The organism is Alteribacter natronophilus, from assembly GCF_006007885.1.
GTDB lineage: Bacteria > Bacillota > Bacilli > Bacillales > Salisediminibacteriaceae > Alteribacter > Alteribacter natronophilus.
In genome coordinates this window covers 114,010-169,229 of sequence record NZ_VCRO01000007.1, presented here as the reverse complement: position 1 = coordinate 169,229, position 55,220 = coordinate 114,010, and the positions used below count along the sequence as shown (strand labels likewise).

The 55,220-nt window shown below is 49.7% G+C and carries 60 protein-coding genes and 3 pseudogenes (2 of these 63 only partly in view); 30 read left to right on the top strand and 33 right to left on the bottom strand.

Translation table 11 applies throughout. The features are described 5' to 3' along the window. Both FGB90_RS18485 and FGB90_RS18480 read left to right on the top strand, forming a co-directional pair. A protein-coding gene (locus tag FGB90_RS18485; RefSeq protein ID WP_246056271.1) for a DUF4397 domain-containing protein crosses the window boundary here: on the top strand, positions 1–171 show its final stretch. 654 nt of this gene lie to the left of the window's left edge; the window shows 171 of its 825 coding nt (coding positions 655–825); its start codon lies beyond the left edge, outside the window; it ends in the stop codon at positions 169–171. After that, positions 158–880, top strand: a complete 723-nt coding sequence (locus FGB90_RS18480) for a class F sortase (protein WP_171051911.1) — start codon at positions 158–160, stop codon at positions 878–880. The genes FGB90_RS18485 and FGB90_RS18480 overlap by 14 nt, the downstream gene beginning before the upstream one ends. Before the next feature lie 44 nt (positions 881–924). On the opposite strand, the gene FGB90_RS18475 is transcribed toward FGB90_RS18480, so the two are convergent. After that, positions 925–1,899 (bottom strand): HD domain-containing protein, encoded by a 975-nt coding sequence (locus tag FGB90_RS18475; RefSeq protein WP_138812337.1) that lies wholly within the window; start codon positions 1,897–1,899, stop codon positions 925–927. Between the two features lie 263 nt (positions 1,900–2,162). Here FGB90_RS18475 and FGB90_RS18470 point away from each other — a divergent pair, with 263 nt between their 5' ends. Then, a complete protein-coding gene (locus FGB90_RS18470) occupies positions 2,163–3,944 on the top strand; it encodes a BCCT family transporter (protein WP_246056261.1) in 1,782 nt (593 codons plus the stop codon). A gap of 59 nt (positions 3,945–4,003) precedes the next feature. Here the strand turns inward: FGB90_RS18470 and FGB90_RS18465 are convergent, their stop codons facing one another. From FGB90_RS18465 to FGB90_RS18445, 6 genes and pseudogenes are all read right to left on the bottom strand, one after another. Next, positions 4,004–5,299: a cyanophycinase gene (locus FGB90_RS18465; RefSeq protein WP_138812335.1), complete on the bottom strand. Its 1,296-nt coding sequence runs from the start codon at positions 5,297–5,299 to the stop codon at positions 4,004–4,006. A 296-nt stretch (positions 5,300–5,595) separates the two neighbouring features. Beyond that, positions 5,596–5,946: a helix-turn-helix domain-containing protein gene (locus FGB90_RS18460; protein ID WP_138812334.1), complete on the bottom strand. Its 351-nt coding sequence runs from the start codon at positions 5,944–5,946 to the stop codon at positions 5,596–5,598. A gap of 517 nt (positions 5,947–6,463) precedes the next feature. After that, positions 6,464–6,964 (bottom strand): annotated as a pseudogene (locus FGB90_RS20035) (GrpB family protein); the annotation flags it as partial. Between the two features lie 24 nt (positions 6,965–6,988). Beyond that, positions 6,989–7,444 (bottom strand): annotated as a pseudogene (locus tag FGB90_RS20030) (SAM-dependent methyltransferase); the annotation flags it as partial. A gap of 146 nt (positions 7,445–7,590) precedes the next feature. Then, positions 7,591–8,994, bottom strand: coding sequence for a sucrose-specific PTS transporter subunit IIBC (locus FGB90_RS18450; protein ID WP_138812332.1), 1,404 nt, complete (start codon positions 8,992–8,994; stop codon positions 7,591–7,593). A 131-nt stretch (positions 8,995–9,125) separates the two neighbouring features. Continuing rightward, the gene (locus FGB90_RS18445) at positions 9,126–10,118 is read right to left on the bottom strand and encodes a LacI family DNA-binding transcriptional regulator (protein ID WP_138812331.1); all 993 of its coding nucleotides are present in this window, start codon (positions 10,116–10,118) and stop codon (positions 9,126–9,128) included. A 216-nt stretch (positions 10,119–10,334) separates the two neighbouring features. Between FGB90_RS18445 and FGB90_RS18440 the strand changes: the two genes are divergently transcribed. The 5 genes from FGB90_RS18440 to FGB90_RS18420 all read left to right on the top strand — a co-directional run bounded on the left by FGB90_RS18440 (position 10,335) and on the right by FGB90_RS18420 (position 13,032). Continuing rightward, on the top strand, positions 10,335–10,424 hold the full coding sequence (locus FGB90_RS18440) for a YjcZ family sporulation protein (RefSeq protein WP_138812330.1): 90 nt from the start codon (positions 10,335–10,337) through the stop codon (positions 10,422–10,424). A 510-nt stretch (positions 10,425–10,934) separates the two neighbouring features. Then, positions 10,935–11,423, top strand: a complete 489-nt coding sequence (locus FGB90_RS18435) for a hypothetical protein (protein ID WP_138812329.1) — start codon at positions 10,935–10,937, stop codon at positions 11,421–11,423. 130 nt (positions 11,424–11,553) lie between these two features. Continuing rightward, complete coding sequence (locus FGB90_RS18430; protein WP_138812328.1) at positions 11,554–11,757, top strand: hypothetical protein; 204 nt, start codon at positions 11,554–11,556, stop codon at positions 11,755–11,757. A 79-nt stretch (positions 11,758–11,836) separates the two neighbouring features. Beyond that, positions 11,837–12,328 carry a spore coat protein gene (locus FGB90_RS18425; protein ID WP_246056259.1) on the top strand — a complete coding sequence of 164 codons (492 nt, stop codon included), beginning with the start codon at positions 11,837–11,839 and terminating at the stop codon, positions 12,326–12,328. Positions 12,329–12,561: 233 nt separating this feature from the next. Continuing rightward, positions 12,562–13,032 carry a hypothetical protein gene (locus tag FGB90_RS18420; protein WP_138812327.1) on the top strand — a complete coding sequence of 157 codons (471 nt, stop codon included), beginning with the start codon at positions 12,562–12,564 and terminating at the stop codon, positions 13,030–13,032. Between the two features lie 95 nt (positions 13,033–13,127). Here the strand turns inward: FGB90_RS18420 and FGB90_RS18415 are convergent, their stop codons facing one another. From FGB90_RS18415 to FGB90_RS18405, 3 genes are all read right to left on the bottom strand, one after another. Further along, positions 13,128–13,472: a YflT domain-containing protein gene (locus FGB90_RS18415; protein ID WP_138812326.1), complete on the bottom strand. Its 345-nt coding sequence runs from the start codon at positions 13,470–13,472 to the stop codon at positions 13,128–13,130. Positions 13,473–13,559: 87 nt separating this feature from the next. Continuing rightward, a complete protein-coding gene (gene aldA / locus FGB90_RS18410) occupies positions 13,560–14,999 on the bottom strand; it encodes an aldehyde dehydrogenase (RefSeq protein WP_138812325.1) in 1,440 nt (479 codons plus the stop codon). A gap of 161 nt (positions 15,000–15,160) precedes the next feature. Then, the gene (locus tag FGB90_RS18405) at positions 15,161–17,539 is read right to left on the bottom strand and encodes a sensor domain-containing protein (protein ID WP_138812324.1); all 2,379 of its coding nucleotides are present in this window, start codon (positions 17,537–17,539) and stop codon (positions 15,161–15,163) included. A gap of 119 nt (positions 17,540–17,658) precedes the next feature. Between FGB90_RS18405 and FGB90_RS18400 the strand changes: the two genes are divergently transcribed. Both FGB90_RS18400 and FGB90_RS18395 read left to right on the top strand, forming a co-directional pair. Beyond that, positions 17,659–18,270: a class I SAM-dependent methyltransferase gene (locus FGB90_RS18400; RefSeq protein ID WP_171051910.1), complete on the top strand. Its 612-nt coding sequence runs from the start codon at positions 17,659–17,661 to the stop codon at positions 18,268–18,270. A 254-nt stretch (positions 18,271–18,524) separates the two neighbouring features. Further along, a complete protein-coding gene (locus tag FGB90_RS18395; RefSeq protein WP_246056268.1) occupies positions 18,525–19,409 on the top strand; it encodes a nuclease-related domain-containing protein in 885 nt (294 codons plus the stop codon). 457 nt (positions 19,410–19,866) lie between these two features. Here the strand turns inward: FGB90_RS18395 and FGB90_RS18390 are convergent, their stop codons facing one another. From FGB90_RS18390 to FGB90_RS18380, 3 genes are all read right to left on the bottom strand, one after another. Further along, positions 19,867–21,306: a S8 family peptidase gene (locus FGB90_RS18390; protein ID WP_246056257.1), complete on the bottom strand. Its 1,440-nt coding sequence runs from the start codon at positions 21,304–21,306 to the stop codon at positions 19,867–19,869. Positions 21,307–21,468: 162 nt separating this feature from the next. Next, a complete protein-coding gene (locus FGB90_RS18385) occupies positions 21,469–22,122 on the bottom strand; it encodes a response regulator (protein WP_138812321.1) in 654 nt (217 codons plus the stop codon). Continuing rightward, a complete protein-coding gene (locus FGB90_RS18380; protein ID WP_138812320.1) occupies positions 22,109–23,974 on the bottom strand; it encodes a sensor histidine kinase in 1,866 nt (621 codons plus the stop codon). Before FGB90_RS18380 ends, FGB90_RS18385 begins: the two co-directional genes overlap by 14 nt. Before the next feature lie 222 nt (positions 23,975–24,196). Here FGB90_RS18380 and FGB90_RS18375 point away from each other — a divergent pair, with 222 nt between their 5' ends. Beyond that, positions 24,197–24,397, top strand: a complete 201-nt coding sequence (locus FGB90_RS18375) for a YuzK family famiily protein (RefSeq protein ID WP_138812319.1) — start codon at positions 24,197–24,199, stop codon at positions 24,395–24,397. Positions 24,398–24,590: 193 nt separating this feature from the next. Beyond that, entirely contained in the window at positions 24,591–24,908 is a 318-nt protein-coding gene (locus FGB90_RS18370) for a DUF3243 domain-containing protein (protein ID WP_138812318.1), read from the top strand. A 184-nt stretch (positions 24,909–25,092) separates the two neighbouring features. Here FGB90_RS18370 and FGB90_RS18365 read toward each other — a convergent pair whose 3' ends face one another. After that, complete coding sequence (locus FGB90_RS18365; protein WP_138812317.1) at positions 25,093–26,511, bottom strand: MATE family efflux transporter; 1,419 nt, start codon at positions 26,509–26,511, stop codon at positions 25,093–25,095. After that, a complete protein-coding gene (locus FGB90_RS18360; protein WP_138812316.1) occupies positions 26,462–26,953 on the bottom strand; it encodes a MarR family winged helix-turn-helix transcriptional regulator in 492 nt (163 codons plus the stop codon). The genes FGB90_RS18365 and FGB90_RS18360 overlap by 50 nt, the downstream gene beginning before the upstream one ends. A 192-nt stretch (positions 26,954–27,145) precedes the next feature. Between FGB90_RS18360 and FGB90_RS19790 the strand changes: the two genes are divergently transcribed. The 6 genes from FGB90_RS19790 to FGB90_RS18330 all read left to right on the top strand — a co-directional run bounded on the left by FGB90_RS19790 (position 27,146) and on the right by FGB90_RS18330 (position 29,979). Next, entirely contained in the window at positions 27,146–27,436 is a 291-nt protein-coding gene (locus tag FGB90_RS19790) for a hypothetical protein (RefSeq protein WP_171051908.1), read from the top strand. Positions 27,437–27,567: 131 nt separating this feature from the next. Continuing rightward, positions 27,568–27,798, top strand: coding sequence for a hypothetical protein (locus FGB90_RS18350; RefSeq protein ID WP_138812315.1), 231 nt, complete (start codon positions 27,568–27,570; stop codon positions 27,796–27,798). 146 nt (positions 27,799–27,944) lie between these two features. Beyond that, positions 27,945–28,499 (top strand): YusW family protein, encoded by a 555-nt coding sequence (locus FGB90_RS18345; protein WP_138812314.1) that lies wholly within the window; start codon positions 27,945–27,947, stop codon positions 28,497–28,499. A gap of 101 nt (positions 28,500–28,600) precedes the next feature. Further along, complete coding sequence (locus FGB90_RS18340) at positions 28,601–29,128, top strand: YusW family protein (protein ID WP_138812313.1); 528 nt, start codon at positions 28,601–28,603, stop codon at positions 29,126–29,128. 82 nt (positions 29,129–29,210) lie between these two features. Beyond that, positions 29,211–29,432, top strand: a complete 222-nt coding sequence (locus FGB90_RS18335; protein ID WP_138812312.1) for a hypothetical protein — start codon at positions 29,211–29,213, stop codon at positions 29,430–29,432. A gap of 100 nt (positions 29,433–29,532) precedes the next feature. Further along, on the top strand, positions 29,533–29,979 hold the full coding sequence (locus tag FGB90_RS18330; RefSeq protein WP_138812311.1) for a DUF4385 domain-containing protein: 447 nt from the start codon (positions 29,533–29,535) through the stop codon (positions 29,977–29,979). A gap of 256 nt (positions 29,980–30,235) precedes the next feature. Here FGB90_RS18330 and FGB90_RS18325 read toward each other — a convergent pair whose 3' ends face one another. The 5 genes from FGB90_RS18325 to FGB90_RS18305 all read right to left on the bottom strand — a co-directional run bounded on the left by FGB90_RS18325 (position 30,236) and on the right by FGB90_RS18305 (position 33,863). After that, positions 30,236–30,430, bottom strand: coding sequence for a hypothetical protein (locus FGB90_RS18325; protein ID WP_138812310.1), 195 nt, complete (start codon positions 30,428–30,430; stop codon positions 30,236–30,238). A gap of 2 nt (positions 30,431–30,432) precedes the next feature. Beyond that, on the bottom strand, positions 30,433–31,293 hold the full coding sequence (locus FGB90_RS18320) for a 1,4-dihydroxy-6-naphtoate synthase (protein ID WP_138812309.1): 861 nt from the start codon (positions 31,291–31,293) through the stop codon (positions 30,433–30,435). A 1-nt stretch (position 31,294) separates the two neighbouring features. Further along, positions 31,295–31,933: a futalosine hydrolase gene (locus tag FGB90_RS18315; RefSeq protein ID WP_138812308.1), complete on the bottom strand. Its 639-nt coding sequence runs from the start codon at positions 31,931–31,933 to the stop codon at positions 31,295–31,297. Between the two features lie 164 nt (positions 31,934–32,097). After that, positions 32,098–32,820 carry a hypothetical protein gene (locus tag FGB90_RS18310; protein ID WP_138812307.1) on the bottom strand — a complete coding sequence of 241 codons (723 nt, stop codon included), beginning with the start codon at positions 32,818–32,820 and terminating at the stop codon, positions 32,098–32,100. 182 nt (positions 32,821–33,002) lie between these two features. After that, on the bottom strand, positions 33,003–33,863 hold the full coding sequence (locus FGB90_RS18305; RefSeq protein ID WP_138812306.1) for a VOC family protein: 861 nt from the start codon (positions 33,861–33,863) through the stop codon (positions 33,003–33,005). A 150-nt stretch (positions 33,864–34,013) separates the two neighbouring features. Here FGB90_RS18305 and FGB90_RS18300 point away from each other — a divergent pair, with 150 nt between their 5' ends. Then, complete coding sequence (locus FGB90_RS18300) at positions 34,014–34,226, top strand: hypothetical protein (RefSeq protein ID WP_138812305.1); 213 nt, start codon at positions 34,014–34,016, stop codon at positions 34,224–34,226. A 36-nt stretch (positions 34,227–34,262) separates the two neighbouring features. On the opposite strand, the gene FGB90_RS18295 is transcribed toward FGB90_RS18300, so the two are convergent. Further along, the gene (locus FGB90_RS18295) at positions 34,263–34,637 is read right to left on the bottom strand and encodes a rhodanese-like domain-containing protein (RefSeq protein WP_138812304.1); all 375 of its coding nucleotides are present in this window, start codon (positions 34,635–34,637) and stop codon (positions 34,263–34,265) included. A 137-nt stretch (positions 34,638–34,774) separates the two neighbouring features. Here FGB90_RS18295 and FGB90_RS18290 point away from each other — a divergent pair, with 137 nt between their 5' ends. After that, positions 34,775–35,428 (top strand): uracil-DNA glycosylase, encoded by a 654-nt coding sequence (locus FGB90_RS18290; protein WP_138812303.1) that lies wholly within the window; start codon positions 34,775–34,777, stop codon positions 35,426–35,428. A gap of 15 nt (positions 35,429–35,443) precedes the next feature. Here FGB90_RS18290 and FGB90_RS18285 read toward each other — a convergent pair whose 3' ends face one another. Together FGB90_RS18285 and FGB90_RS18280 are read right to left on the bottom strand one after the other, a co-directional pair. Then, positions 35,444–36,493, bottom strand: coding sequence for a sigma-E factor regulatory protein RseB domain-containing protein (locus FGB90_RS18285; protein ID WP_171051907.1), 1,050 nt, complete (start codon positions 36,491–36,493; stop codon positions 35,444–35,446). Between the two features lie 116 nt (positions 36,494–36,609). Continuing rightward, entirely contained in the window at positions 36,610–37,743 is a 1,134-nt protein-coding gene (locus FGB90_RS18280) for a tetraprenyl-beta-curcumene synthase family protein (RefSeq protein WP_246056256.1), read from the bottom strand. A gap of 201 nt (positions 37,744–37,944) precedes the next feature. Here FGB90_RS18280 and FGB90_RS18275 point away from each other — a divergent pair, with 201 nt between their 5' ends. From FGB90_RS18275 to mbcS, 5 genes are all read left to right on the top strand, one after another. After that, positions 37,945–38,316 (top strand): cyclic-phosphate processing receiver domain-containing protein, encoded by a 372-nt coding sequence (locus FGB90_RS18275; protein WP_138812301.1) that lies wholly within the window; start codon positions 37,945–37,947, stop codon positions 38,314–38,316. A 500-nt stretch (positions 38,317–38,816) separates the two neighbouring features. Further along, entirely contained in the window at positions 38,817–39,086 is a 270-nt protein-coding gene (locus FGB90_RS18270) for a hypothetical protein (protein ID WP_138812300.1), read from the top strand. A gap of 5 nt (positions 39,087–39,091) precedes the next feature. Continuing rightward, positions 39,092–40,738, top strand: a complete 1,647-nt coding sequence (locus FGB90_RS18265; RefSeq protein ID WP_138812299.1) for a solute symporter family protein — start codon at positions 39,092–39,094, stop codon at positions 40,736–40,738. 24 nt (positions 40,739–40,762) lie between these two features. Continuing rightward, positions 40,763–41,314, top strand: a complete 552-nt coding sequence (locus FGB90_RS18260) for a hypothetical protein (protein ID WP_246056253.1) — start codon at positions 40,763–40,765, stop codon at positions 41,312–41,314. A 206-nt stretch (positions 41,315–41,520) separates the two neighbouring features. Continuing rightward, positions 41,521–43,104: an acyl-CoA synthetase MbcS gene (gene mbcS / locus FGB90_RS18255; protein ID WP_138812298.1), complete on the top strand. Its 1,584-nt coding sequence runs from the start codon at positions 41,521–41,523 to the stop codon at positions 43,102–43,104. Positions 43,105–43,173: 69 nt separating this feature from the next. Here the strand turns inward: mbcS and FGB90_RS18250 are convergent, their stop codons facing one another. Beyond that, positions 43,174–43,737 carry a GbsR/MarR family transcriptional regulator gene (locus FGB90_RS18250; protein WP_138812297.1) on the bottom strand — a complete coding sequence of 188 codons (564 nt, stop codon included), beginning with the start codon at positions 43,735–43,737 and terminating at the stop codon, positions 43,174–43,176. Positions 43,738–44,035: 298 nt separating this feature from the next. Here FGB90_RS18250 and FGB90_RS18245 point away from each other — a divergent pair, with 298 nt between their 5' ends. The 3 genes from FGB90_RS18245 to FGB90_RS18235 all read left to right on the top strand — a co-directional run bounded on the left by FGB90_RS18245 (position 44,036) and on the right by FGB90_RS18235 (position 47,062). Further along, on the top strand, positions 44,036–45,241 hold the full coding sequence (locus FGB90_RS18245) for a quaternary amine ABC transporter ATP-binding protein (RefSeq protein WP_138812296.1): 1,206 nt from the start codon (positions 44,036–44,038) through the stop codon (positions 45,239–45,241). Beyond that, positions 45,225–46,070, top strand: a complete 846-nt coding sequence (locus tag FGB90_RS18240) for an ABC transporter permease (protein ID WP_138812295.1) — start codon at positions 45,225–45,227, stop codon at positions 46,068–46,070. The genes FGB90_RS18245 and FGB90_RS18240 overlap by 17 nt, the downstream gene beginning before the upstream one ends. A 71-nt stretch (positions 46,071–46,141) precedes the next feature. Further along, positions 46,142–47,062, top strand: coding sequence for a glycine betaine ABC transporter substrate-binding protein (locus tag FGB90_RS18235; RefSeq protein ID WP_138812294.1), 921 nt, complete (start codon positions 46,142–46,144; stop codon positions 47,060–47,062). A 126-nt stretch (positions 47,063–47,188) separates the two neighbouring features. On the opposite strand, the gene FGB90_RS18230 is transcribed toward FGB90_RS18235, so the two are convergent. Further along, positions 47,189–47,707 carry a methyltransferase family protein gene (locus tag FGB90_RS18230; RefSeq protein ID WP_138812293.1) on the bottom strand — a complete coding sequence of 173 codons (519 nt, stop codon included), beginning with the start codon at positions 47,705–47,707 and terminating at the stop codon, positions 47,189–47,191. 158 nt (positions 47,708–47,865) lie between these two features. Here FGB90_RS18230 and FGB90_RS18225 point away from each other — a divergent pair, with 158 nt between their 5' ends. Then, the gene (locus FGB90_RS18225) at positions 47,866–48,447 is read left to right on the top strand and encodes a TetR/AcrR family transcriptional regulator (protein WP_171051906.1); all 582 of its coding nucleotides are present in this window, start codon (positions 47,866–47,868) and stop codon (positions 48,445–48,447) included. A 125-nt stretch (positions 48,448–48,572) separates the two neighbouring features. On the opposite strand, the gene FGB90_RS18220 is transcribed toward FGB90_RS18225, so the two are convergent. The 5 genes from FGB90_RS18220 to FGB90_RS18200 all read right to left on the bottom strand — a co-directional run bounded on the left by FGB90_RS18220 (position 48,573) and on the right by FGB90_RS18200 (position 52,418). Then, on the bottom strand, positions 48,573–48,818 hold the full coding sequence (locus FGB90_RS18220; RefSeq protein ID WP_138812291.1) for a stress-induced protein, KGG, repeat-containing protein: 246 nt from the start codon (positions 48,816–48,818) through the stop codon (positions 48,573–48,575). 157 nt (positions 48,819–48,975) lie between these two features. Beyond that, positions 48,976–49,662, bottom strand: a complete 687-nt coding sequence (locus FGB90_RS18215; RefSeq protein WP_138812290.1) for an HAD family hydrolase — start codon at positions 49,660–49,662, stop codon at positions 48,976–48,978. Next, positions 49,659–50,447 (bottom strand): class I SAM-dependent methyltransferase, encoded by a 789-nt coding sequence (locus FGB90_RS18210; protein WP_138812289.1) that lies wholly within the window; start codon positions 50,445–50,447, stop codon positions 49,659–49,661. Before FGB90_RS18210 ends, FGB90_RS18215 begins: the two co-directional genes overlap by 4 nt. Continuing rightward, positions 50,416–51,201, bottom strand: coding sequence for an amidohydrolase family protein (locus FGB90_RS18205; protein WP_138812288.1), 786 nt, complete (start codon positions 51,199–51,201; stop codon positions 50,416–50,418). The genes FGB90_RS18210 and FGB90_RS18205 overlap by 32 nt, the downstream gene beginning before the upstream one ends. A gap of 14 nt (positions 51,202–51,215) precedes the next feature. Beyond that, positions 51,216–52,418, bottom strand: coding sequence for an MFS transporter (locus FGB90_RS18200; RefSeq protein ID WP_171051905.1), 1,203 nt, complete (start codon positions 52,416–52,418; stop codon positions 51,216–51,218). 139 nt (positions 52,419–52,557) lie between these two features. Between FGB90_RS18200 and FGB90_RS18195 the strand changes: the two genes are divergently transcribed. Then, entirely contained in the window at positions 52,558–53,409 is an 852-nt protein-coding gene (locus tag FGB90_RS18195; RefSeq protein WP_171051904.1) for a LysR family transcriptional regulator, read from the top strand. Between the two features lies 1 nt (position 53,410). Here FGB90_RS18195 and FGB90_RS18190 read toward each other — a convergent pair whose 3' ends face one another. From FGB90_RS18190 to FGB90_RS18180, 3 genes and pseudogenes are all read right to left on the bottom strand, one after another. Further along, positions 53,411–53,887 (bottom strand): GNAT family N-acetyltransferase, encoded by a 477-nt coding sequence (locus tag FGB90_RS18190; protein ID WP_438502712.1) that lies wholly within the window; start codon positions 53,885–53,887, stop codon positions 53,411–53,413. A gap of 60 nt (positions 53,888–53,947) precedes the next feature. Continuing rightward, a pseudogene (locus FGB90_RS18185) lies at positions 53,948–54,598 on the bottom strand (alpha/beta fold hydrolase); the annotation flags it as partial. Beyond that, on the bottom strand, positions 54,595–55,220 hold the 3' portion of the coding sequence (locus FGB90_RS18180; protein WP_138812285.1) for a GNAT family N-acetyltransferase. 250 nt of this gene lie beyond the right edge of the window; the window shows 626 of its 876 coding nt (coding positions 251–876); its start codon lies beyond the right edge, outside the window; the stop codon is at positions 54,595–54,597. The gene FGB90_RS18180 and the pseudogene FGB90_RS18185, both read right to left, overlap by 4 nt.

Sequence of the window (55,220 nt, the reverse complement as noted above, 5' to 3'; positions counted from 1 at the left end):
ATTATCCTTGCTGACGAATCCCATGAAATGCCATCCGAAATGCCTGCAACCGGTATGGGCGGAACGGCTGACCAGAACGGCTACACAGCAGGCATGATCATCGTCCTCCTGCTTGCATCCGGCGCCATGGGATTTGTGCTTCTGCGCAAACCGGTCCTTGAAAACCAGTAAACTGAAACACCTGCTGCTCCCGGCGACAGCCCTTCTCATCACAGCCGCCTGCGGGGACGGAGACCTTTCTTCTGTGGAAAAAGAAGAAGGGGTTTCCTCCGTTTCAGGAAGCATTGAGGCCGGCGCAGACGAAGCCGGGAAGGAGGACGCCCCGTCGCCGGCCGAAACTGAACTCTCCGCTTCTGCTGGAGAAACGGGGAACGCAGCCCGTGATTCAGAAGCCGCCCCTGAAGAAGAGCAGCCCGATTCCTCTTCCGTCACTGTTTCGGGAATCACGCCGGAAGCCGTTGAAATTCCAGCCATCGGTGTCTACGCAGACATTGAATCTCTCGGCCTGACAGACACAGGGGCGATGGATGTCCCTGATGACGGAGATCTCGTTGGCTGGTATAACCGCGGTGCAAAACCCGGTTCCACCGGTAATGCCGTCCTTGCCGGCCACGTGGATGACCGTGAGGGACCGGCTGTATTTTTTGACCTGAAGGATCTCACAGAAGGTGACGAAATTACTGTCCACGGGGAAGACGGCCCCCTCGTGTTTACCGTGACGGGGATGGAAAGCTACCCTTATGACGATGCGCCACTTCAGAAAATCTTCGGACGCTCCTCAGACAGGAATCTGAATCTGATTACCTGCACCGGTGAGTTCGACCGGGAACAGCGCACCCACCGCGAACGGCTCGTGGTGTTTACCGAACTGAACCCTTAAAAATAAGGCCCCTGAATCTGCTGACCGGATTCAGGGGCCTTTTTCTATCTCTCCTGCACGCGGATCCCCTGCTCAAACAGCCCTGATGCCTGCAGGTTCCTCTTCCTGCATGCCCCGGATACACGGGAGAGAGGGACTATCTCCCCTTTATAAAGCACGTCAGGATCTATGATTCTGGGCTTTACCCGGTGAACCAGGTCTGCCGCATCCGTCGGACATTTCTTTAGTGCAGGCGGGTTTTCAAGCTGCTCCATCACTTCTTTGGCAGGCGGGTAGGTGGCGAGTTGATCAAGGAACGCCCCGTCAGTTGAAAGCCAGTCCCGCTTCTCTATAATGCCTTCCTCCATCGCCTCGCGGACGAGGGGCTTTAACAGCTGGTTGGCATAAATGTTGAACGGCTCCATGAAAAACCCCGCCACTTCATCGTAAAAGCAGGCGGTGAACCATTCGGCCTGCTCCTCGGTATCTGCATAGATCAGCCCGCTCTCCGAGACACGGAGTGAACCAAGAAACGCCTCCACCCTGGCCAGGGGAACCCCGAAATAAAGATGCTGATCTCGCAGTGTGTAGTCGATCCGGTCTGCACAGAGGTGCGGGAGCGGCTGCTCCAGAAGCGGATACCGGTCACTGTTCACGTTAAGAATCAGGTCAGGAGTGAACCCGTGGGACCGGAGAATATCGGGAATTTCTGTGTTGGCGACCAATTCACCTGCGAGCTGCTCATGGTAATCTTCATCGCCCCTTTCATATACAACGTCCACAAAGTGGGACAGGGCTGTATGACCGATGTCATGAAGAAGCGCTGCTGCCTGCTCTTCCAGGCCTGCCCCCAGGCGGCGAACAAGGAGCATTACTCCAATGGAATGGTCATAGCGGGATACGTTCCACTCTGTTTTAAAACATGCCGGCGCCCCCGCCTGTCTGATTTTTTTCAGCCTCTGAATGGCACTGCTCTGAATCAGGTCTTCCAGGACACCTTTAATTTCTGTTTTTCCGTAAATCGGATCATGTACTATCATGTGTCGTCTCCTTCTATCGTTTCAGCTGTTTTCGGATAGACTGCTGCTTTTGCAATATTACTTAATGGAGGAGAGCTTTCACCCTGAAAACAAGCCCCCAAAAGGAATAACCCGTTTGATTACCCCTGCTTTTGGGGAAAGTAGGTATAAGGATTTACCAGGTGGTTTACTTTACCTGGAACGGGCATTCTGTTATGCTCAGAAATCAGTTCGGACAAGCCATCGAAAGGAGGTCATCCGGAACGATTTCGGATGAATTTAACGTGGGAAAATTTCAATATGAAACGAAAAAACCAGGTATTGTATTCTTCATTTCAGCACCAATTGTTTTACTTTTCGTCCTGTGGGGGTTCATGGCACCGGGTCATCTGGAGGCAACAGCCAATACTGCTCTGGGTGCTACACTGGATAACTTCGGGTGGTTCTACATGCTCGCCACAGCCCTCTTTATTGCCTTTGTCCTCTTCCTGGCTGTCAGTCCGTTCGGGAAACTGAAACTCGGAAAGCCGGACGAAAAACCCGAGTACCAGTTCTACACCTGGCTGGGCATGCTCTTTTCGGCAGGGATTGGTGTGGGTTTCGTCTTCTGGGGCGTTGCAGAACCGGCTCTCTACTATCTCGACCCGCACCCGGACTATATAAACGCCGACGAAGGAACGCAGGCGAACGCCGGACTCCGTTATGGCGTATTTCACTGGGCACTTCACCCGTGGGCCATCTTTTCCCTGGTTGCTCTTACACTCGGGTATGTTCAGTTCAGAAAAGACCAGCCTGCACTCATCAGTTCCGCCTTTAAGCCTATTCTGGGCCGGAACACACACGGGGTATTCGGCAAGGGAATTGATACGCTCGCTGTGCTCGCCACCTCTACCGGTGTAGCCACAACTTTCGGTCTCAGTGCCCTGCAGATCAGCGGAGGTCTGTCGCACCTGAGTGACGGCGCCATCCCGAATACAGGTCTTACACAGGCTGTCATTATTACGATCGTAACGTTCCTGTTTATCATATCAGCAGCGACGGGTGTCAACAAAGGAATCCGTATACTTAGTGTCATTAACCTGACGATCGCAGCGATTCTGCTTATTTTTGTCATTACCTTCGGACCGACACTGTTTATTGCCGAAAGTGTTGTCACCACGATAGGAGGTTATTTGACGAACGTAGTTCAAATGAGTCTGGATCTCGATCCATTCGGTGATGGAGAATGGCTCGGTACCTACACGATTTTCTTCTGGGCGTGGCACATCTCCTGGGCGCCGTTTATGGGCATCTTCATTGCCCGCATTTCCAGAGGGCGTACCATTCGCGAGTTCGTAGCCGGCGTGCTTATCGTACCTTCCCTTCTTGCGGCCATCTGGTTTACTGCATTCGGCGGTACGGCTGTTGATATGATCATGGCCGGTAACGATCAGTTGGGCGACCTTGTACTGGAGAACGTTGAAGTGGCGCTTTTTGCCACACTGGCGGAGCTGCCGCTCGGTATGATTATGAGCATCCTTGCCCTGGCGCTTATCATCATCTTTTTCATTACCTCGGCGGACTCTGCTTCCTATGTACTCGGTGCCATGACGAGTAACGGAAGTCTTAACCCGAAACTCTGGGTAAAAGTAGCCTGGGGATTCCTCATTGCCGGGACAGCCAGCGTGCTTCTGATCAGTGACGGACTGGAAGGTCTTCAGACCGCCGCCATTGTGGCAGCACTTCCTTTTACCATCATCATGTGTGTGATGGTCGTCTCACTTCTCATCATGATGGGAAAAGACCTGAAAATCGAACGGCGCCGCAGGACTAAACGCCAGACGAAGCAGGTTAAGGAGGAAGTCTCCGGTGATGTCTATGGTCAGATGAAAGACCGCGTCTATAAGGACATCAAAAGCGAAGTTTATGAGGACATTAAAGAAGAAGTGTATGAGGATATTAAAGAGGAAGTCTATGAAGACATCAAAGAAGACGTTTATGACGACATTAAAGACCGTGTATACGAGGACTTAAAAGAAGATCTCGGCGAGGACTTTAAAGACGGACCGGACGATCAGAAAAAATAGTATTCTTTGATGCAAAAGATATGGGACCCCCGATTTCATTCGGCGGGTCCCATTTTGTGTTAGTTACTGGACGGATAAATGGCAGCCCTTACGCCGCTGTAGGAAAGAACATCTTTTCCGTAAACAGTTCCTGCCCGGGCCTTGGTCCGGTTCGTTTTTTCAGCGGACAGGCTGTACTCGGGAGCGTCCTCCCAGGAAGTCCCGGCGAGCTTCTGTTCGTTGGAGGAAAGAAGTCCCCACACCATGTTCCGGTAGGCAAACCGCTCATAAAAAATATCATCGTGTTCTGAAATCTCTGCCTCCCCTCCGTGGACCGGCTGAAATTCAGGATTGAAAATGACATTTCCGCCCTGGGGCTGGTAGCGGTCTCCCTGGTGCAGGTAATGGGATGTGACGCCTTCAATTGCCCATTCCCCATCCTCATTCGCTGACTGAACCGCCCCCGACAGATCAAAGATCTGAACGCCGTTCTCGCCCACGACTTTCATTTTTGCAGAAGGATGATTCGCATTTTCCACGATTAGAGCGGTTGTTTCATCCACACCGTACACTTTATCCACTCCCGCATCTGCAGCCAGGCGGATCATCCTGCCTTCCCTGGCCCGCTCGGAAAAGTGGGAATCCACGAGTCCGTAGGAGAAAAAGCCAAGTCCTCCTTCTTTATAATAGCCAAGGATACTCCCGTCACTATGATATCCTTCCACGGAACCTTCAGTAATTCCCCGGTAACTGTCCCCGCCGGTAATCATGTATTCGGAAGCCTGAATGGCAGCACCTGCAGAGCTTCCCGCAATCATGGCATTTCCTGATTCAAAACGGTCACGGATTGCTGCCAGGACAGGTGAATCCGCCCATTCCTCTCCACGAACAAACGTTGTAATATAACGGCTCTGGTCTCCGCCGCCAAGGAAAAATCCGGTAAACTCACCGGCCGAAATCCGGTCGGCCCACTCATCGTCGTCAGCCACGTCAATATTTGCAATATCTGCCGGAAGCCATTCCGCCTCGATGCCAAACTCGTTAAACGTTTCAATATAATAGTTGGCGTTCATTTTGCTGTTACTTATGTCCGGATCATTGCATCCTCCGTCCGTGGAATCTCCGTATTCCTCGCAGTCCCAGTCATACGGATAGCTGCTTGCGGTAATAACCGCAATTTTGCCGTCTTCGCCTCCCGCCCGGGCGACCATTTCCCTGTAGATCTCCTCTGCACCTTCCGAAGATCCAAGTGACCCTCCGATCAGAACGAGGTCACTCCCCCTCACTGCACCGTCTGATTCTGCTTCCGCCGGAAAAGCCGTCACGCTTCCTGCTGCAAGAAGAAAGACAAAACACATTAAAACTGCTTTTCTCATCCTTCATTCTCCTTTACCGTAGTATGAGGTCGAAGCGGTTCTATGACCGCTGACTTATTTTAGTGTAGCGCAACGGCAGAGGGGAAAACTGATTATTCAGAAAAACAGGACCATAGGCAGTGCTATGGATATAAAAACAGTATAATTGTCCCGGTTCAGCGATGGTAACTTTATATGATCCGACAGATTCATTCTTTTAAACAAACGTTTATTTAACTGATATCATTTGTCGTATAAGGATGAACAGACAAAAAAAACCCCTGCGTTACTGACAATCAGTTCTCACAGGAGCATCGTTATTTCTTTTTCAACTGATCGTTCCAATTGCTGTACTGAATGAAACGGATGTAGTTCTGTACTTCCTCCTTGCTTACCCCGCTCTCCTTGGCTTCCTTGATTAAACGGAGCCAGTCATCATCAAGCACTTCGAGGACCGATTCCCGTTCCTCGTCCACCATGAGCAGCTCAAGTGGGATATTCAGAACGCCCGCCAGTTTCCTCAGCGTTTCCACAGATGGATTCTTACGCTGGTCCCGTTCAAGAAAGCTGATATAGGATTTCGCAATCCCGCTTTCATCGGCCAGGCGTGAAATAGAATACCCTTTACGTAATCGGTACTTCTTTATTCGCTTTCCTACTTCACCCATCGGTCTTTCACCACCTTAACCTGTAAAGAACATTAAAATACCGCTCTTGTTCATTATACCGAACGTTTTTTTAATAGTAAACTACTTTTCGTGCGATATAGGAAACTAACGGACCTGAAAGAAGAATAAAAGGGCAGTCCCATATCCAGTTTTCCCGTTTTAGAAGTTTTTAAGTCGGGGTTATGTGGACTTTCTAGATCTGTTTTTCCGTTTTCATTGATATATTTCTTCCGGCATTCCGCTTCGTCAAAAATTCTTAAAAAAGGCTGTTCTCGTAAAAATTGTTGTTTTTCTACGCTGCAGGCCGACGCTTTCCGCGGGCAACACCTTAGCCTCCTCGGGAAAATCACCCTCCGGGGTCTTCGGTTGTTGCTGTTCCCGCTGGAGTCGCGGCCTTTCGCTCCGAAATGAATAATAGGGAATAGCAACAACCTTTTTGAAAAGAACTTTTAAAAAAGACACTCCAGTGGAGTGTCGGATCTCATCTCTTTATTTGGCTTAGAGCTGCTGATGAACATTATCGCTCAGTGGCAGCCCAGGCAGCGGCTTTTTTCACCAGGGCGCTAACAAAGGCGTCTTTTCCCTCAATATAACTTTCAATATCCTTTGGGTGCTGTTGGGCCAGGTTGGTTTTCAGCTCACCGTACCGGTTCCGCTCCTGTGGAAACGTTCGTAAATAATCACGGAAAGCCAGGTGATGTGCTGCCTCTTCTGCCCCTTTTTCGAATACATGCACGTGGTGGCTCCTGAGACTTCCTTCTCCTTTATAGAAGTACCTTCGGCCCGGGATGCCGTTCTCCCCTTTTGCCGTGTAGCCGGTCTCAGTGAGTTCCTTTGTACATTCGTCTGCGTTCCGGATGTCCTTTACTTCAACCAGGATGTCTATAATCGGCTTTGCACTGAGCCCTTCCACGGACGTACTTCCAATATGATGGACCGCTTCCAGACTCCCTCCGAAGACTTCCTTCAGAACCGCTGCTTCCTCTTCATACCGTTCTCGCCATTTCGAGTCATAGGGGACGACGCGGACCTCCCGGGCGCTCTGCCAGTAGTTTTTCATGATTTCGTCTGTCCACTCCGGTTCAATCACTTCCTCCCGGGGCAGAAAGGCACGCATCACAGGCTTTATATCCAGGATCGGGGTGCCGTCAATGGCATCAAGGCCAAGTACAGTCAGCGTCCGCTCATTACGGCCAGTCACCTTTACCACTGTGGATCCGATCCGGTTCGGACGGTTCTTTCCTCTCTGGGCAAAGATACCCACCTTTGGGAGTGAACAGCTGTTTCTCGGATGGCGGGCACCGGTCTCTACTTTTTCCTCCGGGACTTTATGAAACTGAAACAGGATCTCGGCGTGGCTGAACGCCTCAATGCCTTCCAGACTGTCCGCCCCGATTTCATCAACGATTGTAATCTCCGACCGGACCGCTCCCCAGTCATCATCCGTCACGGCCTTCCGTTCATTCCTTACATACCCAATGGGCTTTACCTCTGTCATCTCCCCCACTCCTCTCTCATGCCATTATACATCACGCTTCCCGCGTCATGGGCCTGAAAAAAACAGACAAAAAAGCTCCCCTTCTCACCGGAAGGGAAGCTCTCTTTTATAAAGGTATAGATTGTATGCAGGCTCTGCGAAAGGGCTTAGCCGTCTATTTCTTCTTTCATTTTGTCCGAGTAGCCGAACAGATACGTGAGTGTGAAGCCAACACCGATGGAAATGATGTTTGCCAGGAGGTAAAGCAGGAACTGTTCGTTCAGATAAAGCAGCGTTCCCGGAATTACCGTAATCGCCATACCTGTTCCGGCAAGTCCCACAAGGGAGGCGAAGAACGCTCCGGCTGCACCACCGATCAGTCCCATAACGAAAGGCTTCATGTAACGGAGGTTAACCCCGAAGATCGCCGGCTCGGTAATACCGAGAAACGCAGAGAACGAAGACGGCAGCGCAAGTGCCTTCAGTTTTTTGACCTTTGTCTTCATACCTACTGCAAGAGCAGCTCCACCCTGAGCCGCGATGGCACACGTAATAATCGCATTGAACGGGTTTTCACCAAACTGGTTGAGAAGCTGAATTTCAAGGAAGTTAAAGATATGGTGTACACCGGTAATAACGATTACCTGGTGAAGACCCCCGATAATCAGACCGCTGATCCCGAATGGCAGTTCAAGAAGCGCTGTTGTAGCAGCCATAACCGCTGCTTCGACAGCGTGAAAGACCGGTCCGATCACAAACAGTGCTGCTGTAATCATAACGAGAAGGGTCAGAAACGGCGTTAGAATTAGATCGAGCGCTTCAGGGACGCGTTTTCTGATCCATCTTTCAAGCTTCGCACCGAGGAAACCTGCAATAAAGGCCGGAAGTACGGAACCCTGATATCCACTCACCGGAATGAAACCGAGGAAGTTAATCGCCTCTGCATCTCCTTCAGCAACGGCCCAGGCGTTTGGAAGGGCCGGACTGACAAGCATGAGACCGAGGACGATCCCGATGATCGGACTTCCGCCGAACACTCTGAATGCCGACCAGGCTACAAGCGCCGGGAGAAAAGCAAACGCTGTATCAGTAAGAACTTCCGTAAAGAGCAGGAAGTTCTGTGAAATGTCATCCGGAGTGAGGCCGAACAGACCAAGGATCGCTTCCTGCGTCAGAAGGCCACGAAGTCCCATAAACAGACCTGTCGCTACGAGTACCGGAATGATCGGAACGAACACATCACCGAACGTACGGATTGCACGCTGGAAGCCGTTACCCTGTTTTTTAGCTTTTTCCTTCTGCTCTCCTTTGGACGATTCGGAGACCCCGAGAGCTGACATTTCCTCATAGATCCGGTTGACGGTACCGGTGCCGAAAATCACCTGAAACTGACCGGAGTTGTAGAAAGCTCCTTTTACCTTATCAATACTTTCTGCTTTCTCTTTATTGATTTTTTCCTTGTCGTTAACCATGATGCGCAGCCGTGTCGCGCAGTGGGCTACAGAGTCGATATTCTCCCTGCCGCCGACAGCTTCAATTAATTCTTCTGCAATTTTACGATTCTCTGACATGGATAAACCCCTTTCCTTTCAATGAAATTATGTCCAGTTTTTTAAGTTCCATTCGGAATTATCATCATTATGGAATCGATTCCACATGATGTAAAAAGTAATGAAACCGCTTATGTAATCGATTCCATAACTCATCTTAAACTATCGCGAATTAGAAGTCTATAGCCCATTACAATTTTTTCTCTGTTTTCCCCGGAACTGTTTAACCGCTCCAGCAGAAGCTCTGCCGTTCTCATTCCCGCTTCCTCGTTGTTGTAGTCCACTGTTGAAAGAGAGGGGGTGACATATTTTGAAATCTCTGAGTTACCGATCCCCGCAACTGCTGTCTCTTCCGGTGTTTTAACCCCTATGGCACGGAGATACTCAAGTGCACCGACTGCAAGACGGTCCGTAACTGCAAACACAGCATCCGGTTTCCGGTCTGCTGATTCCCAGATAGATTTCATGGCACGGTACCCTGACTCAGCCGTAAAGTCTCCTTTTTGAATCCATCCTTCCTCAGGTGTTTTTCCTTCTGCCTCCAGAGCATCGAGATAGCCCTGCTTTCTGAGAACACCTACTGCATGATCCGATTCGTACACACCGATAAAGCCGATCCGGTTCCGGCCTTTTTTCAGAATTGCTTCTGTCATCTCCCTTGCAGCGTGATAATCATCATAGATGACCGAGGAAATGGAGGGCAGATCCTGTCCAAGGGCAACGACAGGCACACTCAGGGATTCAATGGCCTTGAGGAGTCTGTCTTCCTTGTTTGTGGCAAGGAGAATAATGCCGTCCACCCTCCTGCTTTCAAGCAGCTTCAGCTGTTCAATTTCCTTCTCCACCTTAAGTTTGGCGTTGGCAAGGATCATCTGATAGCCTTCGCGGTTCAGCACTGTATCGATTCCATCCGCCACCCGGCTGGCGGTTTCCGTGCTGATTTTAGGCAGGATCACACCGATAACATTGGATTTTTTCGTCCGCAGCGCCTTTGCCTGTTCACTCGGGACATACCCTGTTTCCTCGATTACCTCCATAACCCGTTTCCTCGCCTGTTCACTTACATAACCAGAACCGTTGAGCACCCTTGAGACTGTTGTCCGCGAAACGCCGGCAAGACTTGCAATGTCCCGGATTGTAACCATTTGAAAAACCTCCGATCTTTTTTACGCTCCATCATTATAAAGGAGGGAATCCCCCGGCTCAACTCTTCGTCTCACAAAGTTCCCGTTTTCTCTTTCTCTACCTTCCCGGAAAAACAGGCATATGGCCTCCCTCACTTGTCCATACTTTTTTCTTCACCGTACATAGATTATCAGTGAGAGGCCTCTCTCAATTCATAATGACAGGAGGAGAAAATTATGGGTTACTACAACCACCACGGCTTCGCCCTTGTGCTGGTGCTGTTCATCCTTTTGGTTATTATCGGATGCTTCTGCTTTAACGGCTAATAAAAATCCATTCCGCTCCAGCTTTTACTGGAAACCGCAACCTCCTTTGCGATCAACGAAAAGCAGCTCAGCAGCGACCATCCTGCATACCGGACATTCGTGGTAGCCTCCAGTCTTCCAGGTGGACGCCAACCTGGAAGACCCCCTCAACATATACGGAAAATAAGGGCAGGGACCTGAATAGAACAATAGTTTGACCCCTTACAGGAAACCGCTCCACTCACCAGCCTGTTCAGTTCCTCCACAAGGCTTCCTTCCCCTTATAAAAACTCCGCATTCTGTGCGGGGTTTTTCCGTACATACCCTTACGCGTAAAAGTATGTAAAAAGTACTCGTACGAATTGCCGATTCTGCTTTCATTCGGGATTTTCTTATAGGCTATTTTATCCAAATTGCCGGAGTATTCTTTCATTTACCAACTAAATTACATACAATAAAACGAGACTCATAGACGTATAAGGAAAAACGTGGAATTTTCAGGCAGATTATAAAAACAGAATGAGGGATTGGATGAATACGGTTATTTCAAAATTTGAGCAGCTGACTTCTTTTTTCAGCCACTTAAAGCAGATTGATAACGATACATTTTACGAACCGATCGGTGAAGACAAATGGTCTACGGCAGCGATCGTTGCACACTTTCACTACTGGGATAAAAAAATAACAGATGAGCGTCTGCCTTACATGCTTCTGGGAGAAAAAGTGAGCGGGTGGGATAATATGATACATAAAGTAAACCGGGAAGCAGCCGAGTATGCGGATACAGTCCCAATGCAGGAACTCATCGATCAGGCTATCGTTTCCCGTCTCAAACTGGCAGAACGTTTTCACGCCTGTAATTTGGCTACGGAGTTCTCCGTAGGTGAGAAGAACTGTACGATTCTTGAATACGTAAATCTTCTCTGTAAACATGATGAACAGCACGTAAAAGAAGTGGCAGGCTTCCTCTATACATCCTATATTGGAGAAAGTATCCACTCCCTGCAGATCAACCCATAATATAAAGGGCTAAAGCATCCCTATCAAACGCATATTTTTCACATGTAAGGCCGGATAACCAGTCCGGCTTTTTTTTATGGCATAAACTGCTAAGTGTAGGAGCCACTTTCGTAAGTAAGGAGGTGTAACGATGGAATCGGCTAAAAAGATGCTGGAATTGCTCGTAGAAAAAACATTTCAGAAATATAACGTAAAAAGTAACGTTAATTCCCTTTCCGACGAGCAGAAGCAAAAGTTAAGAGCGCTGGTGGAAGATATCAAAAAAGAGACCGAAACGTTTCTGGCAAACGCAGAAATCACGGAGTCCACAGACAGCAGAAAAAATAAAAAATAGATAAAAGAACCAGACTGCTTGTCCAGACAAACAGAAAGAACCTTCATATGTTAATAGTGAAAGAGAGGAGGTGAATCTAGTGACAAACAGACACGGTTTTATGGTAAATAGAAACGCGGCGGCATCCGCTCCTGTTTCTGCCGGAAACAGAGCCCGGAAATGGGATGCCCTCAGCGGCAGAGAGCATCCGCTCGCGTGCGGAAGAGAAACTGCTGACAACCAGTTTGATAATAAAACCACCCAGCTTACCCAAGAGCTGATTGTAATCTCCAACTCCTGTGATGTAAACGTGACAGTCACTGATACAAAAGCGGCACTCAATATTCAGGCAGCACTTCAGGCGGCGTTCATCATTCTGATCAGCATCTCTGTAGCCAGTGCCGACCAGGCTGAAGCCATTTCAAACGACCTTCTCCAAACAATCAAAGTTAAACAGGAATCCTTCAGCCAGATTATTGTTGAGGATTCAAAAAATGTTGACGTTTCAAAAACAGACACCCAGCTTCTCATTAACATTCAGCTGCTTCTTCAGCTGATCACCCTTGTAGCAGTCCAGATTGGTCTACTCTAATAAAACGACACCCAGTATCCCCCGTACGTTTACGTCCGGGGGACACTTTTGTAAGAGTGATAGTTTTTTTACATATAAAAGAAGGAATTTCCCCTCTCCATCCGAAAGATGTCACTATAGGGACCATCCTGAAGGACAGGTACAGAGCCTGTATGATAGAGCCCGGAACCTGACAGACAGGTTCCGGGGAGGATGAAGGTGTCTATTAATGACTATCAGAGGGAGTGATTGCGTTGGGAACAGGGCTGTTGACTGTAAGAAATTCTTTGCAGAAACTGCTGAAAGAAGCGTTCGAAGGTCCCGAAAAAGAGGAGATTTATTTTACCGATCCGGGACCCAGTGCAGGGTTAATGAACACCATTGAACGAATCAATGCGAGAGAAGCGTCTATGATACTGTCTTCCTCTCAGGCCTCTATCGCCGCTCATGTCCACCACACCCTCTATCATCTTCAGGTTACCAATGCCTCCCTCCTCGAGGAAGACCGTCAGGTAGACTGGTCATTGAGCTGGAAAATCCGGGAGGTTGATGAAGGAACCTGGCAGGCTTTTAAAAGTCAGCTCAAGGAGGAATATGAGAATTTCAGCCATACACTGGACACAATCGACTGGACCGAAAAACAGACTGTGTCTGCCTCAGCTGCCATTGCTCACTGCGCCTACCACCTCGGTTCCCTGAAGCAGCTGATCGCGCAGCTTCCATAATCGGTGAGTTTGAACTTAAATCCTGTTAAAAAGGAGCTGCCCCGCTATGGGACAGCTCCTGCTTTGTTCTTATTAAAGGGATGCACAGTCTGCTTTTACAGCTGAAGATCAGCCGGCGCGTCTTTTACAACTACGATGACTTTACCCTCATCGAGTTTTTCTTCAAGGCTATGGGCCTTATCACCGGAGAAACCAAGTTCCTCAAACTGGGCACGAAGCTCGTCCCCTTTTTTACGGAAGACGTTTTTCACGGAAGTGTCGATGCCCTGTTCGTTCATGTTCACAGTGTTGGCGTCCGCATTGTCTGCTACACGCTCCGTACGGTCTTCATCATGAGTGAGTACGTATACGTTGTCCTCATCCACGCCTTTGCCTTTCAGTGCCTCAACTGTTTTTACAACTTCCTCATCGTTAAAAAATTCTTTGTAAAGTGGTTCCATTTTATATCGCCTCCTGGAATTTGAATTACCCGTAACCCGGGTGAATTAAACAAACCTGAATTAAATCCTTCCATTCTCTCATCTTTCTTATTTTCTTTTATATTCGAGGTAGGCTACGGTAGTCTGAAGGTACTCTTCCACACCGTACTTGCCGTCAGCACCGCCGACACCTGACTGGCGCCATCCTGCATGGTACCCCTGAACGGCCTCAAAATGCTCCCGGTTCACATAGACTTCGCCGAATTTCAGTTCATTTACCGCCTGCATCACTTCATGATAATTTTCGGAAAACACGGAAGAGGACAAACCGTAAACGGAATCGTTGGCAAGCCTGATTGCCTCATCGAACGTACTGTAGGTCGCAATCGGCAGCACAGGACCGAAAATTTCCTCCTGGAGAATATCCATATCCTGGGACACGTTCGTCAGGACAGTCGGCTCATAATAAAATCCTTTGCTTCTGTCGGCGCGCTTCCCGCCGATAAGCACTTTCGCTCCGCCATCTTCGGCTTTTTTAACGGCTTCCTCGACGGACTCGAGCTGATCCATGCTCACGAGCGGACCATAGTCGCTGTTTTCGTCCAAGGGGTCCCCTGTTTTCAGATCCCTCATTCTGGTTGTAATTTTATCGATGAAAGACTCTGCCACCGACTCGTGAACGTAAACGCGCTCAGCATTTGTACATACCTGCCCGGAATTAATGACCCGGGACTCGATAACTTTTTCGGCTGCCAGATCCAGATCCGCATGCTCGCTCACAATGGCCGGGGCTTTCCCGCCAAGCTCCAAATTGACTTTCGTAATGTTTTCCGAAGCGGCTTCCATCACTTTGGAGCCTGCGGGGAAGCTTCCTGTCAGACTGACCATAGCCACCCTGCTGTTGGAAGCAAGCTCTGTACCGACGGACGAGCCGCTTCCTGTAATCAGGTTAAATACCCCTTTTGGCATGTCGGTATGTTCGTGTACAAGCTCCGCAAACTTCACTGCAGTAAGAGGAGTCTGCTGACTCGGCTTAATGACAACCGTACAGCCTGTGGCAATCGCAGGTGCGACTTTTCTGGCAAGCACCATCAACGGAAAGTTCCAGGGCACAATGCCTGTTACTACTCCAATTGGTTTTTTCATGACAACAATGTTTTCATCCGGGTTATCGCTAGGCACGACATCCCCTTCCACACGCCGGCACCAGCCGGCCATGTAGCGGAAATAGTCCACCGTTGTTTCAATTTCCGTTTCTGCAAGACCGATCGTTTTTCCCTGCTCCCTGGAAAGAAGCTTCGCAAAGTCTTTCTGCTGCTCTTCCAGTTTGTCCGCAATATCCGTCAGGTACGCGCTTCTTTCCGGCGGAGAGGTTTTTTCAAACTGAACCTGAGCCTCAAATGCGGCATCAATGGCTCTTTTCGCATCATCTTCACTTCCTTTGGCAATTGAGCCGATGACCTCTTCTGTTGCAGGGTTGATGACGTCGATTGTCTCAGACGACTCACTGTTTACGAATTCTCCGTTAATATAAAACGATTTGGACAAATAGAGCACCTCCGAATGGATAATTGTACAGCACTTCCTGACACGGACACACTGTTTTATTTACCCGATCTCGTGACAGTGAAACGATTGGTGCTCACGGGCACGCCCTTCACTTCCCTGAAAAAGAAAAAACACCCCCGTTACTGAACGGGGATGCATTCTCATCTGACTGCAGCTTCTTCTGTTTGACCACGGAGAAGGGTCATACAGTCTGCTCCTTTAAGCGGCCTTGCAATATAGTAACCCTGGATGTTCTGGCAGCCCATTTCCTCCAGCATACGAAGGTGATCCTCCGTTTCCACACCTTCCGCTACTACATCGAGTCCCAGCTTCTGCTTGAGCGAAATCAGTGACTGTACAAGTGTGTAATGTTCATTGTCCTTTTTCATTTTCTGCAGGAAAAGCCGGTCCAGCTTCACCCCGTTCAGCGGCAGCTGCATCAGATAGTTAAGTGAGCTGTACCCGCTGCCGAAGTCATCGAGATGAACCGTCACACCCATACTCTTAAGTCGTTCAACCGCTTCCACTGTGTTCCCTTCCCGCTGCATGAGGGTCGTCTCCGTCAGTTCAATTGTCAGGCATTCGGGAGGAAATCCGGTTGCGTTGAGACGTCCGGTAATAAACTGATGTATATCGGTCTGCTCGATATGCTTCATGGAAATATTAACCGACAGACACACCGGCTTTTCAAATGACCTGTTCCAGTTCAGCACTTCCCTGCAGGCTGTCGTTACAACGAATTCTTCAAGATGTGCAATTTCACCGAGATCTTCCGCCACCGGAATAAATTCAGCCGGAGAAATCGCACCAAGCTGCGGGTGCTGCCATCTTACGAGTGCCTCCACTGTCCCGACCCGGCTGTCACTTACGTTCCAGATCGGCTGGTAGACAATATAAAGTTCATCATTGAGTATCGCGTGAGGGAGATCCTGTTCGAGTATCTTTTTCCGCTCCATGTCTTCTTTCATGGACGGTTCAAACACTTTCAGCTGATTCCGTCCGGTATTTTTCGCCTCGAACATGGCGTAATCCGCAAGCGAAACCACGGTGTTATTCCTCTCCCCATCAATGGAGTGGGCCACCCCGATGCTTGGGGTCATGTAACAGAGGCGTCCTCCAATATGGATCGGCTCTTCAAAATCACGGAGAAACACCGTGCACGCTTCAAAAAGAGCATCACGATCGTCACCGCGGCAGAGAAGAGCGAATTCATCACCGCCGAGTCTGGCGATTTCATGGAACTCCCCGAATCGATGATTCATCCGTCTGGCCAGTTCTTTCAGAAGCAGATCTCCGTAGTCATGTCCGTACACATCATTGATCCGCTTGAAGTGATCAAAATCGATCATCACCACTGAAAACGGATGGTTCTGCTGCTCCAGAGTCTGAAAAAAGCCACGCCGGTTTTTGAGCCCCGTCAGATCATCGTGATAGGCAAAATGCTGAATTCTCGTTTCGTGTTTTTTTGAATCGGTCTGGTCTTTAACGATCGCATAGGCGCCGGTTCTGTTCCCCATTTTAAGAGGCAGTATGATCACTTTAAAAAACCGGTCCCCGGTCAGATCCAGATCGAATTCACTGCCCCTTCCTTCAAAAGCCCGGGACAGATAAATTTTCACTTTTTCATATGTAGGGCCTGTTACCACGTCCTGCAGACAGATGTCCGACACATTTCCGCTGAAACGGTTTATTGTCCGCTTTGCTGTCTCGTTCATTCTGATAAACCTTTCATTGTGATCGATCGCAAACACTGCGTCCGGATGGTTAAAGAAAAGCGAATGATACTCCGCGCGGTTCGTCAAAAGAGCCATCTTTGTTTTCTTCCGCTGCGTGTCACCGAAGAGGTCCGGAACGAGAATCAGCACAATCAGCGCCAGAAGGTTTATGAAAAGCGAAAAGAAAATGGATTCCAGACTGAATGAAAAGTTGGTGAGCGTATAACCTGCCGTGAGAGATGCCTTGATCATGTGGGGAATGCTGGAAAGAGCCACACCGATGGAGACCGCTCCGGCAATCTGCCACCTCCTCTTCTCCATTTCCTCCGTTTCATCATTCAGGATGAGAAGAAAGCGCAGAACAGCACCGGAAATGCATAGCACCATAAAAAAGCTGTAGCCGAGTATAAGCCAGTTTACTGAAAGCGTTTCCGAAAAAGAAAGAGAGTAAAGAACACTGTCGAGTGTGAAAATCATTGTTCCCATGAGAAATGTCCCGACAAGAAAATGCAGTGTAGCGACTTCATTTTTCGAGGCAACGGAGAGCGCAATCCACAGAGCAGCCCATGTAAACGGCACAGTCAAAACGACAATGGCAGCCGTCATGCCTGAAACGTATATACTTCCTTCGGACATGAGAATAAGAGGATGCACGAGCCAGAACATCGTTCCGTAAAAAACAGTGATTCGGACTTTCTTTTTTCGCGGATAGGAACGGAACGACATCCGGTGTTTTATACAGTAAAAGCATGTAAGTACGCAAATGATGTAGGCAGAAAATAACAGTAATGCAGCGGTTGTATTCGGTATGTCAAACTGAATCATGACTTTCCTCCTGATCCCTAAGACATGTTTATTCAATCATAACATGAATTTCCAATTATCGACGTGTTTTTTACCCGTCCTGTATAATGATGAAGATAGACCCAGAAAGAAGGTGCGGGATGATGTCAATTTACAGTGCATTACTGGAAAGCTACAACAATCACGCCGGTGACCGTGAGAGGATGAAGCTGACTTCATGGAAAAGGGCGGAACGCGAAGTTTTTCTTGGTTATCTGGAAAAAGGGCAGACGTTCCTCGATCTCGGAGCCGGCACCGGGGAGCACGGACTTTACTTTCACAGACACGGGCTCAGCGTTACATGCGGCGATTTCTCCCCCGCCATGGTCCAGGCCTGTCGCAGCAAAGGTCTTCACGCAGAGAGACTTGATTTCTACCAGCTGCAGAAAAAGGGAGCATACGACGCCATCTGGTCCATGAACGCTCTTCTTCACGTCCCAAAAGCACGACTCGGGGATGTGCTGGGTGAGATTCGCAGTTCCCTCAAAGAAGATGGTCTGTTTTATCTCGGGTTATACGGCGGTGAGGACTCTGAGGGGGTCTGGGAGGAGGATCCCTACGAACCGAAACGGTTTTTTTCCTTTCATACAGAAATGGGGATCCGGGAAGCTGTCCGGCCTTATTTTGATGTCCTCGAGTTCAGGCAGATCACGCTTGAAAAAGGTCCGGGCTATCATTCGCTGATTATGCGTAAAGGGATGCAGGAACGATGAAAGTTTGAGAGAGTGCCTGAGGCGCTCTCTTTTTTATGCGAAGCTGAGTTTTCGCGGGGCTAAGACGTGGTATCCTGTGAGCGCTCATATTGAGGGGCTGGTGTAAGGTAAAGAAAGGCGGTTTCCTTTGATTTTACGGCAGGTGATACAGTGCTATTAGTGAGTTTTTTGATTTTCAGTGAGTCTTTAATAAAATCTTTGAAATGAGGCAGTGGAAATCTATGATTCTAAAACACAGGACAAAACCCTTGGAAATGGTTATCCTTCAGTCTTTACGAACAAGATCCAGACTGGCACCGGCTGACGCCACCCACCTTGATAATCTCGAAAAAGGATACGCCGGAGAAATTCAATTTGACAGACGGATCTCGGCTGCAGACTGCCGCGGCTATGTGATCAATGATCTTCTGCTGGATTACCGCGGTACACTTTTTCAGATAGACACGGTACTTCTGCAGCCGGATGTTGTTTATCTTTTTGATGTTAAGAATTTTTACGGGGATTTTATTATTGAGGATGAGAAATGGACTTCTGCTAATAAGGAAACCGAGATCAAAAACCCCCTCCTTCAGCTGAAGCGTACAGAGTTCGCCTTCCGCAATCTATTAAAGGTGCACGGCTTTTCCCCTGTTATCAGAAGCTTCCTCGTTTTTATCAATCCCGAGTTTCATTTGTTTCAGGCTCCGGGAGATCTGCCTGCCATTTTCTCTTCCCAGCTTAATCGATTTCTGTCCGGGCTCAGCAGGCAAAGTGCAGCGACTCCGTTATACAGAGATGAGGCCCTCGCACAGAAACTGCTTTCTCTTCATTTGGAGGGTAATCCGTACTCTCGTATTCCGGAATTTGACGAAAAGGATCTTAGAAAAGGAATCTGCTGCCCGGGCTGCTGGAGTTTTCTTCCCGCTAACCAGAACAAGCAATACGTTGTGTGTACAACCTGCGGGAACCGGGAATCCAACACTGAAGCTGTGCTGCGAACAGTAAAAGAGTTCCGTACTCTGTTTCCGGATAAACAGCTCCGGACACGGATAATCACTGAGTGGTGCGGGATAGTTGACAGACAGGTAATTCAGAGAGTTTTACAGAAACATTTTACTTCGGGTGGTAAAGGTCCATCATCTTATTATGTAAGTTCCTGACGTTTTGGAGCCCTTCGTATCATTGGTGCTTCTGCAGGATTCTTTTTAATACGATTCTGGCGTTATCATATTATTTCTGCCTCTCCCACACTCTGTTTTAATTCGATTTTGGCGTTATCATATTATTTCTGCCTCTCCCACACTCTGTTTTAATTCGATTCCGGCGTTATCATATTATTTCGCCCTCTCCCACACTCTGTTTTAATTCGATTCCGGCGTTATCATATTATTTCACCCTCTCCCACACTCTGTTTTAATTCGATTCAGCCGAGATATCGTATCATTTCGCCCTCTCCCACACTCTGTTTTAATTCGATTCAGCCGAGATATCGTATCATTTCACCCTCTCCCACACTCTGTTTTAAGTGACCTGCTCCTCAACAGACTAAAAACCCGGCAGAGCGCCTGCTCTGCCGGGTTTTTGCATTTGAAAAATCAGTAATCCATTCCGATCCTGCTACCGCCCATTCCCCCGGCCGTTCCTTTCTTCCCCGAAGGCGCGGCTGACTGCTTCATAGGCATCAACGTAGCCTGCACCGGCTTCCCAGGATACTGTTCCTTCCATTGGAGACGCTGTTTCCTGGAGAATTGTCTTCACTTCGTCAGGAGAAAGCCCAGGGTCCGCCTCCAGCATCAGTGCGACAACACCGGCTACGTGCGGGGTGGCCATGGAAGTTCCGCTTAGTGTTGTGTAGTAAGGCAGGTGACCGGGTTCAATGTACTCTGCATCATCTTCCACCGCAAGTGCAGACAGCGGACCGATGACACGGGTGGAGATAATATCCACTCCGGGAGCTGTAAGCGTCGGCTCGTCCTTCCACTCCCATTCTTCTCCGTCCATCTCAAAAGTACCGCCCTTTCCTTCAGTTCCGCGGGAAGAGAAGTCAGCAAGAGTCCCGTCTTTCTCACCTGCCGCTACGGAAATAACCCAAGGTGCTTTGGCGTAAGGATTGTGGGTATTTTCCTCAGGGCCGGCATTTCCAGCTGCAAACAGAACCACGATCCCCCGGTCGTACGCTTTTTTACTGGCAATATTGATCGGATGGTACGGGTCAAAATCCCCCGATCCTCCCCACGAGTTTGTAATTACACGAATGTCATAGCGCTGCTGGTTCGTAATGGCGTAATCGAATCCGCCGATGCCATCAAGAATAAACAAAGCTGCTCCTGATCCGTAGCCGATCATATCAGCACCAGGTGCCACTCCTTCATATAGGCCGCCGGACTTCGCACCGGTTCCACCCACTGTACCGGCAACATGGGTCCCATGCCCGGAGTTGCTGTCGGTATTGGCAACATCCTCAACATAGCTGACAGGAAGAAGGCCGCTGATACTGTTCAGATTTGTCGTCCCCAGAACATTCTGCACAAGATTATTTCCAAGCTTGTGGTCATCATGGGTACCGTCCACTCCGCTGTCATTTACAACTACTCCGACTCCACTGCCAGAGACAGGCAGGCCGCCGTTTTTCTTTCTGAAATCATCGTCGGTTCTTACCTCATCCACGCGCGTGAGGTCCGTTGAATCGGCGTTGAAATATTCAAGCTCTTCATTAAGATAAACAGATAATACACCGTCCTGCTCCGCAAGCGCTTCAACCTGGGCTTTTGTAGCGGTTAAACCTGCCATTGGCAGGCTTTCGAACGTCAGTGCATCTGTAATCCCCAGATCTGATAACAGTGAAACTTCCGAATCAGTAACCTCGTCACCGTGGAACGTAACGATGACCTCGGCCGCTTCCACATCACCAAGCCGATCCAGAAGCTTTGAATCCACGACCGGTTCCAGCGGCAAAAGTCCTCCTGTCAATGCCTTGCCCTGCATCGTCCCAGGGACAAGAAGTGCCGCAGCCAGAAGCAGTGCTCCGACCACTTTTGTAAAAGATTTCGTCTTCATCCTGTCACTCCCTCTTGAAATTTGTAATTTAATTATAAAATTTATGAAAATTCAGCACAATTAATCCAAAGATGTAAGTTCCGAGGGTGAAGCAGACCATCCTGAGTATCCTTTATATGAAAAAAGGAGTGCTCCCTGTTTCAGGGAAGCACTCCGGAAGTTTTAGTCCGTCAGTGGTACGAGGTCATTCTGGATCGCATGAATGACCGCCTGGGAACGGCTTTTTACACCGAGCTTTCTCAGTATTTTGCTCACGTGAATTTTTACCGTTTTATCGCTGATGAACAGCTCGGCGGCTATGTCTTTGTTGCTCATCCCTTTCACAAGGCATTCAAGTACCTCTTTTTCTCTGGCAGTAAGTTCATTCTGGTTTTTTTCAGGTGCTTTTTCAGGATGCTGATGAAGATCAAGCAGTTTTTTGGCCATGGAAGGATGGATCACCGCTTCTCCGGACATGAGACTTTTTACTGCATCCACCACTTCCTCGGACGGCGCATCTTTCAGAAGATAGCCTTCTGCTCCTTTCGTAATGGCAGACATAAAGTATTCATCGTGTTTATACATTGTCAGAATGAGAACTTTGACGTCAGGCCACTGCGCTTTAATTTCAGCCGTGACTTCGACGCCGTTTTTTCCCGGAAGGTTGATGTCCATAATGACAACTTCCGGCTGAATATCCTCAAGAGTTCTCAGCGCTTCCTCCCCTGATTCCGCTTCTGCGACTACATTAAATCCCTTTTCCATTGAAAAGATCGTTTTCAGACCGTCCCGGAGAACAGTATGATCATCGACAATCATAATATCAGGCACTGTCATCTCTCCCCTCTTCATCGCCGGGAATATGGAGCTCAATGGCTGTTCCTTCCCCGGGTCTACTGTCAATCTGCAGCACGGCATCTGCTTTTGCCGCTTCTTCGTTCATATTCAAAATTCCGAAATGTCTGCCGTTACGTGATTTCATAAGGGCGTCCCTTAAAAGGAACCCCCTGCCGTCATCTGCAATTCTGAGCCGGAAACTCCCGTCACTCTCCGGGGCCCCCGCGATTGTAATCTCCTCTGCACCTGCGTGCTTTATGGCATTTTGAACGCTTTCCTTAAAAGTATTATATACCAACTTTTCTATCTGCGGGGCAAGCTCAGGGGCTTCCTCCCACGTAAAATGAAATTTGAGTGCGGGGTTTTCCCGTTTAACCCTGTCCGTTTCTTCCTTAACTGCCTTAAAAAGCCCTCTTGCATCAGTGGGAAAAGGCCGCAGCGCATAGATTGACTCCCGAATTTCCGTAAGGCTTTTCCTAAGTCCGGGAAGAACGTGGTTCATGGTTTCAAGGCAGCCGTCCGAACCTTCTTCAGCTTTCCGCCTGGCAGCCTCCAGCTGCATAACCGTCCCCGCTACAGACTGAGCGATGCCGTCATGAATTTCTCTTGCAATCCGGTTACGCTCCTCCAATATCATTCGCTGCTCGCGCTCAATCATGAGGGTCCGCCCCCTGGTTACAACTTCCAGCTGATTGGCAAGAGCTTTCACAACCTTTAGTTCATCGGGGCGGGTTTCCTGGGGCCTGCGCCTCGCCACCAGTATAAGACCCCCGATTTCCCCGTTCTCAGTCATCGGGCAGATGACAGCGGAACGGATGGAGCTGTGAAGCAGAGATTTCAATACAGGATCCCGGTCCACGGACATGACAGCTGTAAGCTCTTTCGTTTCCTCAGCAATCCGGTTTATCTCTTTTTCATCCGGCATGACAATGCCAACGCCCCTATCAAGTTCGTTTCGCCATTCACCGTCCTTCTTTATCCAGATGCTCAAGGCATCGAATTCAAACAGTTTCTGAAGGTGCTCCTCCATTCCGCTCAGCCAGTCCCGGTCCGGTATATGGCGATTCAGTTCTTCACTTATGGTAACAAGCCCTTCAAGCCGCTCTTTTTCCCGCCTTAACTTGAAGTTACTTGAACCGATGAGGGCAATTCCCACAAGCGGGGAGAAAAAGAAAAAGAACGAAAAGATATCCACAACATCTCCCCGGTTCTGATCACCAAGCAGAAAAAAGAGACCCAGATAAAAAATGGAAAACAGCATACCGGCTGATTCGAGAACTAATTTCTGCCCAAACTGATGGAGCGGAAACGGCTGGGGTCTCAGCCAGAGGAGAACATCAACAAGCAGGTGATTAACAAGATAAAATACCACGGTGTAAATAGTAGCATAGGCGAGAATCCCGCCAAGGGAATCCGGGAGCGTCACCCAGCTTCCCGTCAGTGTCAGCGCCGCCCACTTTCCCGCAGCAAGACTGATTACCAGCTGGGCAGGGTTGAACGCTACGATGGAAGGAGTCCTCCTTCTCATCTGATGGATGAAAGCAACAACGACTGCATATGTAATCAGCGCCACAGGAAGACCGAAAAGCAGATCGATGGAAAAGATTAAGGGAAAGCCGAGCGTGATCGCCCCTTTCCACACGGGGATGGCAGAAGACTCGGTAATAAGAAGGAACAGCGCCAGTAATAAAAGGATTGAAAAAGACCAGGGAACCTCCAGCTGGAAAAAGCCCGCTGCCACAAAGAGTGCACCGAGTACGGTGACGGCAGTCATATAAATGCGGGCCAGCTTTTCCCTGTTTTCAGCCTGAGGTGTATCACTTAGCCGCTGTGTCCGGTCATTCTGTTCCATAGGAGATCATTCCTTGCAGTAGTTTTCTTTATAGTAACATGCCGGGGACCCGTATGTTCCACTCCGGCCGGGGAAAGGCTAGTTCAAGCGGGGTTTTACCGGAAGGATATGTTTAATGGGCAGCCTCACCGGAAATAGGCACATAACTGGACCTTTCCGCTTCCTGCGCTCAGGCAGCCGGATAAGTTCCAAACGATTTTAATCAGAAAAGGAGACCGGATCATGACTGGAAAAGAAGACGACCTTAAAGTGACGGAGCATATGGAAAAAGGCCTTCGGCAGAATCACGGGTTTGGGCACGAGAGCCTGAATACAAGTCTGGAAAAGAAAATCCAGGTGGAAAAGCGCCGGGAAAAAAGTCATAAGGAAAGCCAGCAGATCGAACGCGAAATCTCCAACGACCTTCACCATAACAGAGAATAACTCATTATTCCGGCCTCCTGAGGCCGGTTTTTTTATGCCGTCCGGTACGCCCTCCCCCTCCCTTTGAGGTCCTCAGATTTGTGGTGGACTGGTAACCCTCTTCGGGCCAAATCCCCCCTGGTAAGGTTTAACTGTTCCGTAATTAAGGTAAAGACCAACCAGAGTTAACTATACTTTTTTTGGAGGGATTAACATGGCAAACACAAAGCAGCAGGCACAGGAAAAAGTAGAAAACATGAGCCCGGAAAAAAAAGACGAAATTCTGCAGAGTTTCAATGAATTTGAAAACTACCTCGGCGATAAAGTCAAGAAAGGTGAAAAACTCGGCCTTGGCGAAGAACAGCTGGCTAAAGGTGCAGAACGGGTAGCGGAGTACCTGAAAAATCACGAGGATCCTCGCAACAGCGAGGAAAAGCTGCTTCAGGAAATGTGGAAAGTAGCAGACGACGATGAAAAACACCAGATGGCACACGTACTCGTCAAGCTCGTTCAGAAAGACGGTAACTCTTAAACAGAAGTTGATTTCTCCCCAGGTACAAATTGTACCGGGGAGTTTTTATTTTATTTGAAACCCTGCCCCTCTTCACCTGAACAGTTGGTAACACTCTTCTTTTCCCCGCAAATGAAAGGTCCATCTCCTAACAAAAAGTGCCCGGCCTTCATCATGGGCCGGGCACTCAAGTACTCTATTAAACTTACACCCCTGCTCCCTCCGGTTCTTTTGCCCGGACAGGATCAGGAGACGGCGGAGGGAGATCATCTCCCTTTGTTCTTACGAGGAACAGCTTCCGGTCACGGTAAAGAAATAACATGGACAGAGCAAATGCGAGAACGTCTGCGATCGGGAACGCCAGCCAGACGCCGGTAACACCGAAAAAGTGCGGCAGAATCAGAACGAGTGGAATCAGGAACAGCACCTGGCGGGCCATGGACAGGATGAGTGCCGGCCTCGCCATTCCGAGAGCCTGGTAAATTCCTCCGCTCACAACCTGCACGCCGATCAGAAGGGCAGCCGCAAAAATGATTCTCATCCCTTCCACACCGGCGGCAATCGTTGCCGGATCGGTTGTAAAGATCCTCATAAACCAATGAGGCACGAACATCGCCAGCAGAAAAACGCCAGCTGACATAACAGTGACCACTTTCAGTCCGAGCCACACGGTTTCCTTCAATCTGCCGTACTGTTTAGCCCCATAGTTGTACCCGACGATCGGCTGCATTCCCTGAAGTACACCGAGCATCGGCATGAGGGTAAACATGGCTACACGCTGGACAATGCCGAACACCCCGACGTAAAAGTCCCCGCCGAAACGAAGAAGCATGGCATTGATCGCAATCATCATGACACTTCCGGCTACCTGACGCACAAGTGCAGGAAGCCCGATGACGATCACTTCCTTAATGACGGTGAAATCAGGGCGGAAATCGGCCAGTGCCGGTGCAAGTGAACTTTTTCCCTTCACAAAGTACTGGATCGTCACAATCGAAACAGAAGCCTGGGCGATCACAGTAGCAAGAGCGGCTCCCTGTACACCCATATCAAGCCAGATGATAAAAACCGGATCCAGAAGTATATTGATTACTGACGGAATAATCATGGTCATCATTGCAAAACGGGCGTTGCCTTCCGACCGGATAATACTGTTGGTGGCAAACGCAAATGAGAAAAAGATCGTTCCGAGCATGATCGGGAACAGGTAATCGGAAGCGTGACCAAGAGTCACTTCCGTTGCTCCAAACAGGTGCAGGAGCGGATCCAGAACGGTAAATGCCCCGACAAAGCCAACCACACTGAAAAGAATGATCATCGTCAGGATATTTCCGAATACTTTATTCGCTTCATGTCCCCTGCCCTCGCCGAGACGCCGGGAGATAACAGAGGCACCACCAATTCCGACAGCTGCAGCTACTGCCATAATAATGAGCATGACAGGAAAAGCGATCGTAACCCCGGCCACGCCTTCCACTCCCACAAACCAGGAAATGAAAATCGTATCCACGAGGTTGTAGAGCCCCATCACAAAGACTCCGACCATGGCGGGAATGGACATGTTGCGGAGAAGTTTAGGTATCGGTTCTGTTCCCAGCCGTCTGCTCTGTTCTTTCTGATCCATCAGGCTCACCTCCCTCTTCCTTAAGATTTTCCTGCATACGTTTCATCCAGGAAACCATAATCTGATTCTCCTCATCCGAGAATCCTTCAGTGAGAAGTGCTTCAAGCTCTTCAAGCTTTTTCATAAACTTTTCTTCGAGCTTTCTTCCTTTTTCCGTGATCCTGATCATCTTTGTCCGACGGTCTTCCTCACCGGCCTCTTTTTCAATCAGGCCGTGTTTGAGCATTGATTCAACTATGCCGTTCATCGTTGAACCCTTTACATACATTCTCCGCTGAAGCTCGGACTGCTTCTGCTCGCCTTCATGAAACAGTATATAAAGTACACTTGCCTGCGCCGAGGTGAGTCCAAGTTCCGACAGGTTCGCGTTGTATTTATTCTTAAGAAGATGACCCACAAGGCTGATGTGATGGCCGGCCATCCTCTCCAATCGGCTTGTCATAATTACTTAGCCCCCTAATCTTTATCTCCTTCTATTTAATCACGAAATGGAGTTTCATACAACATTACGGCCAAAAAAAGATTAGCTTACTAAAATTACGAAACCGGAAATATATCCACCTTTCTGTTTATGCGTTCCTATCCGGGGGTATTCTGAAAGTAATTACATTCACCATATTGGAGGAACGAATCTATGAAAAAATTTGGATTATCTATTGCAACGCTCACACTTGGAATGATTCTTATGGCAGGATGCGGGAACGGCGATGATGGAACGGAGGACGACGATATCGGTACCCCTGTTGAAAATGGTGAGGATGAAGAGGACGAGGACGAGGAAGGCCTCGATGTAGAAGAACTCGAGGAAGAGCTCGGAGACACAGAGGATGAAGAAAGTGATGAAGACGAGGACTTGTACGAAGACGACGAGAACGGTGATGAGGATGAGGACGAAGACGAGGCTGAAGATGACGGCGATGAATAGGCCGGCTATTCTATAAAACCCCGGGTGCCGCTGGCAGCCCGGGTTTCTGCTATCTTTTACTGCCTGTTTATTTCATCCCGTGGCCGGGTAGTTATGCAAATATAACCAATATAACCAGGAGGAACGCATCTATGAAAAGAGTAAAACTTTCCCTCGCCGCCGTTTTACTTGGGGGCTTAATGACCGGCTGTCTTGTTGACGATGAGGAGCATGATGCCGGAGATCAGTCGGATGTAGCAGATCCTGGCGGTGACAGTGAGGCTCCTGACGCGGACGATGGGGAGACCGATCAGGATCAGGATGAAGATGAAGACGATGAAGATGATGAAGATGGTGAAGATGAGGATGAGAACGACGAATAGCTTCTCAACTCAATTCATTGAGGCTGGGACATAAGTAAAGTGTTCCAGCCTCTATTTCAGTTGGCTGTTTAACAATTGGCTGTCCCGGGTACATTTTTCGTGTGATCAATTAGACAACCAGACTTAAACAAACGGAGGACGACCACATGAAGAAATTTGGACTTTCAATTGCTACTATTGCTCTCGGAGCTGTTATTACCGGCTGCGGAACGGATGATGGAGACCAGAACACAGATGACCAGACAGACACAGGCGACACGGACAATGACGTAACCGAATCAGAAGATTACGATGACGAAGGCGCCGACACTGCGGATGTCGACGAAACCGATTCTGATACAGAAGAGGAACAGACTGAAGATGGTGCATGGTACGAGGAACTGGCATTCTATGATTTTGAACTTGAAGTTGAATACGGCCACGGAGAATACGAAGTTGAATATGAATACAACGACGGCAATCCAGAGGCTGAAATTGAAGATACACGCGATGGTCAGGAAACGGAAATGGAAGGACAGGAAGCGCTCGATCACCTGGAGCCGATCTTCACCTCCCTTGACCTGACAGAGGATATGAGCGATGATGACATGCGCGATGCTGTCCTTGAAGAATTTGATCTTGAAGATGATTACGAGGAATTCGAACTTGAAGTGGAATTCTTTGAAAACGGTGAAACTGAAATTGAAGATGAAGATGAATAATTTCCCGCACCAGCCTTCCTTTCAGGCTGGTGTTTTTGTATGAAACCCGGTTCAGTTGGCCATTCTAGCAGGGAAAACAACGAAATGGAGGAATTATCAGTATGAAACGCTTTACTTTAGTAACAGTCGGCACGTGCCTTGCATTCTCTATTTTCGCCTGCGGAACGGCCGATACCGAGCCGGGAGATGACGGAACTGCTGAGGAAAACGGCGATATGATGGAGGAAAACAACGGGGAGATGACCGAAGACGAAGATGCGGATACAGCAGATGACATGACCGATGAGGTAACAGGGGATGAGTGGTATGAGAATCTTGCATTTTCAAACTTTGACCTGGAAGTGGAATATGCCGAAGGAGAGTACGAAGCTGAATACGAGTACAACAACGGAAATCCGGATGCTGATATTGAGGATACCCGGGAAGGACAGAACGTGGATACTGAAGGACAGCATGCACTTGATGAACTGGAACCGATTCTCGGTGACATTGAACTTAGTGCTGACATGAGCGATCAGGAAATGATTGATTCCGTGCTTGAAGCCTTCAGCCTTGATTCGGATTATCAGGAGTTCGATCTTGAAATCGACTTCTTTGATAAAGGAAAAGTGGAAGTGGAAGATAAATAGCGCCTGCTTCCTTCCAACAGCTGGATGTATCCTGCTTCCTGTGTCATACTGGGTGACAACAGAATTTGTAAGGAGTGTTTCGGTGCGTAAAACGATTAAAGAAATCAGCGGGAAAATCCAGCCTGACGATCCCGTTTACGACCTTACTGATGTATCCCCAAACGAAATGGCCGTTCTTGACCTCGCTTTAAAGGACCGGGCCGACATTATGCGGCAGGTGGCACAGGTTGAAGAAGACGCCGCAGAAATGTACCTGCAGATGGCCGAAGAAGCAGAGAAACTCCGCGAGGCAATCAAAAAGTAATGGAAATACGAAGTCTCTTACCTTCTCCCGAAAAGGAGAAGGTTTTTTGCTGCCTGAACAGGGAATCCCACCATTACACGAAGCCGCAGGAGGGATAGTGATGGCATTTGATTATGATCAGGACTTTGACAGCATCGACTTCAGGGAGCAGCCGGAAAAATATCAGGTCGGACGGGGCGAACAGGGCGTCCTTCTTGTAGAGCCCTACAAAAGTGAAATTCTCCCCCACTGGCGCTTTAAAACTCCGGACGATGCCAGGGAGTCTTCCGAAAAAATACTTGGAATGTTTGAACAGTACCGGAAAGAAGACGATTTTGCCGGGATGGATATGGCCCGCAAATTCATCCAGATGGGGTATACGAGATCCCGCCGCTACGCCAACTATAAAGGCGGCAGAAAATATGACAGCGACGGTAACATAAATGAAAGGGAAATAGATGAGGAAAAAGCCGAGTCGGCCCGGATATTCGAGAAAGTCTGGATCAGAGTCCGTGAAGACGAGGATTACCTGAAACGAAAAAAAGCCCATCAGAAAAAATACGGGTAATCCACCGAAAGAGGCTGAAACATAAGTGAAGTGTTTAAATGAGAGTCCGAACAAAAAGCTGATAAGCGGATGAAATATGCGCCGACTCCTGCGGGAGGAAAAGCGCAGGTGAGACCCCGCAGGGCGAAGCACGCGGAGGCTCAGCCGCTTCCCGCGAAAAGCGGCGTATATTTCAGGAGCAGTTTACCTGCACCACTTATTGAATGTTGGATTTCCGTCAATAATTTGGTGCTGTCCCAGCAGCTCCAACATGAACCTACCACTTTGTGTTTTTGATCATGATCAGTCCGTGAGCCATCAGCCCGAGACCGACGCCCACCCCTACACCCATGAGAAGGCCGAGCCAGACTACGTTAATAATAAACCCGGTGATCAGTCCCAGCAGGAGTCCCACACCGAGAAAAAACAGGTAAAAAAGCAGCAGTGATTTTTCAAGCAAATTTGTAATCATGATTATTCTCCTGTTACACCTCTGTACGGGCGCAGTTTGTTTATATCAAAGGAAGGAACAATACCTTCTTCCGCCGCCCGGCCAAGAAGGGTCTCCACAGCCGCGAAACCTTCCTCACCAAGACTGCGGGTAAATTCGTTTACATAGAGATTAATGTGCGCTTTTGCCACTTCCGGATCCATTTCCTGGGCGTGTTCCATGACATAGGCGCGGGAGGCTTCAGGGTCGTCCCACGCTTTTTCCACCGACGTTCTGATCCACTCTTCCAGACGGGGAATGTCGTCTGCCAGTTCTCGTCTTGCTACAATCGCACCGAGTGGGATCGGGTGACCGGTCTCTTTTTCCCACCAGTCTCCAAGGTCTGTAAGCATATGAAGCCCGTAATCCCCGTAGGTAAACCGGGCCTCATGAATGACAAGCCCTCCGTCCACTTTTCCATCACGGACGGCGGGCATAATGTCATCAAACGGCATGACTTTTATTTCTCCCACCCCTCCTGGAACTGCTTCTTTTGCCCATAACCGGAACAGAAGATAAGCGGTTGACCGCTCACTGGGCACGGCTACGGTTTTCCCGGCAAGATCTGCCGGTGTCATTTCGCCGTCTGCCGAAAGCACAAGGGGACCGCAGCCCCGTCCGAGTGCTCCGCCGCATGGAATGAGTGCATAGTCATCGAGAATCCACGGCAGGGAAGCATACGAAATCTTCATAACTTCCGGGCCCTCTCGGTCAATGGCCCAATGGTTTGTTATATGAATATCGGCGTAGGTTACTTCAGGGGGAGGGGCACCCTCCACCAGCCCGTGCACCCACGCATGAAATGTAAACGTGTCGTTCGGACACGGCGAAAACGCAATTTTCATCTCAGAGAACCTCCTTTATTCCAGCTCCGGCTTCAGTCAGGGCGGCAAACGCCTCTTTTATTTTCCACGCTTCCCTGTCACGTGGACCTACAGGGTTGGATATGGTCCTCAGTTCAGCGAAAGGGACTGAGAACGCCTCTGCCGCAGCTGCCACACCAAAGCCTTCCATGGCTTCACACACCGCATCAGGATATGCGGAAGCCAGGCGATCTGCCGTTTCTGCCGTACCAGTGACGGTTGACAGGGTGAGAATGGCACCAGAAGATGCTCCTGGAATGGCCCGATTCAGCTTCTCCGCAACTTCTGCGCTGCACGGATAGGAAGAGGTACCGAAACCCAGTGATTCCACCGGAACGAAACCCTCAGCTGTTTCTGCGCCCAGGTCTGCCGCCACCGAGCGGCTCCCAACGACAGTATAGCCGAGCTTCACACGTCCGGAAAAGCCTCCACCGATGCCCATATTGATTACGAGGTCAAACTGCTTTTGTCCCAGTTCCTTTGCTGTGCCGGCAGCCGCAGCGGCAATCCCTGCTCCCCCCGCAGCCACGGTGAAACGTGAATCACCGGCAAGCCCCCTCTCAACAGCTTCCTTCTCTCCTTCTACAGCAGTAATAATAAGCACACTATGTAAATCATTCATTCGTTAATCTCCTCTGTTTACAGATACGTCCAGTTTATCAGGAGACGGTGGAAGATGAAAGAACAGAGCGGGCAGGGGCCGGCAGCATTACCCCGGACGCCGCAAATTCCGCCGTTTAAACAAACGTTTATTTAACATGTCAAACATGACGAAAGCAGTCGCAGTCAGACGAAATAAAGAAGGAGCGTGTAAAGGATCACACCCGCAGTAAAGGCGCGGTAATCGCTCTCCCGTTCTTCGGGCAGCTCTTCTTTCAGCACTGTCAGCACCATTGTTCCCGCAAGTACGGAAAACAGAAGTGCTACACCATGTTCATTTACTTCGACAAACAGGCTGATGAACCATCCGACCAGCACTGCCAGAGCGAGGGTATATCTGCCGTATTTGTCGTATTCTGCTTTGTGAGTCTGCCTGAGACCGTGATCGTTTGAAACAAAATGAACCGAGAGTGCTATGAAGAATAATAACATTTCTCCAATTGTATGGTTCTCCCCGCGAAGGAGCAGATAACCGATGAGCAGATTGTACAGAAAATAGGAGATCATGTGAATGCGGAAGATCCACGGCCCTTTTGAACGTTTCTCCCTTTCCGCTTCGTGTATTCTCGCCGTTCGCTCCAGCCCGTAAAAAAGGGAGAGACCTCCCAGAGCCACGAGGTAAACGTGGTAGTTTCCAATACCAAGAAACTGAAATCCGGCCTCGGTAAGTGTCGCATCGTAATTACTCAATTTCGGCAGAATGTACATAAATACATAAGCAATCGATACACCCCCCGCCACAGAAAGCACTTTGCTCCGCGGCACTTTGTGCAGGAAGGTGATATACCTGGAAAAGAGGTGAATCAGAATAAAGCCGATCACACACAACACACTTATTACGTAAATCATCACGCCCCTCCTCTCCCGGTTCTATTCCCAGAGCGGGCATCAGTAAACGGGCAATGACTTTACACAGCACTAAGACGTCCCCCGGAGTGCATGAGAGGACGTCTTTTCAGAAATTTTACAGCAGACAGATTCAGCTCCTGTACCTGCAGGAAGCTAAAATCTGCATGGGACACTTCCATATTCTATTCGGCAACAAGCCTGATCCGGTTACCTGCAGGATCTTTAACAGTATAATTCCTGCCGTCCATATCGATCATGGCCCCCTGGCTTTCAAGTCGGGCCACTGTCTGTTTCCTCATTTCTTCATCGGGAAAAGTGAGGTCGAACCAGAAAATTCCCGCACTCGTTTCGGATGGAGGTTCTGCTCCTCTGCTGTTCCATGTATTCAGGCCGATATGATGATGATACCCTGCAGTGGAAAGAAACAGCGCCTGCCCGCCAAATCGGCAGACCAGGTCCAGCCCGAGACCATCTTTATAGAACCGTTCTGCTGCAGTCAGATCGTTAACCTGCATATGAATGTGCCCCAATACCGTCCCCTCCGGCATCCCTGTCCACTTGCCCTGCCTGCCTTCTGACAGAATGCCGTCGAAGTTAAGTGGAGCGGAGGTCATGAAAACGGAGCCGTTTTCCCACTTCCAGTTCTCTGCTTTTCGATCGCAGTAAATTTCAATCCCGTTTCCGTCAGGATCCGAAAAATATAAAGCCTCGCTGACATCGTGATCTGAAGCCCCTTCAAGCCTGACACCGGTGTTTTCCAGGTGACGGATAAAACGTCCCAGGTCAGCACGCCCCGGAAGGAGAATCGCAAAATGGAAGAGACCCGTTTCAAATGGAATTCTAGGAGTTACGTTATCACCCTGTTCAATCCGGAGAAAACCCTGTTTATCTCCAGGAACCGCCAGTGTTATATAACCTTCCCCTTCCTGGTCAATAACCATCCCGACCACATTTGTGTAGAATTCAGTTAACCTTTTCAGGTTCCCGGTCTGCAGACGCAGACCGCTCACATATACGGCCGGTGATTGATGAAATCGTGCCATACTGATCCCTCCTGTTATACACTTACTTTTAGTAAGTTAAATTATACACCCAGGTACAAAAGGAAACAAGAAGAAAGGTTATCTCATAACGAAAAAAACAAATTACTGATAGAATGAAATTATATTACCTGAACACGAGGAGGAAACGATATGCCGGATCAGTTAGTAAAGTTTGGTATCATTCTCTTCTTCCTCCCTCTCCTCGCCACATCCCTCCTCTGGCTGAGAGATGTGAGAAACGGAGATGCGATGGGCGTCATTGAATACGCGCCGATGCTGCTTGTATTTATCATCGCAGCCTTTATCCTGTTTCAGCTGTGGCGCCTGATCAGGGACCTGGCCGAAGCCCGGGCAGGACGCTGAAAAAGCCGCCGGTCCTGAAGACCCGGCGGCTGTGATTTATACTTCCTGCGGCCTCTGCCGGCACACATAGGAACTGTTTTTAACCGAGAATCCCTGTACGTCGATCCCTTTCTTTTTCAGAAAGCGGGCGGCGAGATGAACATCCACCACACCGGATGCCACAAGGTACACCCGGCCGTTTCCTGCATCCCGGTATTGACGGGACAAATAGGCCATCGGAATATTGACTGATCCTTTTACAGGCGCACTGTGAACGGTCTGGTAATCTCTTATATCAAGAACCACTCCGTCGTCTTTTTCAGCCAGTGTTTCCATGCTGAGGCAGGACACGCCCAAAAGCGGCATATAGCGGCGGTAAATAAAACGGCCTGCGATTACAAAAGCGGCCACAAGCATAATGGTTCCAGTCACACGATCCCTCCTCTTCCCTGACTGCACACAAATACCCATAGGGGTATTAAAAAAGCCGCATAATTCGTATTCCTAAAGGGAAGATACCACATAGATAAGATTTGAACAACGTTTTTGCACAGGGAGGAAAAAAGTGTATGCAGATTCCTGATTCTCTTGCCGAGTTAGGCAGAAAAAGAATGGGTGACCGCCCTGTTGAAGGGTTTGTTTACGGCGGTGGTCCGGACAGGCCCGCTCTCATGCTCGTGGGTGAAGCACCCGGGGAAACGGAAATCCATGAAGGCAGGCCCTTTACCGGAAGAGCAGGCAAAGAGCTGATGAAATTTCTTGACCGTCTCGGGCTGACCAGAGGAGACGTTTACATTACGAGTGCGGTCCGCAGCCGCCCCTACCGCTGGGGTGAAAAAAAGAACCGCGACGGCAATATAGTCCGGCGAAAGTATAACCGGCCGCCTGTCGCCAGTGAAATCCTTGCTCATGCACCGGTCCTGGATTATGAAATTAAACACGTTCAGGCTCCTGTCATCGTTACTCTGGGAAATGTAGGGCTGAAAAGACTGGCCGGGCCGGACAAGAAAATTACCAGCTGCCACGGGGAACTCCTTGAGCAGCCGGTTCTGAAACTTGAAGACGAGAAATTCGTCTGGACAGACCGGACGTACCGACTGTTCCCGACCTTCCATCCAGCTTCCATCTTCTATAACCGCAGTCTGCTTGAAAAAATCCACAGCGATCTGGATAAACTGGCGGAGAGTCTCACGGAAAACAAAAAACGGCCGGAAGAAAAGTAATCTTCCGGTCGAAATTTAATATTCAAGCCCTTCTGCCACCTTTAGAAGTTCGTCATACTCCAGGTCTTCTCCGAAACTCATAAGTTCATACTGCAGACCGCTGTCGGTCCAGCTTAGGATTGTCATGTCGTACATGGAGATCCTCTCTCCCTCTATATCTCCTATCATGACCGAATCCACTTCCGCTCCTTCAAAGCCGTACTGTTCCACTGAATTTGAAATCCCCAGGGAAAATGATTCATGTCCCCCGTTGGAGAAATTGAGGATTGCCGATTCATCCCCTGAAAATTCGTAATGAAAAGCATCTTCAAATTCATACCCGTCAGGAAGATACGCTGTTTCAGGTACTGTCATTTCCGTGGATTCGCGCAGTTCTTCCAGAGACATCGTCATGGAACCCATTTCTGTTTCCCAGTCATCCCACGTCCCCACTTCAGCCCCTTCCGGAATTTCGAAGGTAAAGAAGCTGTCATCGAGATTGATGTCGTAATCGATCATGGTATAGATCATGGAAGTAGTAAAATCCTCTCCATCCCACTCCATCCGGAGAGGGAGATAGGTTTCCTCGTCGATCCAGATCTCGTAGCTTCCGTCACCAAACATGGCTATTTCTTCTTCGTCTGACGGTGTCAGAGACAGGTGAATCGTTTCACGATCCGCTACTGTTTCGCGCCCATGGGCAACTACATCGTTGGATTCCATCATGTCCGTGAGCATCTCACGCATCATTTCGGACTGGTCCGGCATTTCTTCATCTTCCCAAACCGTGTCGTCCATGATCATGACAACATTGCTTTCCACGTCATATGACCAGGTGGTTTCCCCATCTGACACAGTAATGTAGTCTTCCTGCTCGTACCGGTACCTCTCACCCTTGACCCACTCTTTATACGTGCTTGTATCGTTCTCGTCACCAAAAGCGAAACTGCTCTCGACTTCCGCATAATAGCCTTCCAGGTTTTCCTGTGCTGCTATTGCATTTTCCACAAGTTTATCTGTGTCCTCCACTGCACAAGCCGCCGTGAACAGAAGCACAGTTCCGCATGCACATACAGCTCTTTTCATTTTCATTTCCCCCCGGTAATTCTCTGCTATGTTTGTTTATAATTTCAGCCGGCCATAACTAAATGGCAGTCTCTATTTCCATTGTACCATTTAAATCCATATTCACCAGTGGAAAATCAGCTGCTTCTCCCTGCTGCAGCGGTTTTCTTCTCTTTTTTCTTCTCTTCCTTCTGCTTTTCTTTCGGCTTTACTTTCCTGAATACCCATGAGTTCAGGTAAAAGAACAGCGTCGATAGGCCCCCAAACCGGATCATTCTTCTGGCGATTCTTTTCATTTCAGGGTCGGTCTGCACTTTTTCATCAGCCAGGTAGATGGCAATAATGCCTTTGTTGATCATCGTGTGAAAGCCTGGATCCGGCATTTGTGAGAGACGGCGATCAGCTTCGGATTTAAACCCTCTCATCCGTTCCACCATGTCGTCTTCGTTTTTATAATACGTACAGAAATTCAGTTCATCGTCAGCCAGGTCCTCTTCCTGATCAATGAAGTAGTCAAGGAGAATATGAAGTCCCTGGGCATAAGGGAAGTAGCAGGATTTGATCCGGTGGGCTTCCTCCTCTGAGAGGCCGTTCATGGATGAATACGCCGCCAGAGTATAGACACCAAGCGTGGATCCGGTCCCTGCGGAAAATTCATACCAGCGCATATCCCTCACATCCGGAATGTCATAACGGTTTTTCTCATACCAGTCTATAAGAAGCGGTTCGCGGTCCTCTTTCTTCACATGCTTGTATACCTGAAGGTTCCGGTAATGCAGCGACAGTTCCTCCATGGCTTCCCGGGCAGCCGGAAAGGATTCAAACGTCTGCACTTTTTCCTGACAAACCTCAACAAGCGATTGAAGAAAACCGCCATCCTCCTTCTGAGTCCGATTTTCATAATAAACGTCCTCCAGCGTTCCCGGTGCAAGTGCCTGCCTGAGCGCTTCGTGCAGCGAACGGAAATCAGCCGGATCAAGGGACTCACTCTGATCACAGAGACTGTCCAGATAATCACAGATAATCTGGTAGGTGACAATGAACCAGAGTACATCTCTCTGCTTTTCCTTATCGGTCAGGAGAGCAAACACTCCGCCTCCTTCACTGTGAAACGTGTTTTCATCTATACTTTCAAGGGCATATGTACGCAGTTCATCATCTTCTATTTTCTCAGCTTTATCACGCCAGTACCCGAGGATACTGTGTACCTGGGGCACAACTTTTTTATAAACCTGATGGACCATTGTCCACATTGTCTTCGGAGCTCCCAACTGTCTTCCTCCTGTCTGTATGCTTCCTGTAACCTTACTCTATTATCCTTTGAAACCGAGGTGAAACGCAAGCCATGTCCTGTCCGCCCCCCTGCCGATCTTTGCATTTCAGTACCAATTCATGGTATGATGTAAGATACAATAAAATAGTTCAGCGACCCGATCCTGTATGACACGGCCAACCTAAAGGAGGTCAAATAAATGGATCATATCTACGTTTTTCTGGACGATTACCGCGAGGCTCCGGAAGGTTATGTGCTGGTCAGGACGATTGATGAGTGTAGAACACTTCTCAAAGAGTACAACATACGCCACCTTTCTCTTGATCATGATCTCGTGAGCAAGAAACGCAACGGACTGATGCTTGTAAACATGATGGTCGATGAACAGCTTTACGCTGACCGCATTACCATCCACTCAGCCAATGCCTCAGGTGGAAAGAACATGTACAAATGCCTGAAGCAGGCACAGCTTGACGCTAAAATGCCCCATTCCACAGAAGTTTTCCTCAGACCCTTGCCGCTGAAATCCTACCCGCCACATATGCTTCAACATTACTCGGTTGCCAAGTAACCAGTCTGCACTTCACCCACGAATGACAGCTATTCCAAACTTGATAAAACCATATAGACGACCGGTAGTATCAGTACATTGCGATCCGCCTTTAACTTGGATCTGCGGGAATCAATGTCACAGACTGCCGGTTTTTAGTATGGTGTAAAAGTTTGAGCCCCCAATTTTTATAACATCCACCACTAATTCGAACGTTTAGAACCAGGCCTTTTATCCCCCGTATTGTCGCCTTTTGTCAGCTCTTCTGCATCCCGCGAACAAATTTTCTAAATATTTAAATAACATCATTGACACCCCGTCTTGAAACCGTTTACAATACTAAAATAACAAGTTCGGAATTTTTGAAAGGAGGCAGTCGTACTCTGTTTTGCCCTGAAAGCTGAACGTTACAGGATATACCGCTGGAATCCGGGTGCATATGGCGTCCGTTGACTGAGCAGTCAGTCGGCCAAGGCAGTCCGACAGACGTAAAGACCCGGTAAATTAAAGGAGGCAGTGATTTGAACGCGTACAAAAAAGAAGTCCGCTTTACAGTCATTATGTCCGCATTGTTTCTTGCAGCAGGAAACGTAGGTCTGTTCTTTTCCATCTTCCCTGTGGAAGGCATGCTGTTCGGCTTTCCAATCATGTACATTGTCCCGATTCTTTCAGGATGGTTCGGGATCTTCGTCCTGACGCTTATTGCAAGCAGGATGGGAAACAGAATTGATGAGGAAATTGAAGAGGCAAGTGAACTTGAAACTCTGGAACGGAAACAGAAAGGGGCCTGACAGACATGGGAGAAGAAGCCTGGCAGTTATCAAATCCATTTTTAGGTGTTGCGGCCATCGTCGCAACGTTCCTGCTTTTTTACCTGGTGGGGTACATATCCAACCGGAAAAGTAAGTCAGTAACGGATCTATATGTTGCCGGTGCCTCCGTCGGACCATTTACGAACGGTCTTGCCATGGCATCAACATACATGAGTCTCGCTACATTTCTCGGGATTACCGCACTGATTCTACAGCTGCAGGTTCCCTTCATTATGCTGTGGATCCAGCTGATTCTTGCGATCCCGCTCATTACAATTATCTACGGGACAAGCCTTCGCCGGATGGGGGCATTTTCCCCGACGCACTTTGTCCGGGAACGATACGGAATTTCGGCATCAATTATTGCCGCCCTGTTTATGATTCTCGTCTCCATTATGTACGCGCTGGGTCAGATGATCGGTATTGCCCTTGCTTTTGAAACGGTGCTCGGCATCCCGTATCTTACCGGACTCATTGTTGGGGGTCTGATTATTGTAGGCTACATCACCATAGGTGGTATGGCCGGGGCATCAAACAACGCCGCCATCCAGATGGTGATTATCGCACTTATGTTTATCATTCCTCTTGGAGCGATCATGAAAGCAATAGGCGGAAGCGGATGGTTTTTCCCGCCGCTCCTCTATGCCGATATGGTTCCGGCCATGCTTGAAGCGATGCCGAACTTCTTTGACTACCAGTATTCAACGAAATGGTACGTAAGTCTCATCGCACTCACGATCGGGTCTCTTGGCCTCCCTCACCTGGCGATGCGGATTTATACGGCAAGCAGCTTAAGAAGCGCACGTTCGGCCATGGTCTGGTTCGCCTTCGTCATCGGTCTTGTGTTTTCCGCTACGTACGCTATGGGCTTTGTAGGCGTCTATGCTACCGAAACACAGGGAATCACGATTTCACAGGCTGACGCGGACAAACTGACGATCATCCTTAATCTTGTGTACAACCCTGAATGGGTATCTGCTCTGGTTATTGCAGCAGCCATCTCAGCCGGTCTTTCTACGCTGAGCGGAAACCTGCTTGCGATCGGTGCCCTTCTTTCTCAGGACATTATTACAACACTTAAACCGAATATTCCGGAGAGAAAACGGGTCCGCCTCGGGTACGCGGCGATCTTTATGGGCGGTGTTGTCAGTATCCTCCTTGCCATTAACCCGCCTGCATTCCTGGTGGTCAGTATACTCTGGGCCTTCGGTCTTGCCGGTGTCACCATCGCGCCGCTTATTCTCGTCGGCGTATGGTGGAAGGAAGCGAACCGGTTTGGCGCCATGGCCTCTTCGCTCGTAGGGGGTGCCCTCTACATTATCGTATCGCCGTTCGTGTTTCCGGGCATCGTCATGACCGGTCACTCTGTCACAGACGGCATGGGGCTCTCGGGAGCCATGCTGGCGATTCCGATCAGCTTTATCCTGCTGATTGTAGTGAGCTATATTACGAACCGTATGCCGATGTTCCAGGCCAGACTGAGCACGAAAGCGGATCACGAGCTGATTGAGCGGATCCACGGCTGGAAGGAAGTCAACCCGGCCCGTTACAACAGTACAGTCGGCGCAGCAATCACCGTTGTCTTTTTCACCGCTATTGCCATCTGGGCTGCCATGCCATGGAATATGTAGACACCGCTCACAAAGGAGAACACCATGATGATTGGAAAAATGATTATGCTCGATCCGCCTTCATTTAAGGCGTTTCTTGAAAAACCAAAATCAAAACTGATCAGCCAGCTGATTGTCTTCGGTCTCGGCCTCGCCTACGGTGCGGCCGGGATTGCGGCAAACGCCGGATTTATTGCAGGATTTGAAGGGGACCTGCTGAGAAACCTTATCGTCCCCCTCATTTTTTTATTTTTCGGCCTGCTGTCTGCCTGGATTACGAAAATCGGCCTCACTGTGCTTCTCTGGGCAGGAGCACGGGGATTCGGCGGTCCCGGCAGAATGGCTGCGGTACACCGGGCAGCTTCTGTCGCCCTGATCCCGGGAATTCTTGCCCTCCCCCTTCTGACGGGGATGGCCGTCAACGCCCTGACGATTGTAACGATGCTGATTGGGGTCGCCTGGATGTATCTCATCTGCGTCCGGATTCATGAAACGACCCAGGGATTTGCCGGCTGGAAAGCCTACGCCGCTGTACTGGCAGCCTTTGTATTCTTTGCAAGCATCTATTATCTCGTCATGCCGACGGGGGCGCTGTAAACTGAGGCGTCTTTTGAAAACAAAGCTTCGCTTCACGCCGTCCGCCCTCTTTCCGAAGCGGTGCCCGCGGAAAGCGTCCGCCTGCAGCGTTATGGAGCCAGTGAATTAGAGCAATTTGAAAACCCTGCAAAAAGAGAGCGCAGTGAGCACAGATCACCTTCTACTTCTATTAATCTCTATTTATACAACTCAAGGAGGCATTTCACATGAACAGAGAAGAACTCACAGCACCGGAGCAGTACAACATTACGGAAGAACTGAACCGTTACCGCAAAGACTCACAGCGCGAAGCGATCCGCTGGTGCGACGCAGAAGGAAACCGCCGTTCTGTTTCCTATAAGGAACTCACCGATAAAACAAACCAGTACGCCCTTGCCCTTAAAAATCAGGGAATCGAGAAAGGTGATAAGGTTCTCATTATCCTTCCGAGAATTCCGGAGGCGTACATGACGTACCTGGCTTGTCTGAAAGCAGGAATCGTCGCAATTCCAAGTTCTGAGATGCTCAGGAAAAAAGACCTTCTTTACCGGATTGACCACGCAAACGTAAAAGCAGTCATCTCCTACTTCAAAACGACAGCCGAAGTGAACGCCATCGAGGAGAAACACCCTGCACTTGAGCGCAAATTTATCGTGGGCGGCAAAGAGGACGGCTGGCAGTCGCTGGAGGAACTGGCGCAGGCCGAGTCCACTGACTACGATGGGGAACCAACGTCCCGTGACGATATGGCATTTCTCTCCTATACCTCCGGAACGACGGGCAATCCAAAAGGCGTCGTCCACACCCATGCATGGGGTTACGCCCACGTACGCACGGCGGCGAAAAAATGGCTCGGCGTGGAAGAAGGTGATCTCGTCTGGGCAACAGCGGCACCAGGCTGGCAGAAATGGATCTGGAGTCCGTTTCTTTCCACCATCACACTCGGAGCCACCGCATTTGTGTACCATGGCGGGTTCGACCCTGACACGTACCTCGGTATGCTGGAAAAAGAGCAGATTAACGTACTCTGCTGCACACCGACGGAATACCGCCTGATGGCAAAAGTGGACAATCTGGCGTCCTACAGCGTCCCGCACCTGAAAAGTGCAGTGTCTGCCGGAGAACCACTGAACAGCCCGGTTATTAACGCATTCAAAGAAGCGTTCAACGTCTCCCTTCGCGATGGCTACGGCCAGACCGAGAATACCCTGCTCGTCTGCACAACGCAGGATATGACCATCAAACCCGGGTCCATGGGTAAACCGACGCCGGGGAACCCGGTTGAAATTATTAACGAAGACGGAGAGCCGGCAAAGACAGGCGAAGTCGGCGACATTGCTGTTCATAAAGACTGTGCTGCATTGTTCCGTGAGTATTACAACGATCCGGAACGGACGCAGACAGCATACCGCGGCGACTGGTACCTCACAGGCGACCAGGCTTCCCGTGATGAGGACGGCTACTTCTGGTTTGAAGGCCGGAGTGACGATATTATTATCAGCTCAGGCTACACGATTGGGCCTTTTGAAGTGGAGGATGCGCTGCTGAAACATCCTGCCGTCCGGGAGTGCGCCGTCGTGGCAGCCCCTGACGAAGTTCGCGGCAGCGTCGTTAAAGCGTACGTCGTCCTCAGGGATGAAAAACGCACCGGCGATGATGATCTTGTAAAAGAACTGCAGAATCATACGAAAGAGATCACCGCTCCCTACAAATATCCAAGACAGATCGAGTTTCTCGAGGAACTGCCGAAAACCACCTCCGGCAAAATCCGCCGCGTGGAACTTCGGCTGAAGGAAAAGACAAAAGCATAATCTGCTGAAGTTCGTGACAAAAGCCGGATAATAGGAAGGGCCCTCACCATACGCTGGTGAGGGCCTTTCTTATTTGTTCCCGCTCGTCTTTTTGGGCACAATTGAAAAAATTTCACCGCTCTCAAAAAGATCAACCACTTCCGCCAGCCATTGGTAGTAGGCTTCCGCTTCATCCAGTTTGGACAAATCGCCGCCGATTCGCTCCCTGATCTCTTCGTGCTCTGTTTCTTCCATCAACTCTGTAAGCATCGTCTTCGTGTCGCAGATCGCCTTTTTATTTTTTTCCGTCGCTTCACTCCAGCGGGTCACGAACACGTTTGAAAAGGACTTATACCAGTCGTCCTCGGTTTTATAGAGATCCTTGCGAACCCCTTTTTCCCACACCTGCTCCACCATATCTGCCTGAAGCAGCTCCCTGATGTTGGTGGACATGCTCGTCTTGCTCATTTCCATTTCTCTGCTCATCTCATCGAGCGTCATTGGTTTTTCCGAAAAAAATACCGTCCCGTACAGACGCCCGGCGGATGGCTTAATATTATACAGATGAACATTCTTTGCAAGCTCGCTTGTAAACCTGTTCCGCGCTGCTGCAAGTCTGTTCAGATCCTCCGTTAACGAAGTCTGGCTGGCCATGGCGCCGCCTCCTTTGATTACTCATTACCCAAAATAGTAGCAGACTGAATCAGAATGTCAAAATAACGCTGCAGAGAGGAGATAAGAGTATATTGAAGGAAACAGAAGTAACCGCCCTATTCTCTTTGTACAGTTTTTTCTGAATGAACTTTATATTCAATATATCCAGTATATCCAGTTTGAGTTATTAAACCTTTACACGTATAGTAGGACAAGTGTGATTGAACCAAAGGACATAAGTCTTTTTTCATACTCCCCTTTTTACATATCCACTATAGAAAGCGATCGAGGTGAAACGATGTCAAAAATAAAGGTTGAGTCGTTAACGAAAGTATTCGGTAAACACCCGAAACGGGCGTTAAAACTATTAGACAATGAAAAAACGAAGGACGAAATTCTTGAGGAAACCGGTATGACGGTTGGCGTGAACCAGGCTTCCTTCGAAGTAAAAGAAAGCGAAATCTTTGTGATCATGGGGCTCTCCGGAAGCGGAAAATCAACTCTTGTCCGCCTGCTGAACCGGCTGATTGATCCGACGGACGGCAGCGTATGGGTTGACGGTAAGGATCTTGCCAAAGTCAGCGATCAGGAACTCCGTACAGTCCGCCGCGAGAAAATGAGCATGGTATTCCAGAAGTTCGGACTGTTTCCGTTCAGGACCATTCAATCGAACGTGGAATACGGACTCGAAGTGCAGGGTGTTGATAAGAAAGCCCGTGCAGAGAAGGCCAGTGAGTCCCTTAAACTTGTAGGTCTTCAGGGCTACGAGGACAAGTATCCCGACGAGCTGTCCGGAGGAATGCAGCAGCGGGTCGGCCTGGCAAGAGCCCTTGCCAACGATCCGGATATTCTTCTGATGGACGAAGCGTTTTCCGCACTTGATCCGCTCATTCGTAAAGACATGCAGGACGAGCTCCTTGATCTGCAGGAATCGATGAAAAAAACGATCGTCTTTATTACACACGATCTGGATGAAGCCCTTCGGATCGGTGATCGTATTACCATCATGAAAGACGGATCGATCGTTCAGATTGGTACACCTGAAGAAATTCTTTCCAATCCGGCCAACGAATACGTGGAACGATTCGTCGAGGACGTGGACCGCTCAAAAGTGTTCACTGCTGAAAACATCATGATCCGTCCGGAAACAGTAAACGTGGAAAAAGACGGGCCCCGTGTCGCTCTTCAGCGTATGAAAAAAGCGGGTATCTCGAGCATCTACGTGACCGGCCAGCAGAAACAGCTGATCGGGATTGTCGATGTGGATGACGTATCACAGGCGGTTAAGGACGGCCTTTCTGATCTTCGACCACTCGTCAGAAAAGATGTTCCAACAGTAGACGCCGATACACCGGTACACGATCTGCTCGATCTCTCATCGACTGCCCCTGTACCGATTGCCGTCACCGGTGAAAACCGTAAACTGAAAGGAATTGTCATTCGGAGCAATGTCCTCACTGCTCTGTCAGGAAATGAGGTGAATTCAGATGAATCTATTTCCTAAAATTCCTGTTGGTGAATGGGTCGAAGCATTTGTGGAGTGGCTGAAAAACGCAGAAGCCATTATTGGCGCTCTGCGTGCCATTATCGGCTTTTTTGCAGAAGATGTGTTTCTCGCATTCTTTGTAATGATTCCACCAATCGTATTTATCCTGGCACTGACAGCCATTGCCTTCCTCCTCGTGCGAAAGCAGAAACAGTACGGTCTGCCGATTCTCGTTCTCGTCGGACTGCTGTTCATCGAGAACCTGGAATACTGGGACGACCTGCTTATCACGCTGTCTCTTGTTCTGACAGCTACACTCATTTCTGTTGTGATCGGAATCCCTCTGGGGGTATGGATGGCGAAAAGCAACACTGTACAGCGCCTGGTCACACCGGTACTTGATTTCATGCAGACAATGCCGGCGTTTGTGTATCTGATCCCGGCTGTTGCCTTTTTTGGAATCGGGATCGTGCCGGGAGTCGTAGCATCGGTGATCTTTGCGATGCCGCCGACAGTACGTCTGACGAACCTCGGGATCCGCCAGGTACCTACGGAAATTATTGAAGCATCGGAAGCATACGGATCCACACCGCGTCAGAAGCTGTTCAAAGTGCAGCTTCCTATGGCGAAAACAACGATGATGGCAGGCGTGAACCAGACGATTATGCTTGCTCTTTCCATGGTTGTTATTGCAGCTATGATCGGAACAGACGGTATTGGCCGGCAGGTCTACTACGCAGTTGGACGTAACGACATTGCCATGGGATTTGAAGCAGGGATCTGCCTTGTTATCCTGGCCATTATTCTTGACCGTCTCACGCAGACAATCAATCAGAAAACAGCATAAAAGCGATTTTTCTCCCTTTTTATGCAAAAGGGTACTTATACATCACTTTAATAAAGAAGGAGAGATTCAGAATGAAATTTAACAAGTACGGCGTAGCCGTTGCCGGTATGTCTGTTGCACTTCTGGCAGCATGCGGCGCAGATGAGGAAGAGGAAAACACAGCAGGTGGAGACGAAAACGGATCCGATGAAGAAACTTCGGTGGATTACGGCGAGGAGCTTGATTATACGATCACAGGTATTGAGCCAGGCGCAGGAATCATGACTGCAGTGGAAAATGCCATCGAAGAATACGGTCTTGATGAGTGGGACGTTACTGCCAGCTCAAGCGCAGCGATGACTCAGGAACTTGACACGGCAATTGAAAACGATGAGCCTGTCATCGTTACCGGCTGGACACCGCACTGGAAGTTTGCCGCTTACGACCTGAAATACCTTGATGACCCTGAAGGAGTCTTCGGGGAAGCAGAAGACATTCACACGATGGTACGCACTGACCTTGAGTCAGACATGCCTGAAGCTTACGAAGTACTCGACAACTTCTACTGGACTGAAGAAGACATGGGTGAAATCATGGTTGCTATCAACGAAGGCCAGGACGAAGCGGAAGCTGCTGCAGAGTGGGTTGAAAACAACCAGGACACAGTGGCCGAGTGGACAGATGGCGTAGACGCTGTTGACGGTGAGGAACTCGAACTGGTTTTTGTAAACTGGGATTCTGAAATTGCTTCTACGAACATGATTGCTACGGTTCTTTCAGACCTTGGTTATGATGTTACAATCACACCAACAGAGGCACCGTACATGTTCGATGCTGTTGCCTCCGGTGAAGCAGATGCAATGGTTGCTGCATGGCTGCCGCTGACGCACGATCACCTTGTTGAAGATAACGAAGACGACCTCGTGGACCTTGGTGCCAACCTTGAAGGTGCCCGCACTGGTCTTGTCGTGCCTGAATATATGGATATCGACTCCATCGAAGACCTTCAGTAAAATAAATACGGACTGCCGCCTGTTTGCATCAGGCGGCAGTTTTTTATTAAGCTCTTTTTCGGAAAGTTTGTTGTTTTCTACGCTGTTGGCTGAAGCTTTCCGCAGGCACGGCTGCAGGTGGACGAACTACGTCCTGCTCCCCGGCCGGCGGGGAATCAGCCTTGGTACACGCCTTTTATATTCCCGGTACTCCTCACCGAACTTTTTTTCAAGCTCCGGTTCCTCCCCGATCACAAAGTACGTGTAGTTTACTGTGGAAAACAGCACAAACCACCCGGCCAGCCAGAAAGAGCCGGCCAGTAACGATTCCCCAAGCAGAATGAAAATCACTCCGCTGATCATTGGATTTCTCGTGTACCTGTAGGGTCCGCTCACGACGAGCTTTCGCGGCGCGTCCCACGGTGCGAGGGTGCCTTTCCCTCTTTCTGCGAACTGCCTTACTGTCAGCACAACGAGAGTAAGCCCGGCCAGAACAGCCCCAGCGCCTGTAAATCCAAGCAGGATGGCCACTGCTCCATCACTCCCCCACAACACCTGTGACGGCAGAAACATTAACAGTAAAAATGGAATAATGACGGTTACATTAAATGGCAGCAGCAGCACAGCCATTACATGCGAAAACAGGGAAGCTTTCTTTTTTCCCACGAAAATACCTCCTTATAATAGACACTGTGTTGATTAACTCTCCCATCTCTTATTATAATGAGTTCAGCCGCGGTTACCATACACAGTGTGACCGGAAGTGTCCCTTACTGAACAGTATGACACGTACTGTTCATTACCACCGGAAAGAGGTGATGGTATTGAAAGAAGACCGGAGAATAAAACGCACCAGAGAAAAGATAAGGGAAACGTTTGCTCTTTTAATAGAAGAAAAAGGACTCGACGCTGTCACGGTAAAGGATCTGACCGAACGGGCGGATTTTAACAGAGGTACGTTTTACCTGCACTATCAGGATAAGTACGACCTGCTTGAAAAAAGTGAGGAGGAAGTGATCCGGGGAATTACTGCCATCTCAGACTCAATCGGCTATAACGATCCATCATCCTGGGCTGATTCTGCCCGGATGCATCCGTCAGCCACTGCTTATTTTGAGTTTCTCAAACAGCACGGTAACTTTCTCAAAGCTGTAATGGGCCCAAAGGGAGACCCGTCCTTCCAGGACAAATTGAAAAAGCTGATGATAGGAAATATTAAAAAAGCTGCCGGCGGTAAAACACTTCCGCACGGAGATTACATTATGGCTTTTATGGTCTCCGCCCACCTCGGTGTAGTCCAGCACTGGCTGGATACGGGAATGAAGGAAACTCCGGAGCAAATGGCGGGACTTCTGACAGCCATGAACAAATACGGCCCGTTAAAATCCGGGGGATTAACATCCTGACCCGGACCTGGTCCTATGACTTGACTCACCTTCCCACTACTGTTATTCTGCACACAAAGAGGGCAGCCTTCTGCCAAAGGCTGCCCTGAAATCACGTTTGGGGAAACGCAAGTATTCAAATCATTTTAGTTGGAATTATTGGAGTTACCGGAGTTACCAGAGTTACCGGAGTTACGCCCGCCTTTTTGGCCGATGTCCTCAAAGTGCTCTTTGCCATGCTCCTGGCGGGTCTTTTCTCCACCTTTTTCCCCGATCTCTTCGTAAAAGTCCTTACCATGCTTCTGCTTCGTCTTTTCGCCGCCTTTCTGGCCGGCTTCCTCATAACTCATCTTGCTGTTGTTGCTGTTGTTATTGTTATTGTTATTTGCCATGATCGATCATCCTTTCCGATAGAGTATTTTATGTTACATAGAGAAAGATACCACGTCCCATTCGTCTCAAAACCTATTAGAAAAGAATCTTTCCATAACCGAACCAATTAGGAAAAAAGTTAGTACATTACTTATTCAATGTTATATCCCTACGTCATTAGTCACTTGTTTTTGAGTTCTCCGAAGCCCACTTTTGTACTGCTCCCGGAACTTCCTCGAGACCATCAATCGTCCAGCCTGCATCCGTCCCCTGCCAGTAAGCATCACGGATCCAGACACCTTTCATGCCTGCCCGCTCTGCTGCTGCCACATCGTTTTCCGGATGATCGCCTATAAACAGGCATTGCTCCGGTTCTGTTCCCAGCCGTTCGCACGCCCGCTCAAAAATGGCTTTATCAGGCTTACTCAGCCCCTCTTCCTCCGAAATAAGAATAGAATTGAAAAATCCCGTAATACCCAGGCTTTCAATATTGGCCCGCTGAAAATCCGTCCGCCCATTGGATACGATACCCAGAGCGAATGAGGGCGCCAGCGTTTCGAGCATGGCTTCAAGGCCGGGAAACGGAACACAATGCTTTGGAAAGCGGGTAACATAGTCCTCCAGCAGTTCACCCGCTGTTACACCCTTAAACCTGTATTCCTCGATAAGCTGTTCATATACTCTGTCCTTCCATACGTACCCGCGCTTTTCCAGGTCTTTGAACCGTTTCCTGTACACCGGAAACGGTACCTTTGCAAAGGTTTCGCTGTACCTCCTGTACTGATCCGCGAGAAAAAGGTCCACCGAAGCTTCCCTGTTCAGCAGTGTGCCGTCAAGATCGAACAGAACCGCCCTCTTTGTCATTTTTCCTCCCCCTTCACAGCGGCCCAGATTGTCCACCGGTCCCGCTCTGCCACCCGCTTTCCAGCCTCAATCCGCCTGTCGATGTAATCGATTAGAATCTTCAGTTCCCTGTCATCGAGCTCATGAAGCAGACTCCTGCCGGTACGCCCTGACAGATCCTCGAGCAGCCTCTCTTTTGTTTCGTACTCTCTTCTTGTTTCCCAGACATGAACGGTACTTTCCATACGAAAACCAGTCTTTTCAAGAGCACGCCTCACTCCATGGTCCGGCCACCTTCTCCCTTTCTCCATATCGACAAGCTTCGGAAAGCAGGAAAAGAACCAACCTCTTATGTGGGTACTGCTTCCCGGAAGAAGACAATCTTCCGGGGTACGGTCCTGAATGACGAGGAGTCCCCCGGGCCGCAGAAGACGGAACGCTTCCCGAAATGTACGATCGAGCTCTCCCAGATGATGTATGACTGCACGGATGAGGACCACATCCGCTGCCCGTTCCTTAAGACCTGTGTTTTCCGCATGCCCGAGTACATAAGCGATTCTACTGTCCGGCTCTGTATTTTTCCCTGCTCCTTCCAGGCTTGCTTCGGAATAATCCACACCGGTTACACGGGAGGCACCCAGATCAGCAAGGGCTCTCGTGTAGATTCCGCCACCGCAGCCGATATCAACAGCTTGAAAGCCGGTCTGTTCGTTCAAAAGCTGCCTCATAAACCGGTACCAGCCCCGGTCCGCTTCCCTCGCCGCATATGTTTCCCTATTTGCAGGATCGTGAAAGTTTATCCCCATCTGTCCCCATCTCCTTTACTCCGTACCAGCGGGCTCCGTTTTCAAACAGCACACGCCCGGCTTCTTTTTCTCCGAGAACCTCCCGGATCAGTTCTGCATCCTCTTCCCTGAAGGGCCGGGGCGCTCTTGTGGAAGGAAGATCCGTCCCGAACATGAGCACCTCGGGATTGGCCCGGTGAATAGCCTTCACAGCCGTTCCCACATCAAAATCCACACGGCCGAAGCCGGTCGCTTTTACCCGGACACCCTTTTCCGCAAGACGGATGAGCCGGGGCAGACCTTCTTTTGAAAGACCGAGATGGTCAACGGATACAGCCGGCAGGCTTTCCAGAAGAGGCGCAAGTTCCTCCAGGTCCCGGGAATCGATGTACAGTTCTGTATGCCATCCGGCCAGACCGTAGACGCGGTGTGCTGTCTGTTCGAGGCTTTCAAGTACCCCGGTCCCCCCGCGCATGACGTTAAACCGGACGGCTGTGACCCCGGCCCTGTCCAGCCGCACAATTTCCTCGTCGGAAGTATCAGCAGGAAGCTGGGTCACGCCCCTGAAGGCAGGGCCGAGCTTTTTGAGCGCTGCAGTGAGGTACGCCTGGTCGTGCCCCTGAAACGATCCCGATACAACGGCACCGCCTATTACGTGAAGCCTGCTTACAGAATTCAGGTAGTCATCAGCAGTAAACGCATCCGGCAGAAAGCCGTGGTTTTCTGTTAACGGGTAGCGCGGGTCAACAATGTGAAGATGCGCATCAAAAATCATTCCTTTCACCTCCATTAAGCTGCTGTTTTTGTAAAACCGGCAAATTCCTTATGTCCGGAAAGTCTAAACGCATAGAGCAGGCATGCGGCCACGGGAACAGCAAGGGCGAGATAAACGGCGTTCGCCCCGCCACCTGCAGCAATCCAGCCGAGCACGGGAGCGCTTATGACCACAGACGACTGGTTTCCGAGCATTCTCAGACTCGCCATCCGTCCGTGAAATGCCGGTTCCGTTGACATCTGCTGAACCGCCTGAAGAAGAACCCTGATCCAGGTGGTACCGAGTCCAATCAGAAAAACGCCGAGGAAAGCGGCAGCAGTATGCGGCGCCAGACCCGTTACAAGCAGTCCGGAGAAAACAATGAACAGCGAATAGACACCAACACGGTTACTGCTCTTCTTCAGCCACCAGGCCCCGGCGAAACCTGCAAGGGCACCTCCGGCTGAGAGGGCCGCATCAAGAAACCCGTACACCGAGGCCGGCTGCAGCAGGTAATCCGCTGTATACACAGAGAGAAATCCGAGGCTTGAATGAAACACGAGCTGTCCTGTGAACATGATTACAAACAGGCGAAGCAGAAACCGGTTCCGGTTCACATAAAGGAAGCCGTCCGCCAGATCCCGAAGCACTGACTTTTTCCCGGCAGCTTCGTCAGTACTCTCTTTAACGGGCTCCAGGAAAAACAGTGAACCCACGGCCGTAAGGAACGCGGCTGTTACGATCGCCAGTGAAGCTGTTAATGGCAGGACGGAAAGAAGCAGTCCCCCTGCTCCTGCACCGGCAAGTCCGCCGACGATCGCCGCAGATGCACTCCGGGAAAACACCTGTGGAAGGTGTTCTTTCGGAAAGCATTCCGCCATCAGTGCCTGAATGGCAGGACGGAACAGCGATCCCGCTGTCTGAACAGTCATGTGCACGGCAAAAATCAGGGCCGTACCGACTGTGCCCGCTCCGGAAGCCCCGAGGAGCACAGTCATGGCTGCGGCACTCATACCCACTGCAATCAGCGTAAGGCGCTTACGGTTAAAGCGGTCCACAAGCACCCCGAAAAAGAGATTGAGAAATACACCGGGCAGAAACCCAAGACCAACAAGGATTCCTGTATAAACAGCGTCTCCGGTGATTCCATACAGAACCCACGTGACGGTGACAAAATACATAGCCCTGCCGAACTCGGATAAAAAGAACGTACTCAGCACGTACGGAAACTGCTTCATTACTTCCCACCCCCCTGCTTCTTCTGGTAAAAGTATATTCCATGTGTGAAAATAAAGAAAATACATGTTTTTTATACTTTTGAATAAGCAGAGCTTATATATGATCAGCTGCACAACGCCAACAAAGGGGGCAGAAAATATGAAAGTCGACGACTACCGGCTTCTCCTGGCCGTGGAGGAAGCAAAAACGGTTAAAGGGGCAGCAAAAGCACTGCTCATCTCTCAGCCCGCCGTCAGTCTTCGCCTGAAACAGATTGAGGAACAGTGGGACGAGAAGATATTTGTAAGAACACCGAAGAAAGTAATGCCCACACCTGCGGGAGAGCGGATACTCGCATTTGCACAAAACCTCGTGGAGGAGGAACAGACCCTCAGAAATGAAGTTTCCGGAATGAAAGGAACAGTCAGCGGCACTCTTTCCCTCGCCGTCTCCTCCGTCATCGGGCAGTATCTCCTTCCTTCCGTTCTGGAAGATTACATCAATCAGTATCCTCAGGTAAAAGTGGAACTTGTCTCCGGGCTGAGTGAACAGCTCCGCACCGGCAGCTCCGGCGCCCACGTTTACCTTCTGCGGGGGGAAAAACCGCGAAACGGTGACAGACTGCTGGAAGACCGCCTGTATCTGATCGACCGTAAAGGTCCTATGAAGCAGAACAGGCCGCTCATTGAATTTCAGAGCGACCCGGCTTTTCATTCTGCTGTTCACGACTGGCTGCTGGAAGATTCCCCGGTCACACCTTCCCGTAGGATCAAGGTGGACCAGATCGAAACATCAAAACAGCTTCTTCTCCACGGAATCGGCATGGCGGTGCTTCCGGAAACAGCCATTCACGGAATCGACCGGAGCAGATACGACATCATCCCTCTTCGGAAGAACGGAAAAGACATCACACGTACTACGTGGATCGTCGCTTCCGAGGCGGCGCGGAGCCTACCTCAGGTAACCGCCTTTCTTCAATGCCTGGATGAACGAGTAAACGGGAGCACCTGAATCAGAGCTTCATGGACAGGCGGATCATATCCCGGCACCGGATGCCGTTTTCCATGATCGGCTCCGGGTAGTGGCGGACAAAGAAGTCTCTGTCCACTCCGGTGATCCTGAACCCGCACTTCTGGTAAAGAGCAAGCTGACCGACACTTGAATTCCCGGTGCCGATCGCGATTGTATGATAGCCCAGAGTTTTCGCCGTCGCTGCCGCATGCATCACAAGCTGTCTGCCGATGCCCTGCCCGTGCCTGTCTTCGGCTACAGCAACGTTTACAAGCTCAACGGTACCTGATCCTGCAGGCAGCAGTACATAAACCCCGACCGGTTCCTCACGCTCTGTGCAAACTGTCACGTACGTTTCCCCGCGTCTCGTATAGGAGCTCACCAGTTCCTCGGATGGATCTGCCAGAAGAAGCAGCTCCACAGGCAGCGGCTCGTCGTCTGCCATCTTCCGGATGTGAATGCCGTCTCCGGCTTTCATCCGCTCAAGAAAACCGGTGAGGACGTGCTTAAGCTCACTGTCTTTTCTGAGCCAGATGTAATGACCTGCGCCCCCAATCTGTCTGTACTCGCCCCGGGGCAGGAGACCGGCCACCTGCTCCACCGGCCATGACGGCCGGATGTCCTCCTCCCCTGTTACAAACAGGGCAGGCACCCGGACGCCGGCGATCTCACGGAGCAGCTCCGGACGTTTAATAAATTTGCGCCAGTCCGTCAGCAGGGAACGGTGAACTTCGGGGCTCTGGGGAAATTCAAACAACGGCTCCTCCTCCAGGTTTTCTTCACGTCCGCGGCTGTACGCCGCTTTCCAGTCCCGGTCGTTCTGCACTCCTGTAGCTGAAACCGATATCAGCGCCTTTATCCCTTCCGGCTGTCTCAGTGTATAAGCCAGTCCCAGGTCTCCACCCCAGGAATGGCCCAGCACTGTCCACTTTTCCAATCCGTAACTCCTGCGAATGGTTTCAAGGTCTTCGATCGCCTCATTCAGCCCGTAGCCGCCTTCTCCCCCCGAGCGTCCGCACCCGCGGGCATCAACGGCAATCACACGGCAGCTTTCGGTTAAAAGAGTGGCCACCGCTTCAAGGTAATAACCGGCACCCGGGCCGCCGCTCAAAAGTACGACTGGTGTCCCTTCCCCTGCAGAGGCTGTCCAGAGGCGCCCGTTTTCGGTTTCTATGTATCTCTCAATCATGTTTCCTCTCCCTGTTTATAAAGTTGAGTGTCTTTTTCCGTATACAAGCCGTCCCCCACAATAACCGAAGCTCCGCACGTTTTTTCATAAAACTCCACCGGTCCCGCTTCGCTGATCACTGCATACCGGTAACCTGCTTTCTGCATATCATCGAGACAGGCAGACAGGAGACGTGTTCCCGCTCCACAGGACCTTTCCCCTGATGCCACTCCCATCGGCCCGAGCACACCCTTCTGCTTCCTGTCAGCGTCATAGGCAGCGAAACCGATTATGTCACCTTCCTGCATCACTGTAAAAAGTGTCACAGGTGTCTGATTAAACGCGTGATCCACGGCTTCCAGCCACCCACTGCCAAATTCGGTTCCGACAAAACTTCGGACCTGCTCCCTGTCTGACTGTCCCGCTCTTTTCACCTGCGAAGGGGGGCTGAAAGCGTTGCCGGTCAGGGGCACAATCATGTCCCTGGGGGCGGAAGTAATAGACAGAATCCGCTGCCTGTCCTCATGGGAAAGGCATGCTCCCAGCCTCTCATCCTCCGATTCCATAACCGCCCTCATGACGTGTCCTTCATTTAGCACGTCCTGTCCGTAACGGTTTCGCAGCTGACGGGCCCTCGTGAACA

What these genes read in the sequence shown, in the direction of transcription:
- FGB90_RS18475 (WP_138812337.1), bottom strand. Translation starts at nt 1,899, where the DNA reads ATGATAGTACATGATCCGATTTACGGAAAAACAGAAATTAAAGGTGTC.
- FGB90_RS18465 (WP_138812335.1), bottom strand. Translation starts at nt 5,299, where the DNA reads ATGAGAAAAGCAGTTTTAATGTGTTTTGTCTTTCTTCTTGCAGCAGGA.
- FGB90_RS18460 (WP_138812334.1), bottom strand. Translation starts at nt 5,946, where the DNA reads ATGGGTGAAGTAGGAAAGCGAATAAAGAAGTACCGATTACGTAAAGGG.
- FGB90_RS18450 (WP_138812332.1), bottom strand. Translation starts at nt 8,994, where the DNA reads ATGTCAGAGAATCGTAAAATTGCAGAAGAATTAATTGAAGCTGTCGGC.
- FGB90_RS18445 (WP_138812331.1), bottom strand. Translation starts at nt 10,118, where the DNA reads ATGGTTACAATCCGGGACATTGCAAGTCTTGCCGGCGTTTCGCGGACA.
- FGB90_RS18440 (WP_138812330.1), top strand. Translation starts at nt 10,335, where the DNA reads ATGGGTTACTACAACCACCACGGCTTCGCCCTTGTGCTGGTGCTGTTC.
- FGB90_RS18435 (WP_138812329.1), top strand. Translation starts at nt 10,935, where the DNA reads ATGAATACGGTTATTTCAAAATTTGAGCAGCTGACTTCTTTTTTCAGC.
- FGB90_RS18430 (WP_138812328.1), top strand. Translation starts at nt 11,554, where the DNA reads ATGGAATCGGCTAAAAAGATGCTGGAATTGCTCGTAGAAAAAACATTT.
- FGB90_RS18415 (WP_138812326.1), bottom strand. Translation starts at nt 13,472, where the DNA reads ATGGAACCACTTTACAAAGAATTTTTTAACGATGAGGAAGTTGTAAAA.
- FGB90_RS18405 (WP_138812324.1), bottom strand. Translation starts at nt 17,539, where the DNA reads ATGATTCAGTTTGACATACCGAATACAACCGCTGCATTACTGTTATTT.
- FGB90_RS18400 (WP_171051910.1), top strand. Translation starts at nt 17,659, where the DNA reads ATGATGTCAATTTACAGTGCATTACTGGAAAGCTACAACAATCACGCC.
- FGB90_RS18395 (WP_246056268.1), top strand. Translation starts at nt 18,525, where the DNA reads ATGGTTATCCTTCAGTCTTTACGAACAAGATCCAGACTGGCACCGGCT.
- FGB90_RS18390 (WP_246056257.1), bottom strand. Translation starts at nt 21,306, where the DNA reads ATGAAGACGAAATCTTTTACAAAAGTGGTCGGAGCACTGCTTCTGGCT.
- FGB90_RS18385 (WP_138812321.1), bottom strand. Translation starts at nt 22,122, where the DNA reads ATGACAGTGCCTGATATTATGATTGTCGATGATCATACTGTTCTCCGG.
- FGB90_RS18380 (WP_138812320.1), bottom strand. Translation starts at nt 23,974, where the DNA reads ATGGAACAGAATGACCGGACACAGCGGCTAAGTGATACACCTCAGGCT.
- FGB90_RS18375 (WP_138812319.1), top strand. Translation starts at nt 24,197, where the DNA reads ATGACTGGAAAAGAAGACGACCTTAAAGTGACGGAGCATATGGAAAAA.
- FGB90_RS18370 (WP_138812318.1), top strand. Translation starts at nt 24,591, where the DNA reads ATGGCAAACACAAAGCAGCAGGCACAGGAAAAAGTAGAAAACATGAGC.
- FGB90_RS18365 (WP_138812317.1), bottom strand. Translation starts at nt 26,511, where the DNA reads ATGGATCAGAAAGAACAGAGCAGACGGCTGGGAACAGAACCGATACCT.
- FGB90_RS18360 (WP_138812316.1), bottom strand. Translation starts at nt 26,953, where the DNA reads ATGACAAGCCGATTGGAGAGGATGGCCGGCCATCACATCAGCCTTGTG.
- FGB90_RS19790 (WP_171051908.1), top strand. Translation starts at nt 27,146, where the DNA reads ATGAAAAAATTTGGATTATCTATTGCAACGCTCACACTTGGAATGATT.
- FGB90_RS18350 (WP_138812315.1), top strand. Translation starts at nt 27,568, where the DNA reads ATGAAAAGAGTAAAACTTTCCCTCGCCGCCGTTTTACTTGGGGGCTTA.
- FGB90_RS18345 (WP_138812314.1), top strand. Translation starts at nt 27,945, where the DNA reads ATGAAGAAATTTGGACTTTCAATTGCTACTATTGCTCTCGGAGCTGTT.
- FGB90_RS18340 (WP_138812313.1), top strand. Translation starts at nt 28,601, where the DNA reads ATGAAACGCTTTACTTTAGTAACAGTCGGCACGTGCCTTGCATTCTCT.
- FGB90_RS18330 (WP_138812311.1), top strand. Translation starts at nt 29,533, where the DNA reads ATGGCATTTGATTATGATCAGGACTTTGACAGCATCGACTTCAGGGAG.
- FGB90_RS18325 (WP_138812310.1), bottom strand. Translation starts at nt 30,430, where the DNA reads ATGATTACAAATTTGCTTGAAAAATCACTGCTGCTTTTTTACCTGTTT.
- FGB90_RS18320 (WP_138812309.1), bottom strand. Translation starts at nt 31,293, where the DNA reads ATGAAAATTGCGTTTTCGCCGTGTCCGAACGACACGTTTACATTTCAT.
- FGB90_RS18315 (WP_138812308.1), bottom strand. Translation starts at nt 31,933, where the DNA reads ATGAATGATTTACATAGTGTGCTTATTATTACTGCTGTAGAAGGAGAG.
- FGB90_RS18310 (WP_138812307.1), bottom strand. Translation starts at nt 32,820, where the DNA reads ATGATTTACGTAATAAGTGTGTTGTGTGTGATCGGCTTTATTCTGATT.
- FGB90_RS18305 (WP_138812306.1), bottom strand. Translation starts at nt 33,863, where the DNA reads ATGGCACGATTTCATCAATCACCGGCCGTATATGTGAGCGGTCTGCGT.
- FGB90_RS18300 (WP_138812305.1), top strand. Translation starts at nt 34,014, where the DNA reads ATGCCGGATCAGTTAGTAAAGTTTGGTATCATTCTCTTCTTCCTCCCT.
- FGB90_RS18290 (WP_138812303.1), top strand. Translation starts at nt 34,775, where the DNA reads ATGCAGATTCCTGATTCTCTTGCCGAGTTAGGCAGAAAAAGAATGGGT.
- FGB90_RS18285 (WP_171051907.1), bottom strand. Translation starts at nt 36,493, where the DNA reads ATGAAAAGAGCTGTATGTGCATGCGGAACTGTGCTTCTGTTCACGGCG.
- FGB90_RS18275 (WP_138812301.1), top strand. Translation starts at nt 37,945, where the DNA reads ATGGATCATATCTACGTTTTTCTGGACGATTACCGCGAGGCTCCGGAA.
- FGB90_RS18265 (WP_138812299.1), top strand. Translation starts at nt 39,092, where the DNA reads ATGGGAGAAGAAGCCTGGCAGTTATCAAATCCATTTTTAGGTGTTGCG.
- FGB90_RS18260 (WP_246056253.1), top strand. Translation starts at nt 40,763, where the DNA reads ATGATGATTGGAAAAATGATTATGCTCGATCCGCCTTCATTTAAGGCG.
- mbcS (WP_138812298.1), top strand. Translation starts at nt 41,521, where the DNA reads ATGAACAGAGAAGAACTCACAGCACCGGAGCAGTACAACATTACGGAA.
- FGB90_RS18250 (WP_138812297.1), bottom strand. Translation starts at nt 43,737, where the DNA reads ATGGCCAGCCAGACTTCGTTAACGGAGGATCTGAACAGACTTGCAGCA.
- FGB90_RS18245 (WP_138812296.1), top strand. Translation starts at nt 44,036, where the DNA reads ATGTCAAAAATAAAGGTTGAGTCGTTAACGAAAGTATTCGGTAAACAC.
- FGB90_RS18240 (WP_138812295.1), top strand. Translation starts at nt 45,225, where the DNA reads ATGAATCTATTTCCTAAAATTCCTGTTGGTGAATGGGTCGAAGCATTT.
- FGB90_RS18235 (WP_138812294.1), top strand. Translation starts at nt 46,142, where the DNA reads ATGAAATTTAACAAGTACGGCGTAGCCGTTGCCGGTATGTCTGTTGCA.
- FGB90_RS18220 (WP_138812291.1), bottom strand. Translation starts at nt 48,818, where the DNA reads ATGGCAAATAACAATAACAATAACAACAGCAACAACAGCAAGATGAGT.
- FGB90_RS18215 (WP_138812290.1), bottom strand. Translation starts at nt 49,662, where the DNA reads ATGACAAAGAGGGCGGTTCTGTTCGATCTTGACGGCACACTGCTGAAC.
- FGB90_RS18210 (WP_138812289.1), bottom strand. Translation starts at nt 50,447, where the DNA reads ATGGGGATAAACTTTCACGATCCTGCAAATAGGGAAACATATGCGGCG.
- FGB90_RS18205 (WP_138812288.1), bottom strand. Translation starts at nt 51,201, where the DNA reads ATGATTTTTGATGCGCATCTTCACATTGTTGACCCGCGCTACCCGTTA.
- FGB90_RS18200 (WP_171051905.1), bottom strand. Translation starts at nt 52,418, where the DNA reads ATGAAGCAGTTTCCGTACGTGCTGAGTACGTTCTTTTTATCCGAGTTC.
- FGB90_RS18195 (WP_171051904.1), top strand. Translation starts at nt 52,558, where the DNA reads ATGAAAGTCGACGACTACCGGCTTCTCCTGGCCGTGGAGGAAGCAAAA.
- FGB90_RS18190 (WP_438502712.1), bottom strand. Translation starts at nt 53,887, where the DNA reads ATGAAAGCCGGAGACGGCATTCACATCCGGAAGATGGCAGACGACGAG.